This is a genomic window from Streptomyces sp. NPDC052064, assembly GCF_055585925.1.
On record NZ_JBVJJE010000003.1, the window covers coordinates 226,743 to 283,612 of the forward strand.

Below are 56,870 nucleotides of genomic sequence, written 5' to 3' on the forward strand. Positions count from 1 at the left end.
CTGGGGGCGTGGCGACAGGCGTGCTAGCCCGGGCCCGGTGACACAAGTCCGGCTCAGCCCAGTGACAGAACGACCAGCGCCGTCGTCGCCGCCGTCTCCGCCAGGCCGCCGAACACGTCCCCGGTGATCCCGCCGAAGCGGCGCGTGCAGTGGCGCAGGAGCGCTTCGGCGGCGGCCAGGGACAGGACGACCGCGAGCACGGCCCGGACCAGGTAATCGGGCCCGAGGACGGCACCCCCGGCCGCCGCCACGCCCGCGACCCCGACCGCGGCGACCAGCGCCCCCCGCACCGGCACCACACCCGCCACCGCCGCCCCCAACCCCTCCGGCCGCGCCGCCGGCACCCCGGACCGGGCCGCGAGGGTCAGGGCCAGCCGGGCGACCGTCGCGGAGACGACGGCGGCGCACGCGCCCCGGGCCCAGGAGGCGTCGTAGGCCTGGGCGAGCGCGGCGACCTGCGCGAGCAGGGCGAGGACGAGGGTGATGACCCCGAACGGCCCGATGTCCGACTGCTTCATGATCCGCAGGGCGTCCTCGGCGGGCTTCCCGCTGCCCAGCCCGTCGGCGGTGTCCGCGAGCCCGTCGAGGTGCAGCCCCCGAGTCAGGGCGGCGGGGACGGCGACGGTGGCCACGGCGGCGAGCAGTCCACCCGCACCGAGGAACAGCAGCACCAGCCCGACGGCGGCGGCAGCGGCACCGACCGCGAGCCCGGCCAGCGGAGCGCACAGCATGCCGCCGCGCGCGGCCTCCCGGTCCCACCGGGTCACCCGGACCGGGAACACCGTGAGGGTGCCGAAGGCGAAGCGGACACCGTCGAGGGACGAGGTTCTGGACACCGGCGCAGGCTACCCGCCGGTCAGAAGAGCGGATGCGGCGGCCGAGGATAAAGTTCGCATATGGGATGGCTGGAGCAGAACATCATCGAACCCGGCAAGCTGCCGCTGCTCCTCGCCCTGGTCTCCTTCGTGCTGACCTTCCTGATCACCCGGGTCATCACCCGTCTCATCCGGGCGGGCAAGGGCCCCTTCCGCAATGTCAGCGGCAGCGGCGGCGTCCACATCCACCATGTGGTGCCCGGTGTCATCCTGACGATCATCGGCGGCTTCGGCGCGGTGGCCGGGGGGCAGCACGGCTTCGGTTCGGGGCTGGCCGCGGTGCTCTTCGGTATCGGCGCCGGCCTCGTCCTCGACGAGTTCGCCCTGGTCCTGCACCTGGCCGACGTCTACTGGACCGAGGCCGGCCGCAAGAGCGTCGAGATGGTCGTCCTCACCGCCTCCCTCGTCGGACTGCTCCTGATCGGCTTCTCGCCCCTGGGCGTCAACGACCTGTCGGACGACCAGCAGCAGAACCGCGCCGTCGTCCTCGTGAACGTCGTCGTGAACTTCGTGTTCGCCCTCATCGCCCTGTTCAAGGGCAAGGCCCGCCTGGCGGTCTTCGGCGTGATCGTCCCCGTCATCGCCCTGATCGGTGCCGTACGGCTGGCCCGCCCGGGCTCCTACTGGGCCAAGCGCTTCTACCGGCGCCGCTCTCGCGCCCGCGCCAAGTCCACCCTGCGGGCCTACCGCCACGACCGCCGCTGGCTGGGCCCCCGGCGTACGTTCCAGGACTGGATCGGCGGTGCGCCCGACCCCGAGCCGGCCCGGTCCCTCGAACACCGCTGACGCGCCGCCGGCGCACCGCGCCGACCGCGCACACCGCCAGCACGGCCACGATCGCCGCCAAGTGCTCCTTGCCCGCGAGGTTCTCCTTCAGGGCGACCTCGGCCACCATCGCCACCGTCACCGCCCCGGCCGTGACGTACGCGCGGTAGCGCCACCCCAGGTAGACGGCCAGTCCCACCACCGCCGCCGAGGGCCCGGTGTCCACGACCCGCGTGTCCGAGGCGGGCAGGCCGAGCGGGGCGTCCGGGCCCAGCCAGATGCCCAGGCGGGCGTACAGCGTGCCCGCGAGCGTCGCGAGGTACGCGATGAGCAGCGTCCGTCCCCGGCCCAGGCAGAGCTCCGCGATGCCGAACACCAGCAGGATCTGCGCCAGCCCGCCCCACACCGGCAGGTCCAGCGCGGGCACGAACAGCGACAGCGGCGTCCGCAGGAGCGCGAGCCACAGCGGGTCCTCGGCCCGCACCGCACCGATGTCCTGCACGAACCGGTAGCCCCACGACTGGTTGTGCACGAAGTGCAGCACGGCCGTGAGGCACACGGCCGCGACCGCCATCGGCACGGCCCGCAGGCGCCGCTCCCGCAGTGGCCCGCGCACGGCCGCGTACAGCGGCCCCCATTCGGCGCGGGCCCAGCGGGCGAGCGTGGTCATCGGGTCGTCCTCGTCCGGATGTCGGTACGTCGGCGGGGGTGCGCGGTGTCTGTGGCTCAGCCGAACCGACACCACACGCGAAGACCGACTGCAACGGGACGAAGTTGAGCCAGGTGTGCGTGACCTGGATCTCCCGGAACGCTACTGCTCGGTGGGAACCTCGGAGGCCTCGGATGCGTCGGAGACCCCAGGCGCCTCGGACTCCTTCGGCTTCTCGGGCAGCTCCGCCGCCAGCGCGGCCGCGGCCTGCACCAGGGGGAGCGCGAGCAGGCCGCCCGCGCCCTCGCCGACGGTCACGCCCTGGGTCAGCAGCGGCTCCAGGGCCATCCGGTCCAGCGCCTTGGCCTGCCCGGGCTCGCCGCTGTCGTGCGCGGCCAGCCACCAGTCCGGCGCCCGGAACGCGACCCGCTGCCCGACCAGCGCGCACGCGGCCGTCACGACTCCGTCGAGCACCACCGGCAGCTTCCGCACCGCGCTCTGCAGCAGGAAACCCGTCATCGCGGCGAGGTCGGCCCCGCCCACCGCCGCCAGCAGCTGCAACTGGTCCCCGAGCACCGGCCGGGCCCGGCGCAGCGCGTCCCGGATCGCCGCGCACTTGCGCATCCACGCCAGGTCGTCGATCGCCAGCCCGCCCCGGCCGGTGACGACCGACGCGTCGACCCCGCACAGCGCCGCGACCAGCACGCCCGCCGCCGTGGTCCCGCCGACGCTCACATCGCCGAGCACCACCAGATCCGTACCGGAGTCGGCCTCCTCGTCGGCCACCGCGACCCCGGCCCGGAACGCCGCCTCGGCCTCCTCCAGGGCCAGCGCGTCCTCGACGTCGATACGCCCGCTGCCGCGCCGCACCCGGTGCCGTACGACGTCCTCGGGCAGGGCCTCCGGGTCGCAGTCCAGGGCCATGTCGACGATCCGCACGGGCACGCCAAGACGCCGCGCCAGCACCGACACGGGCCGGCCGCCCTCCAGTACCTCCCGCACCAACTCCCCGGCTCCGCCCGCAGGCCGGGCCGAGACGCCCAGCTCGGCGACGCCGTGGTCACCGGCGAAGAGCACCACCCGCGGCCGTTCGATCGGCCGCACCGGCACGGCGGACTGCGCCGCCGCCAGCCACTCACCCAGGTCGTCCAGGCGGCCCAGCGACCCGGGCGGCACGATCTGCCGCTCCCGGCGCGCCTCCGCGTCACGGCGCACCCCGCCGTCCGGACGCTCGATCAGATCGGTGAAGTCGTCGAGATTAAGCGAGCTCATTCGCCGAACAGTACCGGCACCTCTCGAACAGCAGGGCGCCACATCACGACTCCGCGGCGGCGACGTCGTTGCACCCAAGATCCCCATCCCATACGTTCCGTTTTGCAGCGGATTGTCGTACGTCCCTGCCGTACGCCTCGCGCCAGGGAGCCGCCCATGACCGCACCCCCCACCCCCCAAGCGACCGCACGGGTCCACGAGCCGCGCCGCGAGGACTGCCCCTGGTGCGGCTCCGCCCGGCTGCGGAACCGGCTGCGCACCGGTGACCTGCGGAAATACAGGCCGGGCACCTTCACCGTCGACGAGTGCCGGGACTGCGGCCACACCTTTCAGAACCCCCGCCTCACGTTCGAGGGCCTCGCGCTCTACCACCGGACGGTGCGCGGAGCGCCCCGGGACGTCGCGGCCGACACCCTCCTCGCGCTGCGCGGCAGCCGGCTCCGCCACCGCTCGGCCGCCCGCGCGATGCTCCGGTTCGGCGAGCCGGAGAGCTGGCTGGACGTGGGGACGGGCCACGCCCGCTTCCCGGCGACCGCCCGGGAGTTCTTCCCGTACACCTCCTTCGACGGCCTGGACCACACCCCGCGCGTGGTCCGCGCCCGCTCGGCCGACCGTGTCGAGGAGGCCCACGTGGGCTTCCTGACGAACCCCCGGATCTCGGCTCCCCTGCGCGCCCGCTACGACGTGGTCAGCATGCTCCATCACCTGGAGGGCACCCCCGACCCCCGCGCGGAACTCCACGCCGCCCTCGAAGTCCTGCGCCCCGGCGGTCACCTGCTCATCGAGACCCTGAACCCCCGCAGCGCGTACGCCGCGCTACTGGGCCGTTGGTGGCTCGCCTACGACCAGCCCCGCCATCTGCACCTGCTCCCCCCGCACAACATCCGCGCGGAACTGGAGGCGGCCGGCTGCACGATCGCCCTCCTGGACCACCGCCCCGTCCACATCCCCCACGACCTCTCCGGCGCCACGGCCCTGGCCCTCTCCCACGCACTCCCCGCCCCCGACACCCCCTGGCGAGCGATCCCTCCACCCCCGCTCCACCACCACACCCGCACGGCCCTCCTGCGGGCGGGCATCCCCCTGGTGGCCCTGGCATCGGCTGCGGACCACCTCCTGGCCCCGGTCGCCCGTCGCACGCGTTTCGCGAACACGTACCGCTTGATCGCCCACAAACCCGGTTAGCTGCGGGCAGTCGTGCCGCTCGGGGCGATGGGGGAGGGGGCGCAGCGGCACCTCGTCGCGCTGAGCTGCGCACCCACCCGGCCCCAGCCCGGACGCCGAGCACTGTTCACCCCCGCAGCACCACAGCCTGCCCCGCCACCACCAGCAGAACATGCTCACACTCGTCCGCGAACCCCGCGTTCAACCGCCCGAGTTCATCCCGATACCGCCGCCCCGACGCGGTCGACGGCACGATCCCCGACCCCACCTCGTTCGACACGGCGACCACAGTCCGCCGAGTCGCCCGCACCGCCTCCGTCAACTCCCGCACCCGCTCCCGCAACGCCTTCTCCCCCCGCTCCGCCCACACCGCGTCGTCCCACGCCCCCGCCACGTCCATCGCATCCGTCAGCCACAACGACAGACAGTCGATGAGCAACGGCGGCCCCTCCTCCTCCAGCAGCGGCACCAGATCGCACGTCTCGGCCGTCTGCCACGACCCCGGCCGCCGCTCCCGGTGCGCGGCCACCCGCGCCGACCACTCGGTGTCCCCGTTCCGCGACCCGCCCGTCGCCACGTACAGCACGTCCGGAAAGGCCTCCAGCCTCCGCTCGGCCTCCACCGACTTGCCCGACCGCGCCCCGCCCAGCACCAGCGTCCGCCGTGGCACATCCGGCACGTCCTCGTACGCCCCCACTGCCAGCGTCGTCCCGTCCGGCACGGCCCGCGCCCCGGCTGCCGCGAGCCGCCGCCCGAGCTCCGGCCCGGGCGGCACGTCGTGGTCCAGATGGACGGCGACCACATCGGTCGTCGGCCCCACCGCACCCACCGCCCGCAGCTTCGCCAGCGCGTCCGGCCGCCCCACGACATCCGCGAGCACCATGTCGTACGACTCGGCCGGCGCCTCGAGCCCCGCCGGCGCCCCGCCCGGTGGCAGGTACAGCAGCCGCTGCCCCTCCGGCGCGGTCACCGCGTACCCGGTGCCCGGCGAGTCCATCGCCACCGCCCGCACCCGGTGCCCCGTCAGCAGCGTCAACTCCCGCCAGTCCGGCACCCGTCCGGGTTGCGGCAGCCCGGCCGGCACCTCGACCGCGGGCCCGTCGTGCGGATGCGACAGCAGCACCTGCCGTACGCCGGTCAGGGAACGGCCCGCCCGCGCCGCCGCGAACGCGGCTCCGGGCGTCAGATCGAGCAGCAGCGCCCCGTCCAGGAGCAGCGCGGTGGCCGCCCGCGCTTCCGGGCCGAGGGCAGCCGCACAGGCCGCGCAGGGACAGTCGGGGCGGGGGAGTCCCGCGGGGGCGCCGGTGCCGAGGAGAGTGAGTTCCACGCACCGATTTTCGCGTGCCCACGCGGCTCCTGCGCGCCTGGAGCCCTTATGGAGCATCCGGATCCCCGTATGGAGCCTCGTGCGGGGTGCCGGCGCGGGCTCATACGGAATTCGCGCGTGACAACCCGCACGTGAGTGGTCACCCGCAGTCCTATGACGGCACACCCGGCGGAGCGCATAGGCTCTGGGCAGGAGCCGGACCAAGATCCGGCTTCCGCTGTGCAGTGTGCTCACACACATGGGAGGCGTACATGGCGGCATGGACGTGGCGGTTCGAGAAGACCGACGGGACGGAGGTCCAGCCCGCGGTGCCGCCGGAGGAGTTCCCCACCCAGGGGGACGCCGAGTCCTGGATCGGGGAGCACTGGAAGGCCCTGAAGGAGGGGGGCGCCGACCAGGTGCGGCTGTTCGAGGACGCCGTGGAGATCTACGGGCCGATGAGCCTGCACGCGGCCGACGCGTGAGCCCGGGGCGGGGGCCGACGGCCCCCGCCCACCCCTCTTCCGTGTGTCAGCCGCGCACGCCGCACAGATGCAGGAGCGCCGCCACCCCGCGGTACGGATCCGTGCGCCCGGCCTTCTCCTCCACCGCGAGCAGCGTCTCCACGTCGGCCGGGACCTCCGCGCCGTCCGCCGCCGTGTCCGTGAACACCCGCACCCCGTACCAGGCGTGCAGCGGCGCCCCGATCCCGGCGAGCGTCGCCGTCAGGTCCTTCAGCCGGTCCGCCCGTACGTCCAGCCCCAGGCGGATGGGGGTCCCCCCGTTCGAGTCTGTTCGAGAATGGGGGAGATAAGCGGTCGTGTCGAAGGCGGCCAGCGCGCCCGCCCAGTCGCCGGACAGCCCCGGCCGTATCGCGAGCGCGTCCCCGTTGCGCACGAGCAGGGACAGCAGCCCGCCGGGCGCGAGCATCCGGGCCAGGCCCGCCAGCAGCGGGTCGGGCTCCTCCACGTACATGAGGACGCCGTGGCAGAGCACCACGTCGAAACTGCCCGGCAGGAAGTGCACGCCGGTGTCCCGGCCGTCGCCCTCGATGATCCGCATCCGCTCCCGGATGCCCTCCGGTTCCCCGGCGAGGGACTCCCGGGCCACGGCGATCATCCTCGCGTCCTGCTCCAGACCGGTCACCTGGTGCCCGGCCCGGGCCAGCCGCAGCGCCTGCGTGCCCTGGCCCATGCCCACGTCGAGCACCCGCAGCCGCTGCCCGACCGGGAAGCGCCCGACTATCTGCTCGTCCAACTGCCGGGCCACCAGCTCCTGCCGGACGACATCGCGCAGCCCGCCCGGCTTGTCCAGCCAGGCATCCGCCGCGCTCCCGGAGAACGACGTCGCGGTCAGGGCCGCTCTCCGCGCTTGACCTGCGGCTTCGGCAGCCGGAGCCGGCGCATCTGGAGAGAGCGCATCAGGGCGTAGGCGACCGCGCCGCGCTTGTTCTCGTCCGCGAAGCGCTCGTTGAGCTGCTTCTTCAGGCGGAAGGCCGAGACGAACGAGTCGAGCACGATCAGCACGATCACCACGAGCCACAGCAGCAGCGCGATGTTCTGGAGCGCGGCCACCCGCACCATGCTCAGCACGAGGATGACGACGGCCATCGGCAGGAAGAACTCCGCGATGTTGAACCGCGAGTCGACGAAGTCGCGCGCGAACCGGCGGACCGGTCCCTTGTCACGCGCGGGCAGGTACCGCTCGTCGCCGCTCGCCAGCGCCTGGCGCTGGCGCTCCAGCGCGCTGCGGCGCTCCTCGCGCTGCCGCTTGGCGGCCTCCTTCCGCGTCATCGACGTGTTGGCGACGCTGCGGCGCTGGGACTGGGCCTCACTGCGCTTGGGCGTGGGCCTGCCCTTCGGGGCCTGCGGGTCGCGGGGTTGCTTGGAGAAGTTCACCGGCGCCTTGTCGGCTGCCTGGGCCTTCTCATCCTTCGCACGGCTACGGAACACAAAACCCAAGGGTAAGGGCTTCCCGGGCATGGACCCCAGTCCCGCGGGGAACGATCCGGCAACACCAGTCGTCTGTAAGGGGACAGAGGGGACGTTGTGTGCGCACCCGGTCGTTCCCCGGGAGGTACGGCTCCGGTTACCGGGGGTACGCCCGGTGGCCCCGGGGATCACCTACTCCCTACGCCGGAGCGGGAGCGTGCTCAGTCGTCCTTGGGGATGAGCGCATCCGTCCCCGAACAGTGCGGTAATGGATGCAGGGCCCGTACTGTGGGTTCTGTCGCAGGTGCTGGAGCCGGAGTCGGTCAGAAGGGGGCGCGCGAAGCCCATGAGCGGTGTCATGAAGCGTATGGGGATGATCTTCCGCGCGAAGGCGAACAAGGCCCTTGACCGGGCCGAGGACCCGCGCGAGACCCTCGATTACTCGTACCAGAAGCAGCTGGAGCTGCTCCAGAAGGTCCGCCGTGGCGTCGCCGACGTGGCGACCTCGCGCAAGCGCCTGGAACTCCAGCTGAACCAGTTGCAGTCCCAGTCCAACAAGCTGGAGGACCAGGGCCGCAAGGCGCTCGCGCTGGGCCGTGAGGACCTGGCCCGCGAAGCGCTGTCCCGCCGTGCCGCCCTCCAGCAGCAGGTGACCGACCTGGAGACCCAGCACGCGACGCTCCAGGGCGAGGAGGAGAAGCTCACCCTCGCGGCCCAGCGGCTCCAGGCCAAGGTCGACGCCTTCCGTACGAAGAAGGAGACGATCAAGGCGACGTACACGGCGGCCCAGGCGCAGACCCGCATCGGCGAGGCCTTCTCCGGCATCTCCGAGGAGATGGGCGACGTCGGCCTGGCGATCCAGCGGGCCGAGGACAAGACGGCCCAACTCCAGGCCCGCGCCGGCGCCATCGACGAGCTGCTCGCCTCCGGTGCCCTGGACGACCAGTCCGGCATGCACAAGGACGACATCCAGGCCGAGCTGGACCGGCTCTCCGGTGGTACGGATGTAGAGCTGGAACTTCAGCGGATGAAGGCCGAGCTGGCCGGCGGCTCGAGCGGTGGGCAGCAGGCCCTCGAAGGTGGCACGAGCCAGCAGCAGTCCGGGCAGCAGCCGCAGGACACCCCGCGCTTCGACAAGCAGTAGGGGCCCACGCCGAGGAGGGCGACATGATCGTACGGATCATGGGGGAGGGCCAGGTGAGGCTGGCCGACGGCCACCTCACCGAACTGAACAAGCTGGACGACGAACTCCTGGCCGAAATGGAGAACGGCGACGGCCCCGGCTTCCGCCGCACCCTCCAGGCCCTGCTGACCAGGGTCCGGGACCTGGGCGAACCCCTGCCGGACGACTCCCTTGAACCATCGGAACTGATCCTCCCGTCCCCGGACGCGTCCCTTGAGGATGTCCGGGAACTCCTGAGCGACGACGGCTTGATTCCGGGCTCGTGACGCGCGGGCAGTCGTGCTGCCGGGGCGATGGAGGTCTCCCCTGCTCGAGTCCACCCCGGCTACCGTAAATCCCCGTGAGCACCCTCCAACGGGCCAAACGCCAGGCCAAGGCACACCCCCTGGCCATGGACGCGGTCCTGGCCGCAGGCGTCCTGGTCTGCATGGTCGCCGGGTCGTTCGTCGAGCCCCGCCACCGGGACAGCGTCAGCTGGGCCCTCCGCACCCCCGACCTCCTCAGCCTCCTCCTCATCGCCCTCGGTGCCGCCGCCCTGGTCTTCCGCCGCCGCGCCCCCATGACGGTCCTCTGCCTCACCGGCACGGTCTCCGTCATCGAGTCCGTCACCGGCGACCCCCGCGCCCCCGTCGCCATGTCCGCGGTCATCGCCCTGTACACCGTCGCCTCCACCACCGACCGCCCCACCACCTGGCGCGTCGGCCTGCTCACCATGACCGTCCTGACCGGCTCCGCCATGGCCGCCGGCAGCCTGCCCTGGTATGCCCAGGAGAACCTCGCGATCTTCGCCTGGACCGGCATCGGCGCCACCGCCGGCGACGCGGTCCGCAGCCGCCGAGCCTTCGTCCAGGCCATCCGCGAACGCGCCGAACGCGCCGAACGCACCCGCGAGGAGGAGGCCCGCCGCCGGGTCGCCGAGGAGCGCCTGCGGATCGCCCGCGACCTGCACGACGTCGTGGCCCACCACATTGCCCTGGTCAACGTCCAGGCCGGCGTCGCCGCGCACGTCATGGACAAGCGCCCCGACCAGGCGAAGGAGGCCCTCGCCCACGTCCGGGAGGCCAGCCGCTCCGCCCTCAACGAACTCCGGGCCACCGTCGGACTGCTCAGACAGTCCGGCGACCCGGAGGCCCCCACCGAACCCGCCCCCGGCCTGGACCGCCTCGACGAACTCACCGGCACCTTCCGCAACGCCGGCCTGCACATCGAGGTCGCCCGCGCCGACCAGGGCACCCCCCTCCCCGCAGCCGTCGACCTGGCCGCCTACCGGATCATCCAGGAGGCCCTCACCAACGTGCAGAAGCACGCCGGGCCGCAGGCCAACGCCGAGGTCAGCGTCGTACGGGTCGGACCCAACATCGAGATCACCGTCCTGGACGACGGCAGCGGAGAGGACGAGGACCCGGGCAGCGGCGGCGGGCACGGGCTGCTCGGCATGCGCGAACGCGTCACCGCCCTGCGCGGCACCCTCACCACCGGTCCCCGCTACGGCGGCGGTTTCCGTGTCCATGCGATCCTGCCGGTCAAGAACCGCACACCCGGGGAGGACCCCGCATGACGATCCGTGTCCTGCTCGCCGACGACCAGGCGCTGCTCCGCAGCGCCTTTCGCGTGCTCGTCGACTCCGAGCCCGACATGGAGGTGGTGGGCGAGGCCTCCGACGGCCTGGAGGCGGTGCGGATGACGAAGGAGCAGCGCGCCGACGTCGTCCTCATGGACATCCGCATGCCCGGCACCGACGGTCTCGCGGCGACCCGCATGATCAGCGCCGACCCCGGCCTCGCCGACGTCCGCGTGGTCATCCTGACGACGTTCGAGGTCGACGACTACGTCGTGCAGTCGCTGCGCGCCGGCGCCTCCGGCTTCCTCGGCAAGGGCTCCGAGCCCGAGGAACTGCTGACCGCCATCCGGACCGCGGCCGGCGGTCAGGCCCTGCTGTCCCCGGCGGCCACCACGGGCCTGATCGCCCGTTTCCTCGCCCAGGAGGACCCCGACGCGGACGACCGCGACCCGGCCCGCGGTGAGCGGCTGGACTCGCTCACCGTGCGGGAGCGCGAGGTGCTGGTCCAGGTCGCGGGTGGACACTCCAACGACGAGATCGCCGAGCGGCTGGAAGTCAGCCCGCTGACGGTGAAGACGCACGTCAACCGGGCCATGGCCAAGCTGGGCGCCCGGGACCGGGCCCAGCTGGTGGTCATCGCGTACGAGTCCGGCCTGGTCCGTCCAAGGGTGGAGTGAGCTCGCCCCGGGCGTACTGCGGCCGGAGTATGCGCCGTATAAGGAACGGGACTTGGGGCCTACGGAACGGGTCTCGCCGATGGCTCAGGGTGTAAGGGCGGGCGCTCATCTGCGCGCCCGCTGCCGCTTCTGCCGCTAAACAGAAGAGAGACCCTGACCATGTCCTGGCTGTCGAGATTCAGCCTCGCGCAACGGGCCCTGATAGGGCTGATGTCGATCATCGCGCTCGTCTTCGGGGCGATCGCGATACCCCAGCTCAAGCAGCAGCTGCTGCCCACCATCGAACTGCCCATGGTGTCCGTGCTGGCGCCCTACCAGGGCGCGTCCCCGGACGTGGTCGAGAAGCAGGTCGTCGAGCCCATCGAGGACAGCCTCGAAGCCGTCGACGGCATCAGCGGCGTGACGTCCACCGCCACCGAGGGCAACGCCGTGATCATGGCGTCCTTCGACTACGGCGACGGCACCGAACAGCTCGTCGCCGACGTGCAGCAGGCCGTCAACCGGGCCCGCGTCCAGCTCCCGGACGATGTCGACCCGCAGGTCGTCGCCGGCTCCACGGACGACATCCCCACCGTCGTCCTCGCCGTCACCTCCGACCGGGACCAGCAGGCCCTGGCCGACCAGCTCGACAAGACCGTCGTGCCGGACCTGAAGAGCATCGACGGCGTCGGTCAGGTCACCGTCGACGGAGTGCGGGACCTCCAGGTCGCCGTCACGCCCGACGACGCCGAGCTGGCGAAGGCGGGTCTGACCTCGCAGTCCCTCGTCCAGGCCCTCCAGGCGGGCGGCGCCACCGTCCCGGCCGGCTCCTTCGACGAGGGCGGCGCCAACCGCACGGTCCAGGTCGGCGGCGGCTTCACCTCGCTGAAGCAGATCCAGGACCTGATGGTCACGGGCGAGCCCGGCAAGGGCAAACCGGTGCGCCTCGGCGACGTCGCCACCGTGAAGCAGCAGGAGGCCCCGGCCGACTCCATCACCCGCACGGACGGCAAGCCCAGCCTCGCCGTCGCCGTCACCATGGACCGCGACGGCAGCGCGGTGGCGATCTCCGACGCCGTCCGGGACAAGCTGCCCGACCTGCGAAAGGACCTCGGTACCGGCGCGACCCTCACGGTCGTCAGCGACCAGGGCCCCGCGGTGTCGAAGTCCATCAAGGGCCTCACCACCGAGGGCGCGCTCGGTCTGCTCTTCGCGGTCCTGGTGATCCTGGTCTTCCTGGCCTCGATCCGCTCGACCCTCGTGACGGCGGTGTCCATCCCGCTGTCCGTGGTCCTCGCCCTGATCGTGCTGTGGACCCGCGACCTGTCGCTGAACGTCCTGACGCTGGGCGCGCTGACCATCGCCATCGGCCGGGTCGTCGACGACTCGATCGTGGTCCTGGAGAACATCAAGCGGCACCTCGGCTACGGTGAGGAGCGCCGGTCGGCCATCCTCGACGCCGTCCGCGAGGTCGCGGGCGCGGTGACGTCCTCGACGCTCACCACGGTCGCGGTGTTCCTGCCGGTCGGCCTGGTCGGCGGCATGGTGGGCGAGCTGTTCGGCTCGTTCAGCCTCACCGTCACGGCCGCGCTGCTGGCGTCCCTGCTCGTCTCCCTGACAGTCGTACCGGTGCTGTCGTACTGGTTCCTGCGACCCCCGAAGGGCACCCCGGAGGACGCGGACGAGGCCCGCAGGCTCGCCGAGGAGAAGGAGGCCAAGAGCCGCCTCCAGCGCATCTACGTCCCTGTCCTGCGCTTCGCGACCCGCCGCCGGCTCACCAGCGTGGCCCTCGCGATCGTCGTCCTGGTCGGCACGTTCGGCATGGCGCCGCTGCTGAAGACGAACTTCTTCGACCAGGGCGAGGTCGAGGTCCTCGCCGTCAAGCAGGAGCTGAAGCCCGGCACCAGCCTGGAGGCGACCAACGCCCAGGCCAAGAAGGTCGAGCAACTCCTCTCCGGCACCAAGGGCGTGAAGGACTACCAGGTCACGGTCGGCTCGTCCGGCTTCATGGCGGCCTTCGGCGGCGGTACGGACACCAACCAGGCCTCGTACCAGGTGATGCTGGACGACTCGGCGTCGTACGAGGACGTCCAGGACAGCATCGAGAAGGGCCTCGCCGGGCTGAAGGGCATCGGCACGACCACCATCTCCGCCGGTGACGGCTTCGGCGCCCAGGACCTCAGCGTGGTCGTGAAGGCCGCCGACGCCGACGTCCTGCGCACGGCGTCCGAGGAGGTCCGCAAGACGGTCGCCTCGCTCGACGACGTCACGGACGTCACCAGCGACCTGTCGACCAGCGTGCCGCGCATCTCCGTGAAGGCCGACGACAAGGCGGCCGCGGCCGGTTTCAACGACCAGACCCTCGGTGCCGCCGTCGCCCAGGCCGTCCGCGGCACCCCGGCGGCCAAGGCGGTCCTGGACGACACCGAGCGCGACGTCGTCATCCGATCGGCGAAGCCCGCGCAGACCCTGAAGCAGCTTCAGGACCTGCGTCTCGGCGGCGCGGTGAAGCTCGGCGACATCGCGACGGTCAAGCTGGTCGACGGCCCGGTGTCCATGACCCGTATCGACGGCCAGCGCGCGGCCACCATCACCGCGAAGCCGACCGGCGACAACACGGGCGCGGTGAGCACCAAGCTCCAGTCCGAGATCAACGCGCTGAAGCTCCCGGCGGGCGCCACGGCTTCGATCGGCGGTGTCTCCGAGGACCAGGACGAGGCGTTCGCCAACCTGGGCCTGGCGATGCTGGCGGCCATCGCGATCGTCTTCATGCTGCTGGTCGGCACCTTCCGGTCCCTGGTCCAGCCGCTGATCCTGCTCGTCTCCATCCCGTTCGCGGCCACCGGCGCGATCGGCCTGCTGGTGGCCACCGGCACGCCGATGGGCGTCCCCGCGATGATCGGCATGCTGATGCTGATCGGCATCGTGGTGACGAACGCGATCGTCCTGATCGACCTGATCAACCAGTACCGCAAGCAGGGTTACGGCGTCGTCGAGGCCGTGGTCGAGGGCGGTCGCCACCGTCTGCGGCCCATCCTCATGACGGCCCTGGCGACGATCTTCGCCCTGCTGCCGATGGCCCTCGGCATCACCGGCGAGGGCGGCTTCATCGCCCAGCCGCTGGCCGTGGTCGTGATCGGCGGCCTGGTGACGTCGACCCTGCTGACGCTGCTGCTGGTGCCCACGCTGTACGCGATGTTCGAGCTCCGCAAGGAGCGCCGGGCGAAGAAGCGCGCGGCGAAGAAGGGCCTGCCGGCCCAGCGGACGGACGCGGCGGAGCCGGAGCACGCGGGCGTGTGACGGCCTGACCCGGCGGCGGCCGGGCACCGGACCTCCACGGTCGGTGCCCGGCCGCCGTCATGTGCCGTTACGTATCCTGTGGGCCTCGAACAGCTCTACGGGGGAAGGGAATTCGGGCGTGCCGCTGCACAGGGACGACCCGAAGTCGGTCGGCGGCTACAAGCTCGTCGACCGGCTCGGGGCCGGAGGTATGGGGGTCGTCTACCGGGGCAGGGCACGGTCGGGCCGTGACGTCGCCCTCAAGGTGGTGCACGCCCAGTACGCAGCGGACGCCGTCTTCCGCACCCGGTTCCGGCAGGAGATCGCGGCCGTCCGCAAGGTCAGCGGAGCCTTCACCGCACCGGTCCTGGACGCGGACCCCGAAGCGGCGCGGCCCTGGATGGCGACCCAGTACGTGCCCGGGCCCTCGCTGGCCCGGCGGATCCGCGACCGGGGCGCCCTCCCGGACGCCGAAGTGCGCGGGCTGGCCCTGGGCCTGGTCGAGGCACTGCGCGACATCCACCGGGCCGGGGTGGTGCACCGGGACCTGAAGCCGGCCAACGTCCTGCTGGCCGAGGACGGGCCCCGCGTCATCGACTTCGGCATCTCCCGCGCGGCGGAGAACCACCAGACACTGACCGAGACCGGCCAGATGATCGGCACCCCGCCCTTCATGTCCCCGGAACAGCTCGTCGACGCCCGAGAGGCCGGCCCGGCCTCGGACGTCTTCTCGCTCGGAGCGCTGCTGGTGTACGCCGTCACCGGGCGCGGTCCCTTCGACGCGGACAGCCCCTACCTGACGGCGTACCGTGTGGTCCACGACGACCCCGTGCTGGACGGGGTCGGTCAGCCGCTGCGCGGGCTCCTTGAGCGCTGCCTGACCAAGGACGCCGCGGGCCGGCCCGGACTCGACGAACTGGCCCGGGAATTCGCGACAGCCCTGCCGGAGCCGGAGGCGGGCGACTCGTCCACCGTGACGCTGCGGCCGGACCAGGCCGGATCCCGGCCCGAGAGCCCTCCCGACCCGAGAGACACCCCAGCCCTCACCCGCGGCGGGCGCCCTTGGCCACTGCCGGCCGCGATCGGCACGGTCGGAGCTCTCGTGCTCGGACTGACGGCCTACTTGCTGATCGGCCCGGGACAGGCGGGCAGCGGAAGCCCGGAGACCTGGCGGCCCTGGCAGACCACCGTGTACGAGTCGGCCCCGCGCGGCGCGAAGCAGGCACTGGACCGCGCCGACGGCGACGCCACGGGGCCCGGCTGCCAGGTGCACGAGGGCGCGGTCTACTGCGGCGGCGCCCGGATCCTTCCCGTACGCCTGGACGGGCGGACCGGCAGGACCGTCTGGCGGGCCGATGTCGCACCTTCCGGAACCGGCGAGGGAACCTACTCCTCGACCGTCCTCGGTGTCCGGGACGACACCGTGCTGGTGCGGCAAGTCGTCTCGCACGGCTTCCTCGACGACGCACTGACCAGTGTCGTCGCTCTCGACGCCGGGACGGGTGAACGACTGTGGTCGCGTCCGGTCAACGACCTGAACGCCGCCCCGGTCGTGGTCGGCGACCTGGTGGTGCTGCCGGACGGCGGCCGCGGCCGCTCACTGACCGCGCGCTCGCCGCGCACCGGCACCGAGCGCTGGACGACCCCGCTGCCCGCCGACCACTCCTGCGGACTCACCCCGGCCGACGAGGCCCTGTACCTGGAGTGCGTCTCGGAGCCGCAGGAGGGCCGCCAGGACTCCCTCATCGTCGCGCTGGACCTCGCCGACGGCTCGGCCCGACGGCTGGCGGCACCGGACGGTGTCGATTTGCTCGGGGCCTACGACGGCCGGCTGGTCTTCCTGGAACCGAGCCGGACGGAAGGGCCGGGCGGTGACACGGCCTACGCCGAGATCGTGCTGATGGACAAGGGCTCCCTCACCCAGACGAAGCTGGCGGAGAAGTACCACGGAAACGCGACTCTGGCGGGCGGCACCTTGTGGTTCGCCTCGTCGGGCGGCGAGGTGACCGCTGTCTCGCCCTGGACGGGCAGTGCGCTGTGGCAGACCCGGACCGGAGTGCAACAGCCCGGCGCGGCCACATACGACGCGCGTACGCGCACCGTGTACGTGGCAGGTAACGACGGCCGCATGGCGGCTCTCGACGCACGCAAGGGCACACTGCTGTGGCAGAGACCGCCACGCGCCGAGCAGACGGCGCGGCCGTCCGCCGGCGAGAGCGGCCCTGTGGTGCTGGTCAACGGGCGCGCGCTGATCGCGGCCACACCGGGCGGAGGCGTCTTCAGCCTCGACCTCGCCGACCCCGAGCGGAAACCCCACTCGGGGTGACAGGGCAGGGCGGTGGTTACGGCAGCGCCAGCATCCGCTCCAGCGCCAGCTTCGCGAACGCCTCCGTCTCCTTGTCCACCTCGATGCGGTTGACGAGGTTGCCCTCGGCCAGCGACTCCAGGGCCCAGACCAGGTGCGGGAGGTCGATGCGGTTCATGGTCGAGCAGAAGCAGACCGTCTTGTCGAGGAAGACGATCTCCTTGCCCTCCGGCGCGAAACGGTTCGCCAGTCGGCGGACCAGGTTCAGCTCCGTGCCGATGGCCCACTTGGAGCCGGCCGGCGCGGCCTCCAGGGCCTTGATGATGTACTCCGTCGAGCCGACGTAGTCCGCCGCGGCCACGACCTCGTGCTTGCACTCGGGGTGGACCAGGACGTTCACGCCCGGGATGCGCTCGCGCACGTCGTTCACCGAGTCCAGGCTGAAGCGGCCGTGCACCGAGCAGTGGCCGCGCCACAGGATCATCTTCGCGGCGCGCAGCTCGTCGGCCGTCAGGCCGCCGTTCGGCTTGTGCGGGTTGTAGACGACGCAGTCGTCCAGGGACATGCCCATGTCGCGCACGGCGGTGTTGCGGCCCAGGTGCTGGTCCGGCAGGAACAGCACCTTCTCCCCCTGCTCGAAGGCCCAGTCCAGGGCCCGCTTGGCGTTCGAGGAGGTGCAGATCGTGCCCCCGTGCTTGCCCGTGAACGCCTTGATGTCGGCGGACGAGTTCATGTACGAGACGGGCACGACCTGCTCGGCTATCCCGGCCTCGGTCAGCACGTCCCAGCACTCCGCGACCTGCTCGGCCGTCGCCATGTCGGCCATCGAGCAGCCGGCGGCGAGGTCGGGCAGGACGACCTTCTGGTCGTCGGACGTCAGGATGTCCGCGGACTCCGCCATGAAGTGCACACCGCAGAACACGATGTACTCGGCCTCCGGACGCGCCGCCGCGTCCCGGGCCAGCTTGAAGGAGTCCCCCGTGACGTCGGCGAACTGGATGACCTCGTCGCGCTGGTAGTGGTGGCCGAGCACGAAGACCTTGTCCCCGAGCTTCTCCTTCGCCTTGCGGGCGCGCTCCACCAGGTCCGGGTCGGACGGCGAGGGCAGGTCGCCTGGACACTCCACGCCCCGCTCGCTCTTCGGGTCGGCCTCACGGCCGAGGAGCAGCAGGGCGAGGGGCGTCGGCTGTACGTCGAGCTCCTGGGTTTGGGCGGTGGTCACGACACGCACCCTTTCTGTTCCGCGACTTTTCGTCGATTTGACGCTATCTATCATAACCGCTTCACGTCACTTTGACGATGGCCATAGCGTCGGTGTGACGTGAATCCCGGTGAGCCGCCGTTCATTCCCGGGACGGCCCTAAAAGAGCCGTTTTCCGGTTCCCGGCGCGTGTGCGAGCATGAAAAGGAGCCGAGATCGAGCGCCCGGCCCGGAATGAATCCGCGGCCCCGCCGGTTGGACCCGTCGGCAAGCAGTCTCCGTACAACCCGGGAGAGATGTAGATGTCCGTATCGGACGAGACCACCACCGTCAGCGACGGCATCATCCTGACCGACGCCGCCGCGGACAAGGTCAAGACCCTGCTCGACCAGGAAGGCCGCGACGACCTCGCGCTGCGCGTCGCCGTCCAGCCCGGCGGCTGCTCCGGCCTGCGCTACCAGCTCTTCTTCGACGAGCGTTCCCTCGACGGCGACGTCGAGAAGGACTTCGGCGGTGTGAAGGTCGTCACCGACCGCATGAGCGCCCCGTACCTGGGCGGCGCCACGATCGACTTCGTGGACACGATCGAGAAGCAGGGGTTCACGATCGACAACCCGAACGCGACGGGCTCCTGCGCCTGCGGCGACTCCTTCAGCTGAGCCTGCCGAGCCGCTTCCCGCGGCCGCGGACATGACGAAGGCGGCGGCCCCCTCCGACGGGGCCGCCGCCTTCGCGCTCTGCTGGCCTATCGCTCCCGTGTCGGGGGAGCCGGCAGCCGCGCGCCCTCCTTGGCCAGCGGGACCGCCTTGCCGTTCGAGCCCACGACCTCGCGGTCGCCGAGCGGCTCGTCCAGCTGCACGGTCTCCTGGAACCGCTTCGCGATCATGATGCAGACCTTGTCCGGCCACGGGGTCGAGGTCACCGTGACCTTCACCTCGTCCCCGCTCTCGCTCGCCTTCACGTCGTAGTCGGAGCACACCCCGCCCGTGAAGGTCACGGTCAGCTCCGAGCCCTCGGCCCGGTAGCCCTCCACCTTGACGTCACGCGGCTCGGGAGCCGACGTCGGCTTGTCACTCGGCTCGCTCGGCGTGGGGGAGGCCAGGTACTTCGGGTCGACCGCCGGGTACGTCACCGTGAACGGGTCCTTCGCGCCCGGTGCCGTCACCTCGAACAGCCAGGACGGCACCAGGGCCTGCCGCCCGTCCACGAAGTGCGAGGCCAGCCCGAACACCGCGTTCCGTACCGTCACCGCGTCCTGTTCGGGAGCGCCGCTCGCCGACGACCCGCAGGGCTGCTCCAGCCGGTCCTTCAGAGGCGCGGGGCTCGCGCAGCCGCCGATGCCCATGCGGTGGTCGCCCGTCGGCCGCTCCTCCATCAGCTCCAGTGCCTTCTTCGCGCCGACCACGGGGTACGTGTCCCCCTCCACCGGCGTCTTCAGCTGACCGCTGCCGCCGACGACCTCGCCGTCGGAGCCGACCGTGACCCCGGTCGTCCAGCCGTGCGTCGGCAGTCCGCCGACCTCGGGAGCGGCGTTCACCACCCGCTGGGCGCCCATGACCTGGCTCGCGTCCCGCTTCGCGTCGTCCTGACCCAACGCCTTCAGCACGGGCGCCGCGGCCTTCTCGGCCTCCGCCTCGCTCACCGGGCTGCCGCCGGACTGCGGAGCGGTGCAGGCGTCGGTGCCCTTGCAGTTGTCGGTGCCCGGGGCGTACCGGCTGAAGGTCCAGGCTCCGGGCGCCTGCCTGTTCACCTGGAGGCTCGGCCCCGAACCGTCCTGACCTGCCCCGACCTTCCAGGCCTCGCCCTGCGCCACCGGTGTCCCCGCGACCCCGAGGGCCTTCGCCAACCGTGCCACGTCGCCCTTGGTGACCTCACCCCGCGCCCGGTACACCGGGGCTTCGCCGGGACCGTCCGGGAGCGGTCCGTCGACCCGGTAGTTGGCGCCGTAGGGGTTGGGCTCACCGGGCGCGAAGCCGTTGCCGCCGCCCGACGTCGAATCCGAGTACCCGTCGAGGGCGAGCGGCGGGGGAGTGTCGTCCCCACCGGGCGCGCCGGACGTCGTACCGCCATCGGATCCGCCGGAGGCGTTGGCCGCGAGCCAGGCCCCCCCACCGCCGATCAGCAGCACGGCGGCGGCGACGGAGGCGATGATCGCGGGCGTCCGCGACCGCCCACTGCCCGGACGGACCAGGTGCTCTTCATCGCGGGGGAGGTCGCCGTGGGGTGCGGGGGGCGTTTCCGCGTCTGCCTCCGGGGCCGGGCCGGAGCCGGTTTCCTGGACGCGGGGGCTTTCCGCAGCGACTTCGCGGTCCGGTGTCGGGCCGGTTTCCTCGGCGCCGGCACGGTCCGTACCGGCTTCCTCGGCGTCGGCTTCCCGGGCCTCGGGCGCGTCGGTCTTCTCGGCGTCGGCTTCCGAGGTGCTGGGCTCCTCGGCCGTCGCGGTCGCGTCGTCCGTCGCCTCCGCCTCGGAAGCCCGCGTGCCATCACCCGACGTCTCGGAAGTCTCAGCGGCCTCAGCGGCCTCAGCGGCCTCAGCGGCGTCCGCCGAACCCCGCTCCTCGACCTCCGGGGTGTCGGCGGATCCGGCGCCGCCCACTTCCCTGGCGTCGTCGTCGTTGTCGGGTCGCTCGGTGTTCACCGCATCGCTCCTTCGGCTGCACAGCTGTCCCATGGGACCCGGCCCGGTCCGAAACGGGCCGCTGTCGGGTCGTATCCCGCATCCCCTTTACGGGGGACAGCGATGGGACGCAGCGGGGGAGCGCACGGTTCCCGGTAGCGCGCCGCTCAGTCCCCGTAGTCCGACATCGCGTCGAGCAGCCGCGCCGACGCCTGGGGTACGGTCACACCGTGGATCAGGGCCGGGGAGACCGGCCGGGAGGCGACCCGGTCGGGAACCGCCCAGTGGGGAGCCATCCGGGCGCCGTCACCCGGCAGCGACGCCAGATCGCCTTCGAGATCGACCGGAACGGGCACCTGGATCTTGAGGTTCGTCATATCCGCACCGTATGCACGCCTGACCTCATGGAGAAAGATCTACTATCGGGTAGTTTCGATACCTTCAGGGCGGCCCCGCCCACCCGATAGCGTGAAGCGTCAAGGTCCGCCCTCCCTCAGGAGAGTCCACGCCGTGCGCATCGCAGTCACCGGCTCCATCGCCACCGACCACCTCATGACCTTCCCCGGCCGCTTCGCCGACCAGCTCGTAGCGGACCAACTGCACACGGTCTCGCTGTCGTTCCTGGTCGACAAGCTCGACGTCCGCCGCGGCGGTGTCGCCGCGAACATCGCGTTCGGCATGGGACAGCTCGGCACCCGTCCGATCCTGGTCGGCGCCGCGGGCGCGGACTTCGACGAGTACCGGGCCTGGCTCGACCGGCACGGCGTCGACACCGGCTCCGTCCGCATCTCCGACACGCTGCACACCGCCCGTTTCGTGTGCACCACCGACGCCGACCACAACCAGATCGGCTCCTTCTACACCGGCGCCATGAGCGAGGCCCGCCTCATCGAGCTGAAGACCGTCGCCGACCGCGTCGGCGGTCTCGACCTGGTCTCCGTCGGCGCGGACGACCCGGAGGCCATGCTCCGCCACACCGAGGAGTGCCGCTCCCGGTCCATCCCGTTCGCCGCCGACTTCTCGCAGCAGATCGCCCGGATGGACGGCGAGGAGATCCGCATCCTGCTGGACGGGGCGACGTACCTCTTCTCCAACGAGTACGAGAAGGGCCTCATCGAGACCAAGACCGGCTGGACCGACGCGGAGATCCTGTCCAGGGTGGGCCACCGTGTGACCACCCTCGGCGCGCGGGGCGTGCGCATCGAGCGGGTCGGCGAGGACCCGATCGAGGTCGGCACGCCGGACGAGGAGCGCAAGGCCGACCCGACCGGCGTCGGCGACGCCTTCCGCGCGGGGTTCCTCTCGGGCCTCGCGTGGGGCGTCTCCCTGGAGCGTGCGGCCCAGGTCGGCTGCATGCTGGCGACTCTCGTCATCGAGACGGTGGGGACGCAGGAGTACCAGCTGCGGCGTGGGCACTTCATGCAGCGGTTCACCAAGGCGTACGGGGATGAGGCTGCGGCGGAGGTTCAGGCGCACCTGGCCTGAGAGCCGGGCTGTTCGTCTGCGGGTGCGTGGGGGCTGGTCGCGCAGTCCCCGCGCCCCTGAAAAGGGGCGTTCAGCTCACCCGGCGGACCAAGTACGCCGCTCCCCGGTCCGCCGGCTCCTCGCCCACGTACTCCTGGCCCCGCATCTCGCACCAGGCCGGAATGTCCAAGCGGGCCGCCTCGTCGTCCGACAGCACCCGGACCAGGCCGCCCACCGGCACGTCGCCGATGACCTTCGCCAGCTCGATCACCGGAATCGGACAGCGCTTGCCGAGGGAGTCGACGACCAGGACGTCCTCCTCGCGGGCTACCTCGGAGGCGACCGGCGCCCCCAGTTTCTCCCGCACCGCCGCCACGGCCCCGGGCAGCACGTCCAGGAACCGCTCGACATCCTCCTCCGCCGCCCCCAGCGGCAGCGACACCCGCACGTTCCCCTCACTCAGCACGCCCATCGCCCGGAGCACATGGCTCGGCGTCAGCGTGCTGCTCGTGCAGGACGATCCGGACGAGACCGAGAAACCCTCCCGGTCCAGCTCGTGCAGCAGGGCCTCCCCGTCGGCATAGAGACAGGAGAACGTGACGACACCGGGCAGCCTGCGCACCGGATCGCCGACCACCTCGACGTCCGGCACCGTCCGCGGCACGCGTACCCGGATCCGCTCCGTCAGCTCCCGCAGCCGCAGGGCCTCCTCGGCCGCCTCGGCCCGTACGGCCCGTAGCGACGCGGCCGCCGCCACGATCGCCGGGATGTTCTCGAAACCGGCCGCCCGCCCCGACTCCCGCTCGTCCACCGGCCCTTGCGGCGCGAACCGAGCACCCTTGCGGACGACGAGCAGCCCGACCCCCGCCGGACCACCCCACTTGTGGGCGCTGGCCGTGAGCAGCGACCACTCGCCCTCCACCGGCCCCCACCCCAGCGACTGCGCCGCGTCCACCAGCAACGGCACCCCCGCCGCCCGGCACACCTCGGCCACCTCGGCCACCGGCTGCTCGGTCCCCACCTCGTGGTTGGTCGACTGGAGACAGGCCAGTGCCGTGTCCGCGCGCAGGGCATCGCCGTACGCCGCCGGATCCACCGCCCCGCCCCGGTCGACCGGCACCTGCGTGACCGACCCGCCGGCCGCCTCGTGCACCTCGGCCGAGTGCAGCACGGAGGAGTGTTCGACCGCCGACACGATCAGGTGACTCCCCACCCGTCGCCGTCCGGCCAACGCCCCCGCGATCCCCGAATGCACGGCCCGGGTCCCCGACGAGACGAAAACCAACTCGTCCGCCCGGCACCCCACCGCCTCGGCAGCAGCCTCCCGCGCCGCGTCCAGCACCATCCGCGCCCGCCGCCCTTCCCGGTACAACCGAGCAGGATCGGCCCACCCCTCGTCGAGCGAGGCCAACAGCGCCTGACGAGCAACAGGATGAAGAGGGGCCGAGGAAGCAGCATCGAAGTAAGCCACACGGCAACGCTAACCCCGCAAGGGGCGCGGGGAACCGCGCGAACAGCCACAACCCACCCTCACTCGCCCCACAAGCCGCACCCCCAACCCAATAGGCGACCCACCCACCCCTTCGGGGTGACCGACGGCGCGCGAACGCCCCCCTCCCCGCGAGCCCCCGGAGGGCGTCGGCTAGGGTTTGGTCCGCATAAACATCCAAACCCCTGCCCGACGCAGGGCGGCGACCGACCAGCGAGAAGGCCAGGCCGCAGCCGATCCGCGCGGGCGAGACTCTCGGGAAGGCGCTACGTGAGTCCCAACGGCTCCGACCGCTCGCCGCGGCGCCCGATGCGGCGGAAGCTGCTGCAGGCACTGACCGCGGGCCTGGTCTTGGCGACAGCCACCGGTTGCTCGTACAACTGGGAAGACTTCCCCCGCCTTGGTATGCCCACCCCGACCACGGAAGAGGCTCCGCGGATCCTCTCCCTGTGGCAGGGGTCCTGGGCGGCTGCGCTCGCCGTTGGCGTGCTGGTGTGGGGTCTGATCCTGTGGAGTGCTTTCTTCCACCGGCGCAGCCGCACCAAGGTCGAGGTTCCTCCGCAGACCCGGTACAACATGCCCATCGAGGCGCTGTACACCGTGGTCCCGCTCATCATCGTCTCGGTGCTGTTCTACTTCACCGCCCGCGACGAGTCAGAGCTGCTCAGCCTCAAGAAGAAGCCCGACGTCACGGTCAACGTGGTCGGCTTCCAGTGGAGCTGGTGCTTCAACTACATCGAGCCGGTCGCCGGTTCCACGGGTGACGCCAAGAAGTCGCCGGAGCTGGACGCGATCCCGGACCGGTTCAAGAAGGACTTCCCGGCCAACGCCGGCGGCGTCTACGACTGCGGTACCCCCGGCACCCGGAACCCGCAGACCAACAACCCGGGCCCGACGCTCTGGCTGCCCAAGGGCAAGACCGTCCGCTTCGTCCTCACCTCGCGTGACGTCATCCACTCCTTCTGGGTGGTGCCGTTCCTGATGAAGCAGGACGTCATCCCGGGCCACACCAACGCCTTCGAGGTGACCCCCAACAAGGAGGGCACCTTCCTGGGCAAGTGCGCCGAGCTCTGCGGCGTCGACCACTCTCGGATGCTGTTCAACGTGAAGGTCGTCTCCCCCGAGCGCTACGAGCAGCACCTCAAGGACCTCGTGGACAAGCAGCAGAACGGTTACGTTCCCGCCGGCATCGCGCAGACGAGCCACGAGAAGAACCGGGAGACGAACAACCTGTGAGCATCCTCAACGAACCCCAGGGTGCCGCGGCAGCAGGGTCCCACTACCAGGACGAGCTGCCGGTCAGGCGCCAGAACCGCGGCAGCGTCGTGGTCAAGTGGCTGACGACGACGGACCACAAGACGATCGGCACGCTGTACCTGGCGACGTCGTTCGCGTTCTTCGTCATCGGTGGCGTGATGGCGCTGTTCATGCGCGCCGAGCTCGCCCGGCCCGGTCTGCAGATCATGTCGACCGAGCAGTTCAACCAGGCGTTCACGATGCACGGCACGATCATGCTGCTGATGTTCGCGACGCCGCTGTTCGCCGGCTTCGCGAACTGGATCATGCCGCTGCAGATCGGCGCGCCCGACGTGGCGTTCCCCCGGCTGAACATGTTCGCCTACTGGCTGTACCTGTTCGGCTCGCTCATCGCGGTGGGCGGCTTCCTCACCCCGCAGGGCGCGGCCGACTTCGGCTGGTTCGCCTACAGCCCGCTGTCGGACGCGGTCCGCTCGCCGGGCATCGGCGCCGACATGTGGATCATGGGTCTGGCCTTCTCCGGCTTCGGCACCATCCTCGGCTCGGTCAACTTCATCACCACGATCATCTGCATGCGCGCTCCGGGCATGACGATGTTCCGCATGCCGATCTTCACCTGGAACGTGCTGCTGACCGGTGTGCTGGTCCTGCTGGCCTTCCCGGTCCTGGCGGCCGCGCTGTTCGCGCTGGAGGCGGACCGCAAGTTCGGTGCGCACGTCTTCGACTCCGCCAACGGCGGCGCGTTGCTGTGGCAACACCTCTTCTGGTTCTTCGGCCATCCAGAGGTGTACATCATCGCGCTGCCGTTCTTCGGGATCATCTCCGAGGTCATCCCGGTCTTCTCCCGCAAGCCGATGTTCGGTTACTCGGGGCTGATCGGCGCGACGATCGCGATCGCGGGTCTGTCCGTGACGGTGTGGGCGCACCACATGTACGTCACCGGCGGTGTGCTGCTGCCGTTCTTCTCCTTCATGACCTTCCTGATCGCGGTCCCGACCGGTGTGAAGTTCTTCAACTGGATCGGCACCATGTGGAAGGGCTCGCTGTCCTTCGAGACGCCGATGCTCTGGGCGACCGGCTTCCTGATCACCTTCACCTTCGGTGGTCTGACCGGTGTCATCCTGGCCTCGCCGCCGATGGACTTCCACGTCTCCGACTCGTACTTCGTGGTGGCGCACTTCCACTACGTCGTCTTCGGCACCGTGGTCTTCGCGATGTTCTCCGGCTTCCACTTCTGGTGGCCGAAGTGGACCGGCAAGATGCTGGACGAGCGCCTCGGCAAGATCACCTTCTGGACGCTGTTCATCGGCTTCCACGGCACGTTCCTGGTCCAGCACTGGCTGGGTGCCGAGGGCATGCCGCGCCGGTACGCGGACTACCTCGCGGCCGACGGCTTCACCGCGCTGAACACGATCTCGACGATCAGCTCGTTCCTGCTCGGCATGTCGCTCCTGCCGTTCTTCTACAACGTGTGGAAGACGGCCAAGTACGGCAAGCCGGTCGGCGTCGACGACCCGTGGGGCTACGGCCGCTCCCTGGAGTGGGCCACCTCCTGCCCGCCGCCCCGCCACAACTTCATCACCATGCCGCGGATCCGCAGTGAATCCCCGGCGTTCGACCTGCACCACCCGGAGATCGCCGCCCTCGACCAGCTCGAGAACGTCGGTCACGGCGAGAAGGCCATCGCTGGTGGCAAGGAGGCCGGCAAGTGAAGATCCAGGGCAAGATGTTCATGTGGCTGAGCGTCTTCGTCCTCGCCATGGCGGTCGTCTATGGCGTGTGGTCGAAGGAGCCGGCCGGTACCACGGCCCTCTTCCTGGCCTTCGGCCTGTGCATCATGATCGGCTTCTACCTCGGCTTCACGGCCAAGCGGGTCGACGTCGGTGCGCAGGACAACAAGGAGGCGGACGTCGCGGACGACGCCGGCGAGGTCGGGTTCTTCAGCCCGCACAGCTGGCAGCCGCTCTCCCTGGCCATCGGTGGCGCCCTCGCCTTCCTGGCCATCGCGATCGGTTGGTGGCTGCTGTACTTCTCGCTGCCGATCATCCTGGTCGGCGTCTGGGGCTGGGTCTTCGAGTACTACCGCGGTGAGAACCGCACCCAGTAACTCGAGCCGAGCGCTTCAGGGGCCCGGACACTCCGCAAGGAGCGTCCGGGCCCCTGTCTTTTGCCGCAATATATGTCACTCGTACGAGTCACTCGGCGTGCCGCAGTTGACGCGGCTTCCTAGCGTGAGGCCATGAGCCACACAGCGAACTCCCGCCCCGTCGTCAGCTGCGCGCTCCTGGTGATAGCCCTCTGCGCGGGTGTCACCGCATGCGGCTCGGACGGCAACCCGCTCTCCCACCGCCCCTACGACGCGGCGGACCAGATCTCCTTCAGCGCCCCCTCGGAGGGCCGCAAGAAGGCCGACCCGGACAAGCCCCTGGAAGTGGTCGCCGAGGACTCCGGCGGGCGCATCACGGACGTCACGGCCTACGACGCCGCCGGACGCTACGTGGCCGGCGAACTCGCCGCCGACGGCGGCCGCTGGCACAGCACCTCACCGCTGGCCGCCAACGCCGGCTACACGGTCCGTGTGAGCACCGAGGACGAGGACGGGGCGCCCGGCCGCAAGGTCCTCACCTTCGACACCGGCAAGCCCACCACCAAGAAGCGCCTGGACGTCACCTTCGGCCCCAAGGCGGGCACCTACGGCGTCGGCCAGCCCATCACGGCCGAGCTGAGCCAGCCCGTCAAGGACAGGGCCCAGCGGGCCGTGGTCGAACGGGCTCTGAAGGTCTCCTCCATGCCCGCCACGGACGGCGCCTGGCACTGGGTGGACGACAAGAAGCTCCACTACCGTCCGAAGGACTACTGGCCCACACAAGCCACCATCCAGGTCCGCAGCAACCTGGAGGGCATCAAGATCGGCGACCGTATGCGGGGCGGCAAGGCCAAGCCGCTGACGATCAGCACCGCCGACAAGGTCATAGCCGTCACGGACGCCGCGGCCCACCAGATGACGGTCTACAAGAACGACGAGATCGTCCGGCAGATCCCGGTCACCACGGGTATGCCCGGCTACGACACCCGCAACGGCGTCAAGGTCGTCCTGGCCAAGGAAGGCACCGTCCGCATGACCAGCGCCAGCATCGGCGCCTCGGACTTCTACGACCTGATCGTCCACCACTCCGTGCGGGTCACCAACAGCGGCGAGTACGTCCACGCCGCCCCCTGGTCCGTCGGCTCCCAGGGCTTCGCGAACGTCAGCCACGGCTGCACCGGCATGAGCACCGAGAACGCCGCGTGGTTCTACGAGAACGTCCGCGAGGGCGACATCGTCAAGGTCATAAACTCCGCCGGCGACACGATGACCCCCTTCGGCAACGGTTTCGGCGACTGGAACCTCGAGTGGAAGCAGTGGCGCACAGGCAGCGCCCTGACAGCCGGCATCCCGGAGGGCCCGACACCAGCCGACAGGGCCCGTCTACGCCCGCAGAGCGCCTGAACGTCCTCAGGGGCATCGTCCCCAGGGGCGCGGGGAACTGCGCGGCAAGCCACAGATCACCCGCACCCGCCGACGACGAGGAGTCCCGAGCTTCTAGGCGTTCAGAGCCGCCCTCTCCCGCAACAGGGAAGCCAAGGCCGCCGCAAACTCCACCGGCTCCACCGGCAACGTCACCGCCGACTCCGCGCGACTCCAGGTCGCGAGCCACGCATCCTGCGGCCGCCCGATCAGCAACAACACCGGCGGACAGTCGAACACCTCGTCCTTGATCTGCCGGCAGAGCCCCATGCCCCCCATCGGCACGGCCTCACCGTCCAGCACACAGACGTCGATCCCACCCCGGTCCAACTCCTTGAGCACCGCCCCCGGAGTCGCACACTCCACGAACTCCACCAAGGGAACGTCCGGCGCCGGCCGCCGTCCCGTGGCGAGCCGCACCTGCTCGCGGGTGTTGGAGTCGTCGCTGTAGACCAGCACCGTGGCGGTCGGCTGCATTGTTCCTCCGTGACGTCAGCGTCGTAAGGACAGGCCCGTGGGGCGGATGCTACTCCCTTGAACACCACGTCAACACCGGTACGACCGGCACAGACACTCCGAACGGCACCCCCCGGAGTGAGGGCGGGATAAGCGACCGACATAATGTCGGTCGTGGCGACAGCAACGACAGTAGAAACCGGGCACGCGCACCCGTCGGTCAATCGGCCGAACCTCACCAGCGTCGGAACCATCATCTGGCTGAGTTCCGAGCTGATGTTCTTCGCGGCCCTCTTCGCGATGTACTTCACCCTGCGATCGGTGACGGGTCCCGATCACTGGAAGGAGATGGCCGGCCATCTCAACTTCCCGTTCTCGGCGGCGAACACCACCATCCTGGTGCTCTCCTCGCTCACCTGCCAGCTCGGCGTCTTCGCCGCCGAGCGCGGTGACGTGAAGAAGCTGCGGATGTGGTTCATCGTCACCTTCGTGATGGGTGCGATCTTCATCGGCGGCCAGGTATTCGAGTACACCGAGCTGGTCAAGGACGCGGGCCTGTCCCTGTCCTCCGACCCGTACGGCTCGGTCTTCTACCTGACCACCGGCTTCCACGGCCTGCATGTGACGGGCGGTCTCATCGCCTTCCTGCTGGTCCTGGGCCGGACCTACGCGGCCCGGAGGTTCACCCACGAGCAGGCGACCGCCGCGATCGTCGTGTCCTACTACTGGCACTTCGTCGATGTCGTCTGGATCGGCCTCTTCGCCACGATCTACATGATCAAGTAGCGGGACCGCAGCGCGCGCCCGACGAAGCACGCATCCCAGAAGCACCGACGCAGAAGATCCTGACACCGGGGTAATCCGTGAAAAAGCTCTCCGCACGACGACGCCACCCGTTGGCGGCGGTCGTCGTCCTACTCCTCGCGCTGCTCTTCAGCGGGGGGCTGTACGCCGTGTTCGCACCCACGAGCAAGGCTGAGGCCGACGAAACCGCCCAGTCCCTCACCATCGAGGAGGGCAAGAAGCTCTACTCGGTCGGCTGCGCCAGTTGCCACGGCACCGGCGGTCAGGGCACCTCCGACGGGCCGAGCCTGGTGGGCGTGGGCGCCGCGGCCGTCGACTTCCAGGTGGCCACCGGCCGTATGCCGGCCGCCACCTCCCAGGGCCCGCAGGTCCCCAAGAAGAAGAACATCTACAGCCAGGCCGAGATCGACCAGCTCGCGGCCTACATCGCCTCGCTGGGCGCCGGGCCTGCCGTCCCGACCGAGGAGCAGTACGGCCCCCAGGGTGCCGACATCGCCAAGGGCGGTGAGCTGTTCCGCACCAACTGCGCGCAGTGCCACAACTTCACCGGCAAGGGCGGTGCGCTGACGCACGGCAAGTACGCACCGGACCTCGAGGGTGTCTCCCCGAAGCACATCTACGAGGCCATGGAGACCGGCCCGCAGAACATGCCGTCCTTCCCCGACACCACGCTGTCGGAGAAGAACAAGAAGGACATCATCGCGTACCTGGACGCGGTCAACAGCAGCAAGTCCGAGAGCCCCGGCGGTCTCGAGCTCGGCGGCCTCGGGCCGGTCAGCGAGGGCCTGTTCGGCTGGATCTTCGGTCTCGGCGGGCTGATCGCCGTCGCCGTGTGGGTCGCCGCCCGGACCGCAAAGGCCAAGAAGTCATGAGTAGCCAAGACATTCCCGAAGAGAACCTGCCTGCCGAGCAGTCCGCAGGACATGACGAGCACGGGCACGGGGCGCTGAGCCCCGCGGACGAGCATCCGTTCGCCGACCCGGGCCTGCCCCCCCACGAGCACCGGATCCAGGACGTCGACGAGCGGGCCGCCAAGCGGTCCGAGCGTTCGGTCGCCCTGATGTTCACGGTGTCGATGCTGGCCACCATCGCCTTCATCGCCGCGTTCGTGGCGATCCCGGTCGACAAGTCGGTCTACATCTTCCCGCTGGGCCACATCAGCGCGCTGAACTTCGCGCTGGGCATGACGCTCGGCGTCGCGCTGTTCTGCATCGGCGCGGGCGCGGTCCACTGGGCCCGCACCCTGATGTCGGACGTGGAGATCGCCGACGAGCGGCACCCGATCGAGGCGGAGCCCGAGGTTCGCGAGAAGGTCTTCGCGGACTTCAAGCAGGGCGCCAAGGAGTCCGCGCTCGGCCGCCGCAAGCTGATCCGCAACACCATGTTCGGCGCGCTCACGCTGGTGCCGCTCTCCGGTGTCGTGCTGCTGCGCGACCTCGGTCCGCTGCCCGAGGACAAGCTGCGTCACACGCTCTGGTCCAAGGGCAAGCTGCTCGTCAACATGAACACGAACGAGCCGCTGCGTCCGTCGGACGTCGCGGTCGGCTCGCTGACCTTCGCCAAGCCCGAGGGCCTGGAGGAGCACGACCACGAGTTCCAGAACGAGATCGCCAAGGCCGCCCTGATGATCGTCCGGATCCAGCCGGAGAACATCAAGGACAAGCGCGAACTCGAGTGGTCGCACGAGGGCATCGTCGCGTACTCGAAGATCTGCACCCACGTCGGTTGCCCGATCTCCCTGTACGAGCAGCAGACGCACCACGTGCTCTGCCCCTGCCACCAGTCCACCTTCGACCTCTCCGACGGTGCCCGAGTGATCTTCGGTCCCGCTGGTCACGCTCTGCCGCAGCTCCGCATCGGCGTGAACGACGAGGGCTATCTTGAGGCGCTCGGCGACTTCGACGAGCCCGTCGGCCCTGCTTTCTGGGAGCGCGGATGAGCACTGCACAGACACGTCGCAAGGCGCCCGCCGGAGAGCGGGTCGCCGACTGGGCCGACGGCCGCCTGGGGATCTACTCCCTGGCCAAGGCCAACATGCGCAAGATCTTCCCGGACCACTGGTCCTTCATGCTGGGTGAGATCTGCCTCTACAGCTTCATCATCATCATCCTGACGGGTGTGTACCTGACGCTGTTCTTCCACCCGTCGATGAACGAGGTGGAGTACCACGGCAGCTACGTCCCGCTCCAGGGGCAGCTGATGTCGGAGGCGTTCGCCTCCACCCTGGACATCAGCTTCGACGTGCGCGGCGGTCTGCTCATCCGGCAGATCCACCACTGGGCGGCGATCATCTTCCTCGCCGGCATGTTCGTGCACATGATGCGCGTCTTCTTCACCGGCGCGTTCCGCAAGCCGCGCGAGATCAACTGGCTGTTCGGCTTCCTGCTGTTCGTCCTGGGCATGTTCACCGGTTTCACCGGCTACTCGCTCCCGGACGACCTGCTCTCCGGCACCGGTGTCCGCTTCACGCAGGGCGCGATCCTGTCCGTGCCGATCGTCGGTACGTACATCTCGATGTTCCTGTTCGGCGGGGAGTTCCCGGGTACCGACTTCGTCGCCCGGTTCTACTCGATCCACATCCTGCTGCTGCCGGGCATCATGCTCGGACTCGTGGTCGGCCACCTGATCCTGGTCTTCTACCACAAGCACACGCAGTTCGCGGGTCCCGGCCGGACCAACAAGAACGTCGTCGGCATGCCGCTGCTGCCGGTCTACGCGGCCAAGGCCGGAGGCTTCTTCTTCCTGGTCTTCGGTGCCATCGCGGCCATCGCCGGCATCGCGACCGTCAACCCCATCTGGGTCCTGGGCCCCTACCGGCCCGACCAGGTGTCGACGGGCGCGCAGCCCGACTGGTACATGGGCTTCGCCGAGGGTCTGGTCCGAGCGATGCCGGGCTGGGAGATCAACCTCTGGGGTCACACGCTCGTCCTGGGCGTGTTCATCCCGCTGGTCCTCTTCGGCCTGTTCCTCGGGATCATCGCCCTCTACCCGTTCATCGAGTCGTGGGTCACCGGGGACAAGCGCGAGCACCACATCCTGGACCGGCCGCGCAACGCCCCGACGCGCACCGCCTTCGGTGTCGCGTGGGTCACCGGCTACATGATCATGCTGATCGGCGGCGGCAACGACATCGTCGCCACCCACTTCCACCTGTCGATCAACGCGGTCACCTGGTTCGTCCGGATCGGGTTCTTCGCCGGACCGGTCGTCGCCTTCATCATCACCAAGCGCATCTGCCTCGGCCTCCAGCGCCGGGACAAGGAGAAGGTGCTGCACGGCCGCGAGTCGGGCATCATCAAGCGCCTGCCGCACGGTGAGTTCATCGAGGTGCACGAGCCGCTCAGCCAGGAGCAGATGTACACGCTCACGGCGCACGAGCAGTACCAGCCGGTCGAGATCGGCCCGACGGTCGACGAGAACGGTGTCGAGCGCAAGGTGAAGGGCTCCGAGAAGCTGCGCGCCAAGCTCAGCGAGTCCTACTACGGCGAGGGTGCCCAGATCCCGAAGCCGACCACCGAGGAGTACCGCGAGATCACGAGCGGCCACGGCCACCACTGATCACTGCTTCGCCACGCCACGCGAAGGGCCCCGTCCGGTGTTCGGACGGGGCCCTTCGCCGTGCCCCTGGCTGGATAGGGTGGACCTCGTTGAGACTCTCGTCCCGTAGTGCGGGACGCCTGACCCTGGAGCGGCTTATGAGCGCTGTGATCCCCGCTGGAGGCGACACCGCGGCGGGCCGCTCCTGGCCCCTGCTGTTGAACAGTCTGCTGGACCGCCGGGACCTGACCGCCGACGACACCGCGTGGGCGATGGACCTGATCATGCGCGGTGAGGCGACGGACGCCCAGATCGCCGGGCTCGTGGTGGCGCTGCGGGCCAAGGGCGAGACCGTCGAGGAGATCGCCGGATTCGTCCGGGCGATGTACGAGCACGCGAACGTGATCGAGGTGCCGGGCCCGGCCGTCGACATCGTCGGCACGGGCGGCGACGGGGCGAAGACCGTCAACATCTCCACGATGTCGGCGATCGTCATCGCCGGCACCGGTGCGAAGGTCGTCAAGCACGGCAACCGCGCGGCGTCCTCGGCGTCCGGGGCGTCGGACGTGCTGGAGAAGCTCGGCGTCAACCTGGAGCTGCCGACGCACCGGGTGGCCCGGGTCGCCGAGGAGGCCGGGATCACCTTCTGCTTCGCGGCGAAGTTCCACCCGGCGATGCGCCACGCGGGCGCCGCCCGTGGGCAGTTGGGCATCCGGACGATCTTCAATGTTCTCGGCCCGCTGACCAACCCGGCGAAGGTCCGCTCCCAGGCCGTCGGTGTCGCGGACCCGCGCATGGCACCGATCGTCGCGGGCGTCTTCGCCGAGCGCGGCCACTCGTCCCTGGTCTTCCGGGGCGACGACGGCCTCGACGAACTGACCACCACGGCCACGTCCCGGGTGTGGATCGTCCGCGACGGCAAGGTGACCGAGGAGGCCTTCGACCCGCGCGACGTGGGCATCGAACTCGTCCCCGTGGAGGCCCTGCGCGGCGCGGACGCCTCCTACAACGCGGAGGTCGCCCGCCGTCTGCTGGACGGTGAGACGGGCCCGGTGCGGGACGCGGTCCTGCTGAACTCGGCGGCTGCCCTGGTGGCCCTCGATCCCGGCCGGGGAACGCTGGCCGAGCAGATCCGTGCCGGCATGGCGAAGGCGGCCGAATCGATCGACTCCCGGGCCGCCAAGCGGACCCTGGAGCGGTGGGTGGCGGCGAGCAACTCGTAAGGCGGAGTGTCCCGCAATCCGGACGCGGGTTGCGGGACCTCGATCATTCTCGTAGGTTCCTTTCCAGGTCATGAGTGACAGTCATGAGGCCCCGGCCGACTGTCCGGCAACCCTCCGTCCGTGGCGGGGTGCCCCGGGTGAAGACCAGGTCGTAGTCAGCAAGGTCTACGGCAAGCGCGGACCCCTCGCGAAACCAGGGGTCCTGGTCGTCGAGGAGCTTTCCGTGAATCAGCGAATGCGTTAGGGCCGCAGAGCCCCGCCTCCGCACCCTTTCTCTCCTTCGCCCCGCTTGCAGCCGTACGGCTCGCGGGCGCATTCCACCTGCCTTCACGGGAGTTCCGCCATGTCCGTCTCCACCCTTGCCGCCGACCAGTCCGTTTGTGCCCCGCTGCCCGTTCTGGGCCGGGACGTCACCGTTCCGCTCGTCACCGGCGGTGAGGTCACCTACGCCGCGCTCGACTACGCCGCCAGCGCCCCGGCGCTCCAGCGGGTCTGGGACGACGTCGCCGCCTACGCGCCGTACTACGGCAGCGTCCACCGCGGTGCCGGGTACCTGTCCCAGCTGTCGACCGACCTGTTCGAGAACTCCCGCCGGACGGTCGCGGAGTTCCTCGACTGCCGGGACGACGACCAGGTCGTCTTCACCCGGTCCACCACCGACTCCCTCAACCTCCTCGCCACCGCGCTCCCGGCCGGCTGCCAGGTCTTCGTCTTCGAGACCGAGCACCACGCCTCCCTGCTGCCCTGGCGTGAGGCCCGCGTCACCTACCTCGACGCCCCGCGCAGCCCCCGCGAGACCGTCGAGACCCTGGAACGCGCCCTCGCCGACCGCACTGTGTCCATCGAAGGGGGCCACGGCCCGGCCCTCGTCTGCGTCACCGGCGCCTCGAACGTCACCGGCGAGCTGTGGCCCGTACGGGAGCTCGCGGCGGCCGCGCACGCCCACGGCGCCCGGATCGTGCTCGACGCCGCCCAGCTGGCCCCGCACCACCCCGTGTCCGTCAAGGACCTCGACGTCGACTGGGTCGCCTTCTCCGGGCACAAGCTGTACGCGCCCTTCGGCTCCGGCGTGCTGGCCGGGCGGGCCGACTGGCTGCGCGAGGCCGAGCCGTACCTCGCGGGCGGCGGCGCCAGCCGCAAGGTCACCCGGCGCACGGACGGGGGAGTGGACGTGGAATGGCACGACAGCGCCGCCCGTCACGAGGCCGGGTCCCCCAACGTCATCGGCGCCTACGCCGTCGCCTCCGCCTGCAAGGCGTTGACCGAGGCCGGCTTCGACACTCTCGTCGCCCGCGAGCAGTACCTGGTCGGGAAGGTGCGGGAGGGGCTGGCCGACGTCCCTCAGGTGCGGTTCCTGTCCCTGTTCGGGGACAAAGCGCCGCGCGTCGGTGTGCTCTCCTTCGTCGTCGAGGGCTGGAACAGCTCGCACTTCGCCGCCGCGCTCTCCGCCGAGTACGGCATCGGCGTCCGGGACGGGCTCTTCTGCGCCCACCCGCTGGTGCGCACACTGCTCGGCAGCGACCCGCAGACGCAGGGCGAATGCGGGGCGCCCGAGGCCGCGCCCGGTGAGAAGTCCCTCAACGCCATCCGCGTGAGCTTCGGTGCGGGCACGCCGGACGAGCACGTGGAGCGGTTCGTACGGGCCGTGCAGGAGCTCGTGTCGGACGGGGCGCGGTGGAACTACCGCACGGAGGACGGGCGCTGCGTGCCGGACACGTCGGTCTGAACGGCCCGGTCGGAGACCAATGGCAGCCGGGTGCCGAGGACGATCATCCTAAGGGCCCGCTCGGTGGCGTCCGTGAGCAGTTCGCTCGCCCGGACCAGGGCCTCCGACAGGGCCATCGGCGCCGGCAGGATGCCGCTGAACGCGTCCACGCCGGGCACCTCGTGCGCGCCCTCGCCGAGCGTGCCCGCCAGGGCCAGGACCGGGCGGCCGTAGAGCTTGGCCCGGCGGGCCACCTCGGCCGGGACCTTGCCGCGCGGCGTCTGGTGGTCCAGGGCGCCCTCGGCGGTGATCACCAGATCCGCGCCGGCCAGGCGGGCGTCCAGGTCGAGGTGGTCCACGAGCACGTCGAAGCGGGGGAGGAGACGGGCGCCGAGGGCTGCGAGGCCGGCGCCCAGGCCGCCGGAGGCCCCGGTTCCGGGACCGTACCGGAGGTTGGTGTCCGGGACGGCGACGTCGCGGGTGAGGACGAAGGCCCAGTTCTCCAGTCCGGCCGACAGCTGCTCGACCTGTGCGGGCGTCGCGCCCTTCTGCGGGCCGAAGACCCGGGCCACGCCCCGCTCTCCGCACAGCACGTTGTACGGGTTGCAGGCGACGAGCAGCTCCACGTCCGCCAGGCGGGTGTCCAGGCCCCTCGGGTCGATGTGGTGCAGCCGCGTCAGCTCCCGGCCCCCGACCGGCAGTTCCTCGCCCCGCGCGTCCAGCAGCCGGGCCCCGAGCGCCTGGAGCGCGCCCGCGCCGCCGTCGGAGGTGCCCGAGTCGCCGCAGCCGACGAGGATCCGCCGCACGCCCCGGTCGAGCGCGGAGCGGATCAGTTCGCCGACGCCGTACGTGGTGGTGGCGCCCGGGTCGCGCAGGTCGCGCGGGACGAGGGAGAGGCCCGCGACCGCCGCCATCTCCACGACCGCCGTGTCCCCCGAGCCCAGCACGGCGAAGTGGGCTCCGATGGTCTCCCCGACCGGGCCGGTGGCGGGCACCGTGACGAGCCGGCCCCCGGTCGCGGCGGCCAGGGCGGCCGCCGTGCCCTCGCCGCCGTCCACCAGCGGGACGAGGTCGAGCTCGGCGCCGGGCAGGACACGGCGTACGCCCGCGGCGATGGCGTCGGCGGCGGCCTCCGCGGACAGGGACTCCTTGAAGCCGCTGGGGGCTACGACGACACGGGTCAGCATGGGTGGGGCTCCTTAACGGGTGACGGAGATGCCGAGCAGCGGCCACACCGCGACGGCGAAGAGCAGCACGAGCGCGGCGGTCAGCGGGGCCAGGAAGGCGGACAGCCGCAGCAGGTCGCGCGGGGTGTAGGTGGGGGTGCCGGGAATCTGTGCGAAGAGCGTGACCGGCTTGGCGGAGGCGGGCAGCGTGTGGCAGAAGCCGGCGGCGGCGGTGGAGGCGAGCGCGGCGGCGACCGGGTTGACGCCGACGCCGACGGAGGCGGCCACGACGAGCGGGACCAGGACGGAGGAGCGGGCGGAGCGGGACTGGAGGACCAGGTGGGCCGCCGTGCTCATCGCGATCACGACCGCCAGGAACACCACCGGGGCCACACCCGTCGGCAGCCCGGAGACCAGCCACTCAGCCGCTCCCGAGTCGGTGAGCGCGACGCCCATCGCCATCGTCGCCGCCATGAACAGCAGCAGCGACCAGGGGACGGTCCTCAGCGCGTCCTTCAGGCGCACGGTGCCGAGGGCGGGCGAGGAGGCGATGACGGCGCCGATCAGCGCGACCAGCGCGGGCGGCACGCGGTGCAGCGGCTCGCTGCACCACAGCAGCACCACCGTGGCCATGAGCAGGGCGCAGCGCTTCTCGGCCTGGCTCCAGGGGCCGGTGACCGGCTGCTCGCTGTGCTGCTGGATCTGTTCGGGCGTGATGTGGACGGGGCCGCGGCGGTCCGCCTTCCGGGTCGTCGTCAGCAGGACCAGCTCGGCGGCCAGGTGCGAGGAGGCCACGGCCAGCGGCAGGCCCAGCAGCAGCCACTCCGTGAAGCCGATGTGCTGCCCGGCCGCCTCCCACAGCACCGACACGGTGATCAGATGCGCGCCGGCGCCGATCAGGGTCGCCACCGCCGACAGCAGGATCACGGTCGGGAACAGCAGCGCCAGCATCACGACCAGTCGTTTGCGGTCGGCGAGGACCTTGGCGAGGGCGAGGAACACCGGCAGCGCGAGCGCGGCCCGGCCGGAGGTGGCGGGCACCGCGAACGCCGTGACGACCAGGGCCGCCGTCGTCAGATGCACGAGCTGCCGGACCGTGCGCGCACCACTGACCAGGAACACCGCCGCCCGCCCGGCGAGCCCGGTCCGGCTCACCGCGGCCGCCAGCACGAACGCGCAGATCAGTAGCCAGACCGTGGCGTCGCCGAGGGTGCCGAACAGGGTGTCGCTGCTGATCACCCCGGTCACCGTGAGCGCGAGTCCGGCGCCCAGCGCGATGTAGGTGTCGTCGATCGACGTCCCGATCCAGGCGCAGGTCGCCAGTACGAACACGGCGAGCGTGAAACGGGCGTCGGCACCGAGTCCCGGGAAGTTCCCGGGGACCGCGAGCAGGAGGCAGACGGTCAGTGCCGCGCACAGGGCGGTGGTGGACCGGAGGTTCAGCGTCACGTCATCGAGGATTCGCCCGGGGGGTGAGTCGCCGATGAGCCGAAGATGAAAGGAAGTTCACCCGGTCCCTCGGGTAGTTCCCCCCCGGCCCTCAGCCGGTGGGCAGCCTGTACCCCATCCCCCGCACCGTCTCCACCCGCTCCGCCCCCAGCTTCCTCCGCAGTGTCCGCACGTACACGTCCACGATGTTGGACCCGGGATCGAAGTCGTACCCCCACACATGCGACAGGATCTGCTCCCGGGACAGCACCTGCCCGGGATGCCGCAGGAACAGTTCCAGCAGTACGAACTCACGGGCCGTCAGGTCGACGGTCCGCTCCCCGGAGCGGGCCCGGCGCGTGCGCAGGTCCAGGCTCAGGGAACCGGACCTGAGCACCGTCACCTCCGGCGCCCGCGCAGCCGTCCGCAGCCTCAGCCGCACCCGGGCCAGCAGCTCCTCGAAGCGGAACGGCTTGGTCATCCAGTCGTCGGCGCCGCCCTCGAGACCGGCCACCGTGTCCCGTACGGAGTCCCGCGCGGTCAGCACGATCACCGGCACCGTCACCCGCGCCTCGCGCAGCTCGCGCAGGATCGTGAAGCCGTCCCGGCCGGGCAGCCCGATGTCCAGGACGACGAGGTCGAAGCCGCCGGTCAGGGCGTACTCGTAGCCCGCGTCGCCGTCGGTGACGACGGTCGTGGTGAAGCCGTTGGAGCGCAGGCCCTTCTCCACGAAGGAGGCGATGCGCTCCTCGTCCTCGACGATGAGGATGCGGTTCACGTGGGGTCCCCTTCCGGTGCCCGGGGCGCGTGCAGAACGAGGGCGAAGGTGGCGCCGCCCCCGGGGGTGTCGTGGAGCAGTACCTGGCCCCGGTGGCCCTCGGCGATCGCCCTGACGATGGACAGTCCGAGCCCGGCGCCGGAGCCCCGGGCGCCGCGGCGGGCCGTGCCGCGCCGGAAGCGTTCGAAGATCACCTCGGTGTCCTGGGGCTGCACACCGGGACCGGAGTCGGCGACGTACAGCTCCAGGTGCGGGCCGTCGGTGCGGGAGCCGATGCGGATGGTCTGGCCTGGCGTGGTGTGCTGCACGGCGTTCTGCGCGAGCTGCACCATGGCCTGGGTGATCCGCTGCGGATCCAGCTCGGCCTCCAGGTCTGCGACCTCGGCGAGCTGCCAGTCGCGTTCGCCGAGCGTGCGGGCCTTGACGTAGACGTCGGCGGTGAGTTCGGCGACCTGGACCGGCTCGGGGGAGACGAAGTCGGGGCGTTCGGCCTTGGCGAGCAGCAGCAGGTCCTCGACGATGCGGCTCATCCGGTCCAGCTCGTCGGTGACCAGCCGGACCGTCTCCTCGCGTTCGGCTGCGTTCTCTTCGGCACCGCCCATCAGTTCCAGATGGCCGCGGACGATGGTGATGGGCGTGCGCAGCTCGTGGCCCGCGTCGTCGACGAACTCGCGCTGGGCGGCGAAGGCCCGCTCCAGCCGGTCGAGCATGCCGTTGAACGTATCGGCGAGAGCCGCTATGTCGTCGTTGCCGTGCACCGGGATCCGCTGGGTGAGGTCCTGCTCGGTGAGCTGCGCCGCCGCGGTGCGCACCACCCGCACGGGCCTGAGGATCCGCCCGGCGACCGCCCAGGCGATGCCGACGGTCAGCAGCAGGGCGGCCCCGGAGATGACGAGCAGCGTGCGGAACATGCTGTTCACGCGGGCCCGCTCGCGCTCCGGATGGAAGGCGACGACGAACGCGGCGTCCGGCTCCCGGCCCTGCTGGGCCACGGTGACCTTGGCCCAGCGGATCTCGCCCTCCGGCCGGTGCAGCACACCGGAGGACGCGGAGGAGTCGAAGATGCCGCGCTCGGCGTCGGGATCCCGGTGCAGGGGCAGGGCGACGGGCAGGTCGTGCCGCGGGCCGATCTGCCGGGGAGTGCCGTCCGCCCCGCGGGCCAGGCCGATCAGCTCCTCGTCCGCGTCGGGGTTCTGCCGTTCCAGGAACACCGTCAGCAGCCGGTCCGCGTCGGTGAACGGCCGGCCCGTCTTCGGATCCCCGCCCTGCTCCTCGAAGTTGGCGAACTCGCCGGTCTCCTGGGTGAGCAGGCGGTTGATCCGGTTGTCGACGTCCCGCAGCAGGAACGAGCGGGTGGTCATGGCGACGGAAGCGAGCGCGACCGCCATCACGAGCAGCAGCCAGAGCAGGATGCGGACCCGGGCGGAGACACGCCGGCGGCCGGCGTCAGTTGTCAGAGCCGGCGCCGTCGTCGTCGCCCGGTCCGTCGTCTCCGGTGCCCCGGCCGCGGTCGTCGTCATCGTCACTCGCTGGGCTCTCGGTCGCCGGAGGCCGCGAGACGGCCTCGTCGCCCGGCGTGGACTTCGGCGGTGTGGACTTCGCGGGGGGTGTGAGCGTGGAGGCGGGCGTGGGCGAGCCGTTGTCCAGCTCCACCTTCTGGGACGGGACCTTGGGCGCCTCGGGACTGTCCGCGAGGGCGTAGCTGGTCGCGGCGATGCCCAGCGGGATCAACACTACGGCGGACAGGGCCGCCATACGACGGGAGAAAGCCATGCGCCCGATCCTGCGGCGGGAACCCGGAGCCGATGATGAACCCCGGATGAAGAACTCTTCATCCGGAGTCCGGGGCCCGTCCTTCGAGAGGGTTCCTCAGTTGTCCAGCCCGATCGAGAACGCCGCCTCAAGGTCGTGCTGCGAGTAGGTGCGGAACGCCACGTGCGTGTCGGTCCCCTCCACCCCGGGGATCTTGCTGATCCGGCCGGGGATGACCTCCGCCAGGTCCTCGTGCTCCTTCACCCGGACCATGGCGATGAGGTCGTAGGTGCCGGTGACGGAGAAGACCTCGCTGACGTTGTCCAGCGCGGCGATCGACTCCGCGATCTCGGGGATCCGGTCCACGCTGGTCTTGATGAGGACGATCGCGGTGATCACGGCTGGTTCTCTCCCTCGGGGGCCGGAGCAGGGGCGGCCTTCACTCTAGTAGGACGGCGGTGGCGGACCGCGGCGTAGCCGAAGCCGAGGCCGAAGCCCACCAGGTGGGCGAGGTAGGCCACGCCCGGCCCGTCCGAGGCCCGCCCCGCCGCCAGCCACTGGAGCGCCGCCCAGAACGGCAGCACGACCCAGGCCGGGAAGCGCACCGGCAGGAAGAAGAGGAACGGCAGGAGACTGGTCACCCTGGCCCGGGGGAACAGGTACAGAAACGCGCCGAGGACCGCCGAGATCGCCCCCGAGGCACCGACCAGGGACTGTTCGGAGTCCGCGTTGGCGGCGGCGTATCCCAGCAGGGCCAGATAGCCGCAGCCGACGTAGAACAGGGTGAACCGCACCCGGCCCATCCGTTCCTCGGTCATCGCCCCGAAGACGTAGAGGAAGAGCATGTTGCCGAGCAGGTGCACCCAGCTGCCGTGGACGAAGAGGGCCGTCGCGGGGGTGAGGGCCGATCCGGCGGGCCCCTCGAACAGTTCTTCTGGGATCACGCCCCAGCGCCGGAAGTAGGCCCGTTGCGCGGCGAGCAGGTCGTCGCCCGTGCCGTACGCCGGACTGAGGCCCGAGGCGGGCCCGGCCAGGAAGACCGCGCAGCACAGGGCGATCAGTGAGTACGTCACCGGCGCCGACGACCCCCGGACCGATCTGCCGGCCCGGACGATCGACGCACTCCACTTGCTGATCATGACCACAGAGCATGACGTAACCGGACGCAACCGCACAGACCGCCTCGCCGCCGTGGACGCGTGGGCGGCGAGGACCCGCCAGGCCGTAGGGTTACGAGCCACACGCACCGGGGATGCCGGTGGCGTCACGGACACTAGAAGGAAAGAGAACAGGCCACGATGACGGTTCCCCTGCCGACCGCCTCGACGCGGTGGCGCTGCTCCCTCTGCGGCAACCTCACGAGGTTCGACGTGACCCGCTCGTCGAAGGTCGTCGAGTACGTCCACCTCGACCTGGCCGGAGAGCCGAAGGTCGAGGAGCGCGAGGTGCTCAGTGAGACCATCGAGTCGGTGCGCTGCCGCTGGTGCAACGCGGTGGACCAGGTGGAACTCGTGGACAGGCCGGGTGCCGGCTCCTGACGGGAGCTGGCCCCGCACAGGCATTGGGGTGTGACGGATGGTGGAGACCACAGGCGGGGGGCCGGGCGACGGCGCCGCCGAGGTGCTCGACCGTCCGCTGCCCGACGGCGTGCGCCGCAGGGTCGTCCAGATCGTCTCCGACGGCTTCGGTTCGCTGACGGTCGGCGAGCTGCCCGCGCAGCTCAGGCAGTACGCCCGGTTCGCCCCGAACCGGCGGACCAAGTTCGCCGGCAACGCCATGGCCGCGGCGCTGGAGACCGACCCGCTGTTCCGGCAGCGCATCGGGGAGAAGCTCAGAGAGACCCAGCCGGAACTGACCGGCGCCCTCGACTCAGGCTCCCCGCCCCCGGCCGCGGACCCGCTCGACGTGGCGGCCGCGGCCTACGTACTGCGGCCCCTCGGCTGGGTGAAGCTCGTGACCGCCGCCGGCGAGGAGGCCCAGCGGGCCGACGCCGAGCGGGCCGACGAGGAGAACCGGGCCGAGCTGGAGCGGCTGCGCGCCGAGCTGGCCCGGGCCCGTGACCACACCAGGGCCGAGACGGAGCGGCTGCGCACGGAGCTGGAATCGGCCAAGAAGGAAGCCGAGTCGCTGCACCGCAAGCTCCGTGCCGCCTTCAGCGACGTCAAGCGCGGCGAGGCCGCCCTGCGCAAGGCGCACGGCGAGATCGAGGCCGTCCGTGCCGAGGGGCAGGCCCAGGTGTCCGCCGCCGAGAGCGAGACCCGGCGGCTCAAGGCCCGGCTCGGGGAGACCGAGGCCGCCCTGGAGGCGGCGCGCCGGGCGGCGCGCGAGGGCCGCAGCGTCGAGGACATGCGGGTGCGGCTGCTGCTGGACACCCTGCTGGACGCCACCCAGGGGCTCCGGCGCGAGCTGGCCCTGCCGCCGGTGTCGGTGCGGCCCGCCGAGACCGTGGACGCCGTCGAGCCGGGCCGGATGAGCCCCAAGGACATCGCCGCCCGCGCCCTGTCCGACGACGACCCGCAGGTCCTCGACCAGCTGCTGGCGCTGCCGCAGGCCCATCTGGTCGTCGACGGCTACAACGTCACCAAGACCGGCTATCCGCAGATGCCGCTGGAGAAGCAGCGCCTGAGGCTGCTGGGGCAGCTCTCGCAACTGGCCGCGCAGAGCGGCGCCGAGGTCACGTGCGTCTTCGACGGGGCCGAACTGGCCGCTCCGGTGCTGCTCGCGCCACCGCGCGGGGTGCGGGTGCTGTTCTCGAAGCCGGGCGTCACCGCCGACGAGCTGATCCGCCAGCTCGTGCGCGCCGAACCGCCCGGCCGGCCGGTCATCGTGGCCTCCACCGACCGCGAGGTCGCCGACGGCGTGGCCCGCGCGGGCGCCCGCCCCGTGGCCTCGGCGATGCTCCTGAAGCGCCTTTCGCGGGGCTAGCGGCTGTTCCAGGGCCTAAGGGGCGTACGCACCATACGTAACTTCCGGGCGTGATGCCCGAATTGGCTCGACCTTCACGCGACGTACGGTCAAGTTCACCGCACAGCCTGTGAGTCCCGTGCAAAGAATGGCCTCTGTGGCGGAATTTTTCATCTGAGGATTTGAACTGATCACAGGAAGGTCACTAGGGTCAGGCCCCGAACCTCCGCTCGGGTGATCGCTCACTGGGAGCGACGGCGGAGGGGCCGAGAAGGAGCTTGTCACCCGTGGCGTCCCACCGTCGTCCCAAGCAGCCCAGCCGCGCACGTGTGACCGTGTTGACCACCGCCGCTGCCGCTGCCGTCGCCTTCAGCTCGCAGGCCGCCAACGCCGCCCCCAGCGAGAAGCCGAGCAAGGACGAGGTCAAGGCCAAGGTCGACAAGCTCTACGAAGAGGCGGAGCAGGCCACCGAGAAGTACAACGGGGCCAAGGAGAAGCAGGAGAAGCTCCAGAAGGAGATCTCCACCATCCAGGACAACGTCGCCCGCGGCCAGGAGGAGCTCAACGGGCTGCGCGACAGCCTGGGCCTCGCGGCCGCGTCGCAGTACCGGACCGGCTCCATCGACCCCTCCGTGCAGCTCTTCCTCTCCGCGGACCCGGACGACTACCTCGACAAGGCCTCCACGCTCGACCAGTTGAGCAGCCAGCAGGTCGAGGCGCTGAAGAAGGTCCAGGAGAAGCAGCGCGAACTCGCCCAGGAGCGCGCCGAGGCCTCCGAGAAGCTCAAGGACCTCGCCTCCACCCGCGCCGAACTCGGCAAGAAGAAGAAGGAAGTCCAGGGCAAGCTCGCCTCCGCGCAGAAGCTGCTCAACAGCCTCTCCGCCGCCGAGAAGGCCAAGCTCGCCGAGGAGCAGAACCGCGCCAGCCGGGCCAGCGAGCGCGACGCCCTCACCGCCGACGTCCCGCCCGGCTCGGGCCGGGCCGCCGCGGCCTTCGCCTTCGCCCAGAGCCAGCTCGGCAAGCCGTACGTCTACGGCGCCACCGGCATGAGCTCCTACGACTGCTCCGGCCTCACCTCTCGGGCCTACGCCGCGGCCGGCGTGCAGATCCCGCGCACCTCCGAGGCGCAGACCGGAGCCGGCACCAAGATCTACTCGGTCAGCCAGCTCAAGGTCGGCGACCTGGTCTTCTTCTTCAACGACCTGCACCACGTCGGCCTCTACGCCGGCAACGGGCAGATCATCCACGCCCCGCGCACCGGCACGGTCGTCCGCTACGAGTCGATGGACACCATCGGCGGCCCGTTCATGTTCGGCGTCCGCGTCTGACGTTCCGCATGACGACCCCGACCGGCCCCCGGCGTCTTCAAGATCAGGACACCGTGTCCGCTGTTCGGGCGAATTGCGAAAGCTTCGACTGAACCCACGCCCCGCCAGTGACCTGCGTCACTGGCGGGGCGTGGTGCCGCACACCCACGGAGGGTCGTTGGCTGCTCCCCGCCGCGGGGCTACTGTCTGCCGCGTTTCCTAGTCCGCCAGCGGAAGGAGAGCGGCTTCCCGTGGGGTCCCATCACCGCCTTGCACCGTCCGGGTTCGACCGGGGCGCCAGTGTCGCGGTCAGCTTCCTTTCCGTCGCGGCCGCCGCCCTGGGCGCGGTACCGGTCGTGGCCGCACCGTACGACGACACCCGGGCCAAGGTGGACCGCCTCTACGCGCAGGCCGAGAAGGCGACCGAGGTCTACAACCAGGCCGACGAGCGCGCCGACGAACTGCGCGACGAGGTCGGCACCGCCCGGGACCGGATCGCCCGGCAGCAGCAGCGCATCAACTCCATGCGGGAGTCGCTCGGTTCGCTCGCCGGCGCCCAGTACCGCTCGGGCGGCATCGACCCGTCCCTCGCCCTGCTGTTCTCCGACGACCCGGGCGACTACCTCGACAAGGCCTCCCGGCTGGACCGCATCACGGCCCACCAGGCCGGCGAGCTGAAGGAGCTCCAGGAAGCCATGCGCGAACTCGCCCGGGACCGTGAGGAGGCCGCCGGCAAGCTCCGCGAACTGGAGAAGAGCCGCAAGGCCGTCGTTTCCCACAAGAAGACCGTCGAGCGGAAGCTCGCCGCGGCCCGACGGCTGCTCAACTCCCTTCCGGACACCGAGCGCGGCGCCTACGACCGCGCCTCCCGCTCCGGCCGAGACGGCTTCCCCGACCTCGGCAGCACCACCGCCGCCTCGGGACGCGGGGCCGCCGCCGTCGCCGCCGCTCGCAGCGCGCTCGGCAAGCCCTACATCTGGGGCGCCAACGGCCCTTCCGGCTTCGACTGTTCGGGCCTGATGCAGTGGTCGTACGGGCAGGCCGGGGTCTCCCTGCCGCGTACCTCGCAGGCCCAGCGGTACGCCGGCCGGCAGATCCCGCTGTCCGAGGCGCGCCCCGGTGACCTGGTCGTCTACCGCTCCGACGCCAGCCATGTCGGGATGTACATGGGCAACGGCCAGGTCATCCACGCGCCCTACCCCGGCGCACCCGTGCGCTACGACCCGGTCGGGATGATGCCGGTCTCGTCGGTCACGAGGGTCTGACCGGCGCGGCCCGGCGCCCGTACGATCGGGAGCGTGGCTGGTCGAAGGTCGGGGTCCCCGGTGGTGGCGCTCGTTCTGCTGCTCGTCTTCCTGACCGGATGCGGGGGCCGGTCCGCCGTCGACAGCGCCACGGCCGACGTCCAGCGGCTCCTCGAGCGGCGGGCCGCCGCGGTCCTCGCCCACGACGAGCGGGCTTACGCGCGCACGGGCACGGAGGCGGATTTCGCCCGTCTGCGCGCGCTGCCCCTGGCCGACTGGTCGTACCGTGTGACCGGCCTGCGCCGCACCGGCGACACGGCCACCGCCGACGCCGAACTGCGCTACCGCGTCGCGGGGTACGACCGGGCGCCGGTGACCGCCGGCCGCACCCTGCGGCTCAGCCGGGGCGCGGACGGGCAGTGGTCCGTCGACGCCGACCGGCCCGCGAGGAAGTCCGCACAGCAGCTGTGGGACCAGGGGGCCGTACAGGTCGTCAGGGGCGAGCGCAGCCTCGTCCTCGGTGTCGGGCAGTCCGGCCGGTCGCTGCGCGGCTTCGCGGACCTGGCCGACCGTGCGGTGCCCGCGGTCTCGGACGTGTGGGGCACGGACTGGGGCCGGCGTGTCGTCCTGCTCGTACCGAAGTCGCTGGAGGGGATGGCGGGGCTGCTCGGCTCGCCCGCCTCCTCCTACCGCGGGATCGCGGCGGTCACCACTGGCGAGACGGGCGCACCGGCACAGGCGCCCTCGGACCGCATCATCGTCAACCCGGACGCGTTCGCCCTCCTCGGCACCCTCGGGGAGCAGGTCGTCGTCACCCACGAGACCACCCATGTCGCCACCCGCGACCACACCACCCCCGCCACCCCGCTCTGGCTGTCCGAGGGCTACGCCGACTGGGTCGGCTACCGGACCGCCGGCCGCACCCCGCCCGAGGTAGCGCCCGAACTGTCCCGCTCGGTGGCCCAGGGCAAGATCCCGTCCGCCCTCCCGGCCGACAAGGACTTCGGCTTCACCGGCGACGCGAGCCGTCTGGCCCGGGCCTACGAGAGCGGCTGGACGGCGTGCCGGTTGATCGCCGACCGCTGGGGCGAGGAGCGGCTGGGCGAGTTCTACCGGGCCGTCGGGGAGCACCGGAAGCGGGCCGGGGCGGTGGAGGAGGCGATGCGCGAGGTGCTGGGGACGACGCCGGAGGCCTTCACGGAGGAGTGGCGGGACCATCTGCGGGTTCAGCTGGGCTGACCGGGCTGCGGCGGGGCGCCCGCGGGCTCGTCTCGACCGTCGGTGCCGTGGTGGGGCCGGTCGCCGTAGGTCGGCTCGGCTGTTCGGGGTGTGGTGGGGCCGGTCGCCGTAGGTCGGCTCGGCTGTTCGGGGTGTGGTGGGGCCGGTCGCCGTAGGTCGGCTCGGCTGTTCGGGCTCTGGTCGGCCCCGAGCGCCCGCGGTCTCACCCCGGCTGTTCGAGCAGCGCGATGGCCTCCCGCAGCCAGGCGCGTTCCGCCTCGCCCGTCGCCCGGGCGACCCGCAGCATGCCCTGGCGGAACAGGTCGTCCGTCTCCTCGGCCCGGACCGCCTTGCCGGACTCGTAGAAGAAGCTCGTCGGGGCCTCCAGGAAGTCCAGCCGGCGACGCAGCACCGCGGCCTGTTCGTGCCGGTCGGGCAGGTGGCGCAGGAACGCCAGGACGGTGTTGAAGCGGACGTGGTCGGTGATCTCGGTCTGTTTCGGACGGCGCAGCCGCTCCAGCAGTTCCTCGCGGCCCTTGCCGGTGAGGGCGAGGATCCGGCGAGGGGCCGCGCTCACGCCCGGCTCGGTGCGCTGGTCGAGCAGGCCCGCCCCGACCAGGCGCGTGATCGCCGGGTAGAGCGCGCCGTCGCTCACCGGCCGGACATGGCCGGTCAGCGCCTTGATCCGCTCCTTGAGCTCATAGCCGTGCAGCGGCTCCTCGGCCAGAAAGCCCAGGATCGACAGCTCCAGCATGGTCCTCCTTGCGGGTGCGTGAGCCCTCATGCTACCTCTTAACGAGCTACCTCGAATCGAGTTAGGTCGTATCGGGGTTCAGCAGGACCCAGGAGGAGACAGCCACCGTGAACGCCCACCGCAGGCAACTCCTCCAGCTCGCCCGCCCCGTCTACTTCTCGCTCCTGGCGTCCGTCGCCGCCGGGATCATCAACACCGTCTGGGTCGCCCGGCTGGGCGGTCCGGCCGTGGCCGCCGTGGCCGTGGCGACCGGCACGGAGAACGTGCTGCTCGGCATCGCCCTGGTCTTCGGCTCCGGCACGACCGTGCTGGTCGCACACGCCCGGGGTGCCCGCGACCCCGCCGCCGTACGGTCGGCCGTGCGCGGCGGTTGGGCGCTGTGGGCGTTGGTGACGCCCCTGGTGGTGGCGGGCGGTCTGCTGGGACGCGAACCGCTGGCCCGGCTGGTGCTGGGCGGGGCCGACGGCGCCGCCCTCCCGCTCGCCGTCGCCTACTTCACGCTCTCCATACCCGGCATGGCCGTCTTCTTCGCCCAGCAACTCGTCGACGGCATCCTCAAGGGCACCGGCGACACCAGAACCCCGCTGCGCCTCGCTCTGCTGTCCAACGGCCTGATCCTGGCCCTCGACCCGCTCTTCATCCACCTCTACGGCGTCCAGGGCGCCGCCGCGTCCACGGTGCTGTGCCGGTCCGTGGCGCTCGGGGCCGGGCTCGTCGCCGTCCGGCGCGCCGCACTGCTGCGGGGTGCCCGTGGCGCGGCACCGGCCGAGTCCCTGGCCGTCTCCCTGCGCCGGACGCTGACGACCGGCCTGCCCATGTCCGCCGACTTCACCGTGCGGCAGACGGGTGCCCTGGTCCTGGTGGCGATCGTGGCGCGGCTCGGGGTGACGGCGGTGGCCGCGTACTCGGTCGCCTACAAGGTCATGTACGTGGCGACCATGGCCTTCTACGCCGTCCGTCAGGCCGCGTCCATCCACACCGCGCACACGCGGGGCGAGGGGAGGGACGCGCGCCGGGACATCGGGCGGCAGGCCGTGCTGGTCTCCGGAGCCATCGGCCTTGCCGCGGCCGTACTGCTGGCCGTCACCGCCCCGTGGCTCATGGCCGCCTTCGGTGCCGGGCCCGGGGTAGTGAGCGAGGGCGTGTTGTTCCTGCGCTGCGTCGGGCCCTATCTGCTGCTGATGGCCTGCCTCATCGCGCTCGGCGGGGTCTTCGAGGGCAGCGGGGGCGCCTCGAAGCTGCTGCGCGTGACCGTGCTCGGGACGGCGGTCCAACTGGCGCTCGCGTACGGCCTGACGGGGCTCGGCCTGCCCGGTGTGTGCCTCGCGCTGGCGGTGGCGACGGCGGTGCAGTGCGGGCTGGCGGGGGTGCTGTTCCGGCGGGCCCCGGCTCAGGTGGAGACCGGGGTCTCGTCGGTGCGGGCGGGCTGAGCGGGCAGGGGGGCGGGGGCCGTGCGTGGCACCGTCGCCCGCCACAGGGTGCGGGCCGCGAGGAGGGTGGCGGCCACCAGAAGGCCGTTGCGCAGGAACAGCAGGGTCAGCCCGAGGCCGTCACTGGCCACCACGTTGGCGAAGTAGAGCGGGAACTCCAGCACCGTCACGAAGCACGCCACCAGGACGAGCCCGACCGGCAGCCGCATCCGGCTCCCGGGGAAGTACAGGCAGACCGCTGCCAGCCCGACCAGCCACACCATGTACTGCGGACTGATCACCCGGCTGGTGGTGGTGAACATCAGCACCGCCACGAAGGCCGCGTCGGCGACCGTGTGCTCCTCGAAGTGCCGGGCCAGCAGCCGCCACAGCATCAGCCAGCCGAAGGCCGCCCCCGTCAGGAACAGCGCGACCGTGCTCACCTCGCTCACGTACGGCCCGAGGAACTCGATCGAGCCGTAGTTCAGCCGCACCTCGCCCTCCCAGCCGAAGTGCCGGGCGACGTGGAAGACCAGGGCGCCGAGCGACTCCACCTCGGTGCCCCGGTCGCGCTGGAAGGTCAGGAAGGCGAACGCCCCCGGCACGGCCAGGGCGAACACGCCCGTCACCGCGATGCCGGTCACCAGGGCCGACACCCAGGAGGCGGGTCGGCGGGCAGCCAGGAGGAGCATCGCCGGCCAGACCTTCAGCAGCGCGCCGAACGCGGCCAGCGCCCCCATCACCTTGGGGTGCCGGGCGCCCACGAGCAGTGCCGTCACGGCCACCGCCGTGACCATCACGTCGTAGCGCGCGTACACCGTCGGACCGAGGAGCGGCACGCCCGCCAGCCACACCCAGGCGCCGCGCAGCGACCTGCCGGGGCGCCGGCCCGCGTACGCCAGCAGGGCCAGGACGGCCAGGTCGGTGACGCAGGCCAGCACGTAGAACGCGGTCGCGTAGGGCAGGAAGGGCAGCAGGCCGGGGGAGAGGATCGCCAGGGCGGCGGCGGGCGGGTACTGCCAGGTGACGTCGTCCTGCGGGAACGTTCCGGTGCGCAGGACGTCGTACCAGCCGTGGTAGATCACGGACACGTCGCTCGTCACGTCCGGGCCCGGGAAGACGTACACCTTCAGCACGAACAGCAGCAGCACCAGCCTCGTGAGACACCAGGCCACCAGCAGCCATGCCAGGGACCACTTCACGCCCGTCGTCCTCACCAGATCCCTGCCCGTCCGCGTGCCGTGTCGAGGAGGCCATGATGTCCCCGACAGCTGTGAGCGTGCCACACCTGCCGGCGCGTACGGCCGTGCGGGGCGGTTCGGTAGGGTCGGCGGCGTGCGCAAGACCCTGATCGTGACCAACGACTTTCCGCCCCGGCCGGGCGGCATCCAGGCGTTCCTGCACAACATGGCGCTGCGGCTGGACCCGCAGCGGCTGGTCGTCTACGCGTCGACCTGGAAGCGGAGCCGGGAGGGCGTGGCGGCGACCGCCGCCTTCGACGCCGAGCAGCCCTTCACCGTCGTACGGGACCGTACGACCATGCTGCTGCCGACGCCGGGCGCGACCCGGCGGGCCGTCGGGCTGCTGCGGGAGCACGGGTGCACCTCGGTGTGGTTCGGGGCGGCGGCCCCCCTCGGCCTGATGGCACCGGCGCTGCGGAGCGCGGGCGCCGAACGGCTGGTCGCCACCACGCACGGCCACGAGGCCGGCTGGGCGCAACTGCCCGCCGCCCGGCAGCTGCTGCGCAGGATCGGCGACTCCACGGACACGATCACCTACCTCGGCGAGTACACGCGCTCCCGGATCGCCGGCGCGCTCAGCCCGCAGGCGGCCGCGCGGATGGCGCAGCTGCCGCCGGGCGTCGACGAGAAGACCTTCCACCCCGGTTCGGGCGGCGACGAGATCCGGTCGAGGCTCGGCCTGGCGGACCGCCCGGTCGTGGTGTGCGTCTCCCGACTGGTGCGGCGCAAGGGCCAGGACACCCTGATCCAGGCCATGCCCCGGATCCTGGCGGCCGAGCCGGACGCCGTGCTGCTGATCGTCGGGGGCGGCCCGTACGAGCAGGACCTGCGGCGGCTGGCCCACGAGACGGGCGTCGCCGCCTCCGTCCGCTTCACCGGCCCGGTGCCCTGGGCCGAGCTGCCCGCCCACTACGGCGCCGGCGACGTCTTCGCCATGCCCTGCCGCACCCGCCGGGGCGGCCTCGACGTCGAGGGTCTCGGCATCGTCTACCTGGAGGCCTCGGCGACCGGGCTGCCGGTCGTGGCCGGCGACTCGGGCGGCGCACCGGACGCGGTCCTGGACGGCGAGACGGGCTGGGTGGTCCGCGGCGGCTTCGCAGAGGAGACCGCCGAGCGGATCGTCACGCTCCTCGGTGACGCCGAGCTGCGCCGCAGGATGGGCGAGCGAGGCAGGGAATGGGTCGAGGAGAAGTGGCGCTGGGACCTGCTCGCGGAGCACTTGAAGACATTGCTTTAGTGCGACGCTGTCAGGGCGCGGGGACTGCGCGAGCAACCACAACGGCTCCGCACCCGCCCACGACGAACACGTGGCACCCCCTAGGCGGAACCAAATAATCCGCCGATGCTGCGCACATGACATCAAACCTGACGAAGTGTCAGCTGACGAGACGTCAAATTCTGGGGATGGCAGCCCTCCAGACCGCAGCCACCCTCGGCTTCACCCGCATCGGCGTCCAATCCGCCCGCGCCGCCGAGCCGGACGCAGTCGACACCGCTCCCGCCATCGTCGTCGGTTCGGGCTACGGCGGCGCCGTGGCGGCCCTCCGCCTCGGCCAGGCCGGCATCCGCACGGTCGTCCTCGAGATGGGCCGCCTCTGGAACACCCCCGGCCCCGACGGCAAGGTCTTCTGCTCCACCCGCGCCCCGGACCAGCGCTCCATGTGGTTCCGCACCCGCACCGAGGCCCCGCTCGCCACGTTCCTCTGGCTCGACCTGGTCAACCAGGACATCAGCGCCTACCCGGGCGTCCTGGACCGGGTGCACTACGACCACATGTCCGTGTACGTCGGCCGAGGCGTCGGCGGTGGCTCCCTGGTCAACGGCGGCGTGGCGGTGACCCCGCTCCGCTCCTACTTCGCCGAGCAGTTCCCGACCGTGGACACCGCGGAGATGTACAGCACCTACTTCCCACGCGCCCGCTCCATGCTGGGTGTCAACACCATCGACCCCGCGTGGTTCGAGTCGACCGAGTGGTACCGCTTCACCCGGATCTCCCGCGAACACGCGGCCAACGCCGGTCTGAAGACCACCTTCGTGCCCAACGTCTACGACTTCGGCCACATGGAGCGCGAGGCGGCCGGCACGGCCACCAAGTCGGCTCTCGCCGGCGAGGTCATCTACGGCAACAACCACGGCAAGCGCAGCCTCGACAAGACCTACCTCGCCGCCGCGCTCGGCACCGGCCACGTCACGATCCACACCCTGGAGAAGGTCCGCGCGATCGGCCGGGCGCCGGACGGGAGCTACGTCCTGACCGCCGACCGCATCGACGAGACCGGCCGGGTCGTCGAGACCAAGGAGTACGGCTGCGGGTACCTCTTCCTCGGCGGCGGCAGCCTCGGGACCACCGAACTGCTGCTGCGTGCCCGGGAGACGGGCGCTCTGCCCGATCTCGACCCCAGCGTCGGCACCGGCTGGGGCACCAACGGCAACGTCATGCTCGGCCGGGCCAACCACGTGTGGGACACGGTCGGTGCGAACCAGTCGACCATGCCGGTCATGGGCATCGACGACTGGGCCAACACCGCCAACCCCGTGTTCGCCGAGATCGCCCCGCTGCCCACCGGGCTGGAGCACTGGGTGAGTCTCTATCTGGCGATCACCGGGAACCGGGAGCGGGCGTCCTTCTCGTACGACACCGGCTCGGGCGAGGTACGGCTCGGCTGGACGGCCGCCCACAGCGCGGCCTCCGTCGGCATGGCCAAGAAGCTGTTCGACCGGATCAACGCGGCCAACTCGACGATCTACCGGTACGACCTGTTCGGGTCGAGCAGCAAGGTCTTCGCCGACGACTTCACCTACCACCCGCTGGGCGGCTGCGTACTGGGCCGGGCGACGGACGTCTACGGGCGCGTGAAGGGCTACCCCAGGCTGTACGTCACCGACGGCTCGCTCGTGCCGGGGTCGATCGGGGTCAACCCCTTCGTGACCATCACCGCGCTCGCCGAACGCACGATGGCGCGGGTCCTCGCCGAGGACACCGCGCCATGAACGCGCCGGTAAAGCCCTGCTACTTCGCGTAGATCGCCTCGACCTCGTGCGCGTAGTCCTTCGCCACCACGTTCCGCTTCAGCTTCAGTGAGGGGGTCAGGTGGCCCGACTCCTCCGTGAACTGGGAGGACAGAATGCGGAACTTCCGCACCGATTCCGCCTTCGACACCGCGGCGTTGCCGTCGTCGACCGCGGCCTGGATCGCGGCCAGCAGGTCCGGGTCCTCGCACAGCGACGCCGCGGTGGAACCCGCCGGCTTGCCGTGGTCCGCGCACCAACGGCCCAGGAACTCCTCGTCGATGGTGATCAGCGCGCCCACGAACGGCCGCCCGTCGCCCACCACCATGCACTCCGCGACCAGCGCGTGCGCCCGGATGCGGTCCTCGATCACGGCCGGGGCGACGTTCTTGCCGCCCGCGGTGACGATGATCTCCTTCTTGCGGCCGGTGATCCTGAGGTAGCCGTCCTCGTCGAGGGTGCCGATGTCACCGGTGTGGAACCAGCCGTCGGCCAGCGCCTCCGCGGTCGCGCCGGGGTTGTTCCAGTACTCCTTGAACAGGTGCTCGCCGTGCAGCAGCACCTCGCCGTCGTCGGCGATCCGGACCACCGAGCCGGGCAGCGGCTGGCCGACCGTGCCGATCTTCTGCCGGTCCCAGGGGTTGAACGCGGTGGCCGCGCAGGACTCGGTCAGGCCGTAGCCCTCCAGGACCGTGAAGCCGATGCCGCGGAAGAAGTGGCCGAGGCGCTCGCCCAGCGGGGCGCCGCCGGAGATGGCGTACTCGCCCCGGCCGCCGAGGACCGCGCGGAGCTTGCTGTAGACGAGCTTGTCGAAGGTCTTGTGCTTGATCTTCAGGCCGAGGGAGGGACCCGACGGGGTGCCCAGCGCCTTGCTGTAGGCGATCGCGGTGTCGGCGGCCTTGTCGAAGATCTTGCCCTTGCCGTCGGCCTGCGCCTTGGCGCGCGCCGAGTTGTAGACCTTCTCGAAGACGCGCGGCACCCCGAGGATCAGCGTCGGGCGGAACGCGGCCAGCTCGTCGGTGAGGTTCTTGATGTCCGGGACGCAGCCGAGCTTGATCGGCGCCATCATCGGCGCGATCTGCACGAGCCGCCCGAAGACGTGCGCGAGCGGCAGGAAGAGCAGCACCGAGCACTCGCCCGTACGGAACAGCGGACGCAGCCGCTCCACGATGTTGCCGCACTCCGCGAAGAAGCTGCGGTGGGTGAGCACGCAGCCCTTGGGGCGGCCGGTCGTCCCCGAGGTGTAGACGATGGTCGCCGGGTCGTCGGCCTTCGCGATCGAGCTGCGCTCCTCGACCGTCCGGTCCGTGACGTCCTGCCCGAGCCGGCCCAGCTCGTCGATGCCGCCGCCCTCGATCTGCCATACGTGCTTCAGCGCCGGCAGCCGGTCGCGCACCGACTCGACGGCGGCCGCGTGACCGTCCGACTCCACGATGCACGCGGTCGCGCCCGAGTCGCCGAGGATCCACTGCACCTGCTCCGGCGAACTGGTCTCGTACACCGGCACGGTCACCGCGCCCGCGCTCCAGATCGCGAAGTCCAGCAGCGTCCACTCGTAACGGGTGCGGGACATCAGGCCCACCCGGTCGCCCGGCTGGACGCCGGCGGCGATCAGCCCCTTCGCGGCCGTGCGCACTTCGGCGAGGAAGGCGGTGGCCGTGACGTCCTGCCAGGTGCCGCCGATCTTGCGGGCGATGACGGCGACGTCCGGGTGCTGCGCGGCGTTTCTGCGGACGATGTCGGTCAGATTGCCGTCCGCAGGGACCTCGTACAAAGCCGGAAGGCTGAACTCGCGCAAGACTGCTGCTCCTCATAGGGCGCCGGCGCCACGACGGTGTGTGCTGCGACGGTGCGGTCCAAGGCTCGGGCAGGTGCTCGGACATTCACTTGTTGAAATGCAGAGCACGACTGGACTGCCCGGACGTTACCCGCCGGTATGGCTTCTCCGACAGGGGGTCCCGTCGAGATGTTCGCTGCGTCACACAGTGGGGTATTCCTTCGCGCACAGTAGTCCACGTACTAACTGACTGACCAGTAACCGCAGGTAGGGCCGCCACTGTTCACAAGTGCAGCGCTCGACCTACCCTTGATCGTCATGGCACCCACACCAGCCGGAAACCACAGGACGCGCGTGCATGTGGTCAGCGACGTGCACGGCAACGCCCGTGACCTGGCGAGGGCCGGCGAGGGCGCCGACGCCCTGATCTGCCTGGGCGACCTCGTCCTCTTCCTCGACTACGCCGACCACTCGCGCGGCATCTTCCCCGACCTGTTCGGCGTCGAGAACGCCGACCGCATCGTCGCGCTGCGCACCGCCCGCCGCTTCCAGGAGGCGCGGGAGTTCGGGGCCCGGCTGTGGGCCGCTGTGGGCGAGGACCGCGCCTCGGTGATCGAGAAGGCGGTGCGCAAGCAGTACGCCGAGATGTTCGCCGCGTTCCCCACACCTACGTACG

The 56,870-nt window shown here is 71.1% G+C and carries 51 protein-coding genes, 1 pseudogene and 1 riboswitch (2 of these 53 cut by a window edge); of the genes and pseudogenes, 31 read left to right on the forward strand and 21 right to left on the reverse strand.

All coding sequences use genetic code 11. From position 1 onward, the window contains the following. Nucleotides 1–27: the final stretch of an endo alpha-1,4 polygalactosaminidase gene (locus ACZ6TU_RS08895; RefSeq protein WP_469547559.1), read on the forward strand. It extends 750 nt beyond the left edge of the window; 27 of the gene's 777 nt are visible here — the last part of the coding sequence; its start codon lies beyond the left edge, outside the window; its stop codon occupies nt 25–27. A 26-nt stretch (nt 28–53) separates the two neighbouring features. Here the strand turns inward: ACZ6TU_RS08895 and ACZ6TU_RS08900 are convergent, their stop codons facing one another. Further along, nucleotides 54–836 (reverse strand): adenosylcobinamide-GDP ribazoletransferase, encoded by a 783-nt coding sequence (locus ACZ6TU_RS08900; protein ID WP_469547561.1) that lies wholly within the window; start codon nt 834–836, stop codon nt 54–56. Between the two features lie 60 nt (nt 837–896). Here ACZ6TU_RS08900 and ACZ6TU_RS08905 point away from each other — a divergent pair, with 60 nt between their 5' ends. Next, nucleotides 897–1,661 (forward strand): hypothetical protein, encoded by a 765-nt coding sequence (locus tag ACZ6TU_RS08905; RefSeq protein WP_467674370.1) that lies wholly within the window; start codon nt 897–899, stop codon nt 1,659–1,661. Here the strand turns inward: ACZ6TU_RS08905 and ACZ6TU_RS08910 are convergent. Together ACZ6TU_RS08910 and cobT are read right to left on the reverse strand one after the other, a co-directional pair. Next, nucleotides 1,648–2,310 (reverse strand): annotated as a pseudogene (locus ACZ6TU_RS08910) (hypothetical protein); the annotation flags it as partial. The gene ACZ6TU_RS08905 and the pseudogene ACZ6TU_RS08910 sit on opposite strands and share 14 nt — an antisense overlap. Before the next feature lie 141 nt (nt 2,311–2,451). Then, a complete protein-coding gene (gene cobT / locus ACZ6TU_RS08915; RefSeq protein WP_467674368.1) occupies nt 2,452–3,561 on the reverse strand; it encodes a nicotinate-nucleotide--dimethylbenzimidazole phosphoribosyltransferase in 1,110 nt (369 codons plus the stop codon). Nucleotides 3,562–3,717: 156 nt separating this feature from the next. Between cobT and ACZ6TU_RS08920 the strand changes: the two genes are divergently transcribed. Beyond that, nucleotides 3,718–4,746: a class I SAM-dependent methyltransferase gene (locus ACZ6TU_RS08920; protein WP_467674366.1), complete on the forward strand. Its 1,029-nt coding sequence runs from the start codon at nt 3,718–3,720 to the stop codon at nt 4,744–4,746. 106 nt (nt 4,747–4,852) lie between these two features. On the opposite strand, the gene ACZ6TU_RS08925 is transcribed toward ACZ6TU_RS08920, so the two are convergent. After that, complete coding sequence (locus tag ACZ6TU_RS08925; protein ID WP_467674364.1) at nt 4,853–6,052, reverse strand: bifunctional adenosylcobinamide kinase/adenosylcobinamide-phosphate guanylyltransferase; 1,200 nt, start codon at nt 6,050–6,052, stop codon at nt 4,853–4,855. 251 nt (nt 6,053–6,303) lie between these two features. Here ACZ6TU_RS08925 and ACZ6TU_RS08930 point away from each other — a divergent pair, with 251 nt between their 5' ends. Next, nucleotides 6,304–6,516, forward strand: a complete 213-nt coding sequence (locus ACZ6TU_RS08930) for a hypothetical protein (RefSeq protein WP_467674362.1) — start codon at nt 6,304–6,306, stop codon at nt 6,514–6,516. 46 nt (nt 6,517–6,562) lie between these two features. On the opposite strand, the gene ACZ6TU_RS08935 is transcribed toward ACZ6TU_RS08930, so the two are convergent. Continuing rightward, nucleotides 6,563–7,300 carry a class I SAM-dependent methyltransferase gene (locus ACZ6TU_RS08935; protein WP_467674360.1) on the reverse strand — a complete coding sequence of 246 codons (738 nt, stop codon included), beginning with the start codon at nt 7,298–7,300 and terminating at the stop codon, nt 6,563–6,565. Nucleotides 7,301–7,383: 83 nt separating this feature from the next. Further along, entirely contained in the window at nt 7,384–7,983 is a 600-nt protein-coding gene (locus tag ACZ6TU_RS08940; protein WP_467674358.1) for a DUF3043 domain-containing protein, read from the reverse strand. Between the two features lie 337 nt (nt 7,984–8,320). Here ACZ6TU_RS08940 and ACZ6TU_RS08945 point away from each other — a divergent pair, with 337 nt between their 5' ends. From ACZ6TU_RS08945 to ACZ6TU_RS08970, 6 genes are all read left to right on the forward strand, one after another. Next, nucleotides 8,321–9,106: a PspA/IM30 family protein gene (locus tag ACZ6TU_RS08945; RefSeq protein WP_467674356.1), complete on the forward strand. Its 786-nt coding sequence runs from the start codon at nt 8,321–8,323 to the stop codon at nt 9,104–9,106. 23 nt (nt 9,107–9,129) lie between these two features. Next, nucleotides 9,130–9,411, forward strand: a complete 282-nt coding sequence (pspAA, locus tag ACZ6TU_RS08950; RefSeq protein ID WP_467674354.1) for a PspA-associated protein PspAA — start codon at nt 9,130–9,132, stop codon at nt 9,409–9,411. Nucleotides 9,412–9,485: 74 nt separating this feature from the next. Further along, on the forward strand, nt 9,486–10,703 hold the full coding sequence (locus ACZ6TU_RS08955; protein ID WP_467674352.1) for a sensor histidine kinase: 1,218 nt from the start codon (nt 9,486–9,488) through the stop codon (nt 10,701–10,703). Then, nucleotides 10,700–11,383, forward strand: coding sequence for a response regulator (locus ACZ6TU_RS08960; RefSeq protein WP_467674350.1), 684 nt, complete (start codon nt 10,700–10,702; stop codon nt 11,381–11,383). Before ACZ6TU_RS08955 ends, ACZ6TU_RS08960 begins: the two co-directional genes overlap by 4 nt. Nucleotides 11,384–11,542: 159 nt before the next feature. Beyond that, a complete protein-coding gene (locus tag ACZ6TU_RS08965; protein ID WP_469547567.1) occupies nt 11,543–14,662 on the forward strand; it encodes an efflux RND transporter permease subunit in 3,120 nt (1,039 codons plus the stop codon). Nucleotides 14,663–14,780: 118 nt separating this feature from the next. Then, the gene (locus ACZ6TU_RS08970) at nt 14,781–16,967 is read left to right on the forward strand and encodes a protein kinase domain-containing protein (RefSeq protein ID WP_469547569.1); all 2,187 of its coding nucleotides are present in this window, start codon (nt 14,781–14,783) and stop codon (nt 16,965–16,967) included. Nucleotides 16,968–16,983: 16 nt separating this feature from the next. Here ACZ6TU_RS08970 and nadA read toward each other — a convergent pair whose 3' ends face one another. Next, entirely contained in the window at nt 16,984–18,168 is a 1,185-nt protein-coding gene (nadA, locus tag ACZ6TU_RS08975) for a quinolinate synthase NadA (RefSeq protein ID WP_037672259.1), read from the reverse strand. Between the two features lie 281 nt (nt 18,169–18,449). Here nadA and ACZ6TU_RS08980 point away from each other — a divergent pair, with 281 nt between their 5' ends. Further along, nucleotides 18,450–18,806: a HesB/IscA family protein gene (locus ACZ6TU_RS08980; protein WP_003989692.1), complete on the forward strand. Its 357-nt coding sequence runs from the start codon at nt 18,450–18,452 to the stop codon at nt 18,804–18,806. Nucleotides 18,807–18,892: 86 nt separating this feature from the next. Here the strand turns inward: ACZ6TU_RS08980 and ACZ6TU_RS08985 are convergent, their stop codons facing one another. Both ACZ6TU_RS08985 and ACZ6TU_RS08990 read right to left on the reverse strand, forming a co-directional pair. After that, nucleotides 18,893–20,785 (reverse strand): hypothetical protein, encoded by a 1,893-nt coding sequence (locus ACZ6TU_RS08985; protein ID WP_469547571.1) that lies wholly within the window; start codon nt 20,783–20,785, stop codon nt 18,893–18,895. A gap of 146 nt (nt 20,786–20,931) precedes the next feature. Continuing rightward, a complete protein-coding gene (locus ACZ6TU_RS08990) occupies nt 20,932–21,141 on the reverse strand; it encodes a hypothetical protein (RefSeq protein ID WP_467674340.1) in 210 nt (69 codons plus the stop codon). Nucleotides 21,142–21,274: 133 nt separating this feature from the next. On the opposite strand from ACZ6TU_RS08990, the gene ACZ6TU_RS08995 reads away from it, so the two are divergent. Beyond that, nucleotides 21,275–22,249: a carbohydrate kinase family protein gene (locus ACZ6TU_RS08995; protein WP_467674338.1), complete on the forward strand. Its 975-nt coding sequence runs from the start codon at nt 21,275–21,277 to the stop codon at nt 22,247–22,249. A 70-nt stretch (nt 22,250–22,319) separates the two neighbouring features. On the opposite strand, the gene ACZ6TU_RS09000 is transcribed toward ACZ6TU_RS08995, so the two are convergent. Further along, entirely contained in the window at nt 22,320–23,699 is a 1,380-nt protein-coding gene (locus tag ACZ6TU_RS09000; protein WP_469547574.1) for an aminotransferase class V-fold PLP-dependent enzyme, read from the reverse strand. A 288-nt stretch (nt 23,700–23,987) separates the two neighbouring features. On the opposite strand from ACZ6TU_RS09000, the gene ctaC reads away from it, so the two are divergent. The 4 genes from ctaC to ACZ6TU_RS09020 all read left to right on the forward strand — a co-directional run bounded on the left by ctaC (nt 23,988) and on the right by ACZ6TU_RS09020 (nt 28,464). Continuing rightward, nucleotides 23,988–24,953, forward strand: a complete 966-nt coding sequence (gene ctaC, locus ACZ6TU_RS09005; protein WP_356924422.1) for an aa3-type cytochrome oxidase subunit II — start codon at nt 23,988–23,990, stop codon at nt 24,951–24,953. Beyond that, nucleotides 24,950–26,686: an aa3-type cytochrome oxidase subunit I gene (ctaD, locus tag ACZ6TU_RS09010; protein WP_467674334.1), complete on the forward strand. Its 1,737-nt coding sequence runs from the start codon at nt 24,950–24,952 to the stop codon at nt 26,684–26,686. Before ctaC ends, ctaD begins: the two co-directional genes overlap by 4 nt. Further along, a complete protein-coding gene (locus ACZ6TU_RS09015; protein WP_467674332.1) occupies nt 26,683–27,081 on the forward strand; it encodes a cytochrome c oxidase subunit 4 in 399 nt (132 codons plus the stop codon). Before ctaD ends, ACZ6TU_RS09015 begins: the two co-directional genes overlap by 4 nt. Nucleotides 27,082–27,213: 132 nt before the next feature. Continuing rightward, nucleotides 27,214–28,464, forward strand: coding sequence for a L,D-transpeptidase (locus tag ACZ6TU_RS09020; protein ID WP_467674330.1), 1,251 nt, complete (start codon nt 27,214–27,216; stop codon nt 28,462–28,464). 93 nt (nt 28,465–28,557) lie between these two features. Here the strand turns inward: ACZ6TU_RS09020 and ACZ6TU_RS09025 are convergent, their stop codons facing one another. Next, nucleotides 28,558–28,959, reverse strand: a complete 402-nt coding sequence (locus ACZ6TU_RS09025) for a response regulator (RefSeq protein ID WP_467674328.1) — start codon at nt 28,957–28,959, stop codon at nt 28,558–28,560. A gap of 144 nt (nt 28,960–29,103) precedes the next feature. Between ACZ6TU_RS09025 and ctaE the strand changes: the two genes are divergently transcribed. The 6 genes from ctaE (at nt 29,104) to ACZ6TU_RS09055 (ending at nt 36,228) form a co-directional block, all read left to right on the forward strand. Then, nucleotides 29,104–29,724: an aa3-type cytochrome oxidase subunit III gene (gene ctaE / locus ACZ6TU_RS09030; protein WP_086600619.1), complete on the forward strand. Its 621-nt coding sequence runs from the start codon at nt 29,104–29,106 to the stop codon at nt 29,722–29,724. 77 nt (nt 29,725–29,801) lie between these two features. Beyond that, nucleotides 29,802–30,614 carry a cytochrome bc1 complex diheme cytochrome c subunit gene (gene qcrC, locus ACZ6TU_RS09035; protein ID WP_467674326.1) on the forward strand — a complete coding sequence of 271 codons (813 nt, stop codon included), beginning with the start codon at nt 29,802–29,804 and terminating at the stop codon, nt 30,612–30,614. Next, nucleotides 30,611–31,681: a cytochrome bc1 complex Rieske iron-sulfur subunit gene (qcrA, locus tag ACZ6TU_RS09040; RefSeq protein ID WP_469547578.1), complete on the forward strand. Its 1,071-nt coding sequence runs from the start codon at nt 30,611–30,613 to the stop codon at nt 31,679–31,681. Before qcrC ends, qcrA begins: the two co-directional genes overlap by 4 nt. After that, nucleotides 31,678–33,300 carry a cytochrome bc1 complex cytochrome b subunit gene (gene qcrB, locus ACZ6TU_RS09045; protein ID WP_469547580.1) on the forward strand — a complete coding sequence of 541 codons (1,623 nt, stop codon included), beginning with the start codon at nt 31,678–31,680 and terminating at the stop codon, nt 33,298–33,300. The genes qcrA and qcrB overlap by 4 nt, the downstream gene beginning before the upstream one ends. A 137-nt stretch (nt 33,301–33,437) precedes the next feature. Further along, on the forward strand, nt 33,438–34,502 hold the full coding sequence (gene trpD, locus ACZ6TU_RS09050) for an anthranilate phosphoribosyltransferase (RefSeq protein ID WP_469547582.1): 1,065 nt from the start codon (nt 33,438–33,440) through the stop codon (nt 34,500–34,502). A 66-nt stretch (nt 34,503–34,568) separates the two neighbouring features. Beyond that, nucleotides 34,569–34,685, forward strand: a riboswitch (SAM riboswitch). Nucleotides 34,686–34,845: 160 nt separating this feature from the next. Next, complete coding sequence (locus tag ACZ6TU_RS09055) at nt 34,846–36,228, forward strand: aminotransferase class V-fold PLP-dependent enzyme (RefSeq protein ID WP_469547583.1); 1,383 nt, start codon at nt 34,846–34,848, stop codon at nt 36,226–36,228. Here ACZ6TU_RS09055 and ACZ6TU_RS09060 read toward each other — a convergent pair. The 7 genes from ACZ6TU_RS09060 to ACZ6TU_RS09090 all read right to left on the reverse strand — a co-directional run bounded on the left by ACZ6TU_RS09060 (nt 36,183) and on the right by ACZ6TU_RS09090 (nt 42,470). Continuing rightward, entirely contained in the window at nt 36,183–37,394 is a 1,212-nt protein-coding gene (locus ACZ6TU_RS09060; RefSeq protein ID WP_467674316.1) for a glycerate kinase, read from the reverse strand. The genes ACZ6TU_RS09055 and ACZ6TU_RS09060 overlap by 46 nt on opposite strands. Before the next feature lie 12 nt (nt 37,395–37,406). Next, on the reverse strand, nt 37,407–38,822 hold the full coding sequence (locus ACZ6TU_RS09065) for an SLC13 family permease (RefSeq protein WP_467674314.1): 1,416 nt from the start codon (nt 38,820–38,822) through the stop codon (nt 37,407–37,409). 91 nt (nt 38,823–38,913) lie between these two features. Beyond that, nucleotides 38,914–39,579 (reverse strand): response regulator transcription factor, encoded by a 666-nt coding sequence (locus tag ACZ6TU_RS09070; protein ID WP_467674312.1) that lies wholly within the window; start codon nt 39,577–39,579, stop codon nt 38,914–38,916. After that, the gene (locus ACZ6TU_RS09075; protein WP_467674310.1) at nt 39,576–41,099 is read right to left on the reverse strand and encodes a sensor histidine kinase; all 1,524 of its coding nucleotides are present in this window, start codon (nt 41,097–41,099) and stop codon (nt 39,576–39,578) included. The genes ACZ6TU_RS09070 and ACZ6TU_RS09075 overlap by 4 nt, the downstream gene beginning before the upstream one ends. Then, entirely contained in the window at nt 41,026–41,352 is a 327-nt protein-coding gene (locus tag ACZ6TU_RS09080; protein WP_467674308.1) for a small secreted hydrophilic protein, read from the reverse strand. Before ACZ6TU_RS09080 ends, ACZ6TU_RS09075 begins: the two co-directional genes overlap by 74 nt. Before the next feature lie 96 nt (nt 41,353–41,448). Further along, on the reverse strand, nt 41,449–41,730 hold the full coding sequence (locus tag ACZ6TU_RS09085) for an Lrp/AsnC family transcriptional regulator (RefSeq protein ID WP_274815696.1): 282 nt from the start codon (nt 41,728–41,730) through the stop codon (nt 41,449–41,451). Continuing rightward, nucleotides 41,727–42,470, reverse strand: a complete 744-nt coding sequence (locus ACZ6TU_RS09090; protein ID WP_469547588.1) for a rhomboid family intramembrane serine protease — start codon at nt 42,468–42,470, stop codon at nt 41,727–41,729. Before ACZ6TU_RS09090 ends, ACZ6TU_RS09085 begins: the two co-directional genes overlap by 4 nt. A 159-nt stretch (nt 42,471–42,629) precedes the next feature. Here ACZ6TU_RS09090 and ACZ6TU_RS09095 point away from each other — a divergent pair, with 159 nt between their 5' ends. The 5 genes from ACZ6TU_RS09095 (at nt 42,630) to ACZ6TU_RS09115 (ending at nt 48,025) form a co-directional block, all read left to right on the forward strand. Next, nucleotides 42,630–42,869 (forward strand): hypothetical protein, encoded by a 240-nt coding sequence (locus tag ACZ6TU_RS09095; protein WP_338777796.1) that lies wholly within the window; start codon nt 42,630–42,632, stop codon nt 42,867–42,869. 37 nt (nt 42,870–42,906) lie between these two features. Further along, nucleotides 42,907–44,256, forward strand: coding sequence for an NYN domain-containing protein (locus tag ACZ6TU_RS09100; RefSeq protein WP_467674304.1), 1,350 nt, complete (start codon nt 42,907–42,909; stop codon nt 44,254–44,256). 266 nt (nt 44,257–44,522) lie between these two features. Then, nucleotides 44,523–45,563, forward strand: a complete 1,041-nt coding sequence (locus tag ACZ6TU_RS09105; protein ID WP_467674302.1) for a C40 family peptidase — start codon at nt 44,523–44,525, stop codon at nt 45,561–45,563. Nucleotides 45,564–45,793: 230 nt separating this feature from the next. Beyond that, entirely contained in the window at nt 45,794–46,807 is a 1,014-nt protein-coding gene (locus ACZ6TU_RS09110; protein ID WP_469547590.1) for a C40 family peptidase, read from the forward strand. Between the two features lie 33 nt (nt 46,808–46,840). Then, nucleotides 46,841–48,025 (forward strand): hypothetical protein, encoded by a 1,185-nt coding sequence (locus tag ACZ6TU_RS09115; protein ID WP_467674298.1) that lies wholly within the window; start codon nt 46,841–46,843, stop codon nt 48,023–48,025. A gap of 202 nt (nt 48,026–48,227) precedes the next feature. On the opposite strand, the gene ACZ6TU_RS09120 is transcribed toward ACZ6TU_RS09115, so the two are convergent. Beyond that, nucleotides 48,228–48,758 carry a PadR family transcriptional regulator gene (locus tag ACZ6TU_RS09120; protein ID WP_467674296.1) on the reverse strand — a complete coding sequence of 177 codons (531 nt, stop codon included), beginning with the start codon at nt 48,756–48,758 and terminating at the stop codon, nt 48,228–48,230. A gap of 107 nt (nt 48,759–48,865) precedes the next feature. Here ACZ6TU_RS09120 and ACZ6TU_RS09125 point away from each other — a divergent pair, with 107 nt between their 5' ends. After that, the gene (locus ACZ6TU_RS09125; RefSeq protein ID WP_469547593.1) at nt 48,866–50,188 is read left to right on the forward strand and encodes an MATE family efflux transporter; all 1,323 of its coding nucleotides are present in this window, start codon (nt 48,866–48,868) and stop codon (nt 50,186–50,188) included. On the opposite strand, the gene ACZ6TU_RS09130 is transcribed toward ACZ6TU_RS09125, so the two are convergent. Further along, complete coding sequence (locus ACZ6TU_RS09130; RefSeq protein ID WP_469547595.1) at nt 50,149–51,384, reverse strand: glycosyltransferase 87 family protein; 1,236 nt, start codon at nt 51,382–51,384, stop codon at nt 50,149–50,151. The genes ACZ6TU_RS09125 and ACZ6TU_RS09130 overlap by 40 nt on opposite strands. Before the next feature lie 118 nt (nt 51,385–51,502). Between ACZ6TU_RS09130 and ACZ6TU_RS09135 the strand changes: the two genes are divergently transcribed. After that, nucleotides 51,503–52,645 carry a glycosyltransferase family 4 protein gene (locus tag ACZ6TU_RS09135; RefSeq protein ID WP_469547597.1) on the forward strand — a complete coding sequence of 381 codons (1,143 nt, stop codon included), beginning with the start codon at nt 51,503–51,505 and terminating at the stop codon, nt 52,643–52,645. A gap of 116 nt (nt 52,646–52,761) precedes the next feature. Beyond that, nucleotides 52,762–54,399 carry a GMC oxidoreductase gene (locus ACZ6TU_RS09140; RefSeq protein WP_469547599.1) on the forward strand — a complete coding sequence of 546 codons (1,638 nt, stop codon included), beginning with the start codon at nt 52,762–52,764 and terminating at the stop codon, nt 54,397–54,399. Between the two features lie 19 nt (nt 54,400–54,418). Here the strand turns inward: ACZ6TU_RS09140 and ACZ6TU_RS09145 are convergent, their stop codons facing one another. Next, a complete protein-coding gene (locus ACZ6TU_RS09145; protein WP_467674288.1) occupies nt 54,419–56,215 on the reverse strand; it encodes an AMP-dependent synthetase/ligase in 1,797 nt (598 codons plus the stop codon). Between the two features lie 297 nt (nt 56,216–56,512). Between ACZ6TU_RS09145 and ACZ6TU_RS09150 the strand changes: the two genes are divergently transcribed. Further along, nucleotides 56,513–56,870 carry the 5' end (the start) of a metallophosphoesterase family protein gene (locus ACZ6TU_RS09150; protein WP_467674286.1) on the forward strand. It continues 440 nt past the right edge of the window, so the window shows 358 of its 798 coding nt (coding positions 1–358); the start codon lies at nt 56,513–56,515; its stop codon lies off the right edge, out of view.

What these genes read in the sequence shown, in the direction of transcription:
- ACZ6TU_RS08920 (WP_467674366.1), top strand. Translation starts at nt 3,718, where the DNA reads ATGACCGCACCCCCCACCCCCCAAGCGACCGCACGGGTCCACGAGCCG.
- ACZ6TU_RS09095 (WP_338777796.1), top strand. Translation starts at nt 42,630, where the DNA reads ATGACGGTTCCCCTGCCGACCGCCTCGACGCGGTGGCGCTGCTCCCTC.
- pspAA (WP_467674354.1), top strand. Translation starts at nt 9,130, where the DNA reads ATGATCGTACGGATCATGGGGGAGGGCCAGGTGAGGCTGGCCGACGGC.
- ACZ6TU_RS09140 (WP_469547599.1), top strand. Translation starts at nt 52,762, where the DNA reads ATGACATCAAACCTGACGAAGTGTCAGCTGACGAGACGTCAAATTCTG.
- ACZ6TU_RS09100 (WP_467674304.1), top strand. Translation starts at nt 42,907, where the DNA reads ATGGTGGAGACCACAGGCGGGGGGCCGGGCGACGGCGCCGCCGAGGTG.
- ACZ6TU_RS08945 (WP_467674356.1), top strand. Translation starts at nt 8,321, where the DNA reads ATGAAGCGTATGGGGATGATCTTCCGCGCGAAGGCGAACAAGGCCCTT.
- ACZ6TU_RS08990 (WP_467674340.1), bottom strand. Translation starts at nt 21,141, where the DNA reads ATGACGAACCTCAAGATCCAGGTGCCCGTTCCGGTCGATCTCGAAGGC.
- trpD (WP_469547582.1), top strand. Translation starts at nt 33,438, where the DNA reads ATGAGCGCTGTGATCCCCGCTGGAGGCGACACCGCGGCGGGCCGCTCC.
- qcrB (WP_469547580.1), top strand. Translation starts at nt 31,678, where the DNA reads ATGAGCACTGCACAGACACGTCGCAAGGCGCCCGCCGGAGAGCGGGTC.
- qcrA (WP_469547578.1), top strand. Translation starts at nt 30,611, where the DNA reads ATGAGTAGCCAAGACATTCCCGAAGAGAACCTGCCTGCCGAGCAGTCC.
- cobT (WP_467674368.1), bottom strand. Translation starts at nt 3,561, where the DNA reads ATGAGCTCGCTTAATCTCGACGACTTCACCGATCTGATCGAGCGTCCG.
- ACZ6TU_RS09090 (WP_469547588.1), bottom strand. Translation starts at nt 42,470, where the DNA reads ATGATCAGCAAGTGGAGTGCGTCGATCGTCCGGGCCGGCAGATCGGTC.
- ACZ6TU_RS09080 (WP_467674308.1), bottom strand. Translation starts at nt 41,352, where the DNA reads ATGGCTTTCTCCCGTCGTATGGCGGCCCTGTCCGCCGTAGTGTTGATC.
- ACZ6TU_RS09020 (WP_467674330.1), top strand. Translation starts at nt 27,214, where the DNA reads ATGAGCCACACAGCGAACTCCCGCCCCGTCGTCAGCTGCGCGCTCCTG.
- ACZ6TU_RS08905 (WP_467674370.1), top strand. Translation starts at nt 897, where the DNA reads ATGGGATGGCTGGAGCAGAACATCATCGAACCCGGCAAGCTGCCGCTG.
- ACZ6TU_RS08965 (WP_469547567.1), top strand. Translation starts at nt 11,543, where the DNA reads ATGTCCTGGCTGTCGAGATTCAGCCTCGCGCAACGGGCCCTGATAGGG.
- ACZ6TU_RS09120 (WP_467674296.1), bottom strand. Translation starts at nt 48,758, where the DNA reads ATGCTGGAGCTGTCGATCCTGGGCTTTCTGGCCGAGGAGCCGCTGCAC.
- ACZ6TU_RS08930 (WP_467674362.1), top strand. Translation starts at nt 6,304, where the DNA reads ATGGCGGCATGGACGTGGCGGTTCGAGAAGACCGACGGGACGGAGGTC.
- ACZ6TU_RS08980 (WP_003989692.1), top strand. Translation starts at nt 18,450, where the DNA reads ATGTCCGTATCGGACGAGACCACCACCGTCAGCGACGGCATCATCCTG.
- ACZ6TU_RS09075 (WP_467674310.1), bottom strand. Translation starts at nt 41,099, where the DNA reads ATGACGACGACCGCGGCCGGGGCACCGGAGACGACGGACCGGGCGACG.
- ACZ6TU_RS09025 (WP_467674328.1), bottom strand. Translation starts at nt 28,959, where the DNA reads ATGCAGCCGACCGCCACGGTGCTGGTCTACAGCGACGACTCCAACACC.
- ACZ6TU_RS09060 (WP_467674316.1), bottom strand. Translation starts at nt 37,394, where the DNA reads ATGCTGACCCGTGTCGTCGTAGCCCCCAGCGGCTTCAAGGAGTCCCTG.
- ACZ6TU_RS08960 (WP_467674350.1), top strand. Translation starts at nt 10,700, where the DNA reads ATGACGATCCGTGTCCTGCTCGCCGACGACCAGGCGCTGCTCCGCAGC.
- ACZ6TU_RS09055 (WP_469547583.1), top strand. Translation starts at nt 34,846, where the DNA reads ATGTCCGTCTCCACCCTTGCCGCCGACCAGTCCGTTTGTGCCCCGCTG.
- ctaE (WP_086600619.1), top strand. Translation starts at nt 29,104, where the DNA reads ATGTCGGTCGTGGCGACAGCAACGACAGTAGAAACCGGGCACGCGCAC.